Source organism: Endozoicomonas sp. ALB115 (genome assembly GCF_049310245.1).
Lineage (GTDB): Bacteria > Pseudomonadota > Gammaproteobacteria > Pseudomonadales > Endozoicomonadaceae > Endozoicomonas.
The window spans coordinates 57672-115342 of sequence record NZ_JBLYZG010000004.1 but is presented as its reverse complement, the minus strand read 5'-3'; the positions used below and the strand labels follow the sequence as shown (position 1 = coordinate 115342).

Annotated in this window: 48 protein-coding genes and 3 tRNA genes (2 of these 51 cut by a window edge); 22 read left to right on the top strand and 29 right to left on the bottom strand. The window is 48.7% G+C overall.

All coding sequences use genetic code 11. The features are described 5' to 3' along the window. On the bottom strand, nucleotides 1-1700 hold the 5' portion of the coding sequence (locus tag ACO6VE_RS03285; protein WP_422459680.1) for a collagenase. It extends 568 nt beyond the left edge of the window; the window shows 1700 of its 2268 coding nt (coding positions 1-1700); its start codon is at nucleotides 1698-1700; its stop codon lies beyond the left edge, outside the window. A gap of 367 nt (nucleotides 1701-2067) precedes the next feature. Between ACO6VE_RS03285 and tnpA the strand changes: the two genes are divergently transcribed. Next, nucleotides 2068-2208, top strand: coding sequence for an IS66 family insertion sequence element accessory protein TnpA (gene tnpA, locus ACO6VE_RS03280; protein WP_422445756.1), 141 nt, complete (start codon nucleotides 2068-2070; stop codon nucleotides 2206-2208). Here the strand turns inward: tnpA and ACO6VE_RS03275 are convergent. Next, nucleotides 2203-2571 (bottom strand): hypothetical protein, encoded by a 369-nt coding sequence (locus ACO6VE_RS03275; RefSeq protein WP_422445754.1) that lies wholly within the window; start codon nucleotides 2569-2571, stop codon nucleotides 2203-2205. The two genes, tnpA and ACO6VE_RS03275, sit on opposite strands and share 6 nt — an antisense overlap. A gap of 232 nt (nucleotides 2572-2803) precedes the next feature. On the opposite strand from ACO6VE_RS03275, the gene ACO6VE_RS03270 reads away from it, so the two are divergent. The 3 genes from ACO6VE_RS03270 to ACO6VE_RS03260 all read left to right on the top strand — a co-directional run bounded on the left by ACO6VE_RS03270 (nucleotide 2804) and on the right by ACO6VE_RS03260 (nucleotide 3122). Continuing rightward, nucleotides 2804-2880 (top strand) — tRNA-Arg (locus ACO6VE_RS03270). Nucleotides 2881-2943: 63 nt separating this feature from the next. Beyond that, nucleotides 2944-3020, top strand: a tRNA-Arg gene (locus ACO6VE_RS03265). A 9-nt stretch (nucleotides 3021-3029) separates the two neighbouring features. Then, nucleotides 3030-3122 (top strand) — tRNA-Ser (locus tag ACO6VE_RS03260). 88 nt (nucleotides 3123-3210) lie between these two features. Here ACO6VE_RS03260 and ACO6VE_RS03255 read toward each other — a convergent pair. The 3 genes from ACO6VE_RS03255 to ACO6VE_RS03245 all read right to left on the bottom strand — a co-directional run bounded on the left by ACO6VE_RS03255 (nucleotide 3211) and on the right by ACO6VE_RS03245 (nucleotide 7843). After that, complete coding sequence (locus ACO6VE_RS03255; protein WP_422459678.1) at nucleotides 3211-4422, bottom strand: hypothetical protein; 1212 nt, start codon at nucleotides 4420-4422, stop codon at nucleotides 3211-3213. Between the two features lie 317 nt (nucleotides 4423-4739). After that, the gene (locus ACO6VE_RS03250) at nucleotides 4740-6701 is read right to left on the bottom strand and encodes a serine/threonine-protein kinase (RefSeq protein WP_422459676.1); all 1962 of its coding nucleotides are present in this window, start codon (nucleotides 6699-6701) and stop codon (nucleotides 4740-4742) included. Nucleotides 6702-6736: 35 nt separating this feature from the next. Beyond that, nucleotides 6737-7843, bottom strand: coding sequence for a serine/threonine-protein kinase (locus ACO6VE_RS03245; RefSeq protein WP_422459674.1), 1107 nt, complete (start codon nucleotides 7841-7843; stop codon nucleotides 6737-6739). Nucleotides 7844-7949: 106 nt separating this feature from the next. On the opposite strand from ACO6VE_RS03245, the gene ACO6VE_RS03240 reads away from it, so the two are divergent. Further along, on the top strand, nucleotides 7950-8420 hold the full coding sequence (locus ACO6VE_RS03240; protein WP_422459672.1) for a SycD/LcrH family type III secretion system chaperone: 471 nt from the start codon (nucleotides 7950-7952) through the stop codon (nucleotides 8418-8420). A gap of 22 nt (nucleotides 8421-8442) precedes the next feature. Continuing rightward, on the top strand, nucleotides 8443-9690 hold the full coding sequence (locus ACO6VE_RS03235) for a hypothetical protein (RefSeq protein ID WP_422459670.1): 1248 nt from the start codon (nucleotides 8443-8445) through the stop codon (nucleotides 9688-9690). A 7-nt stretch (nucleotides 9691-9697) separates the two neighbouring features. Here ACO6VE_RS03235 and ACO6VE_RS03230 read toward each other — a convergent pair whose 3' ends face one another. Then, nucleotides 9698-10501: a hypothetical protein gene (locus ACO6VE_RS03230; RefSeq protein WP_422459668.1), complete on the bottom strand. Its 804-nt coding sequence runs from the start codon at nucleotides 10499-10501 to the stop codon at nucleotides 9698-9700. Nucleotides 10502-10854: 353 nt separating this feature from the next. Between ACO6VE_RS03230 and ACO6VE_RS03225 the strand changes: the two genes are divergently transcribed. Beyond that, complete coding sequence (locus tag ACO6VE_RS03225; protein ID WP_422445740.1) at nucleotides 10855-11571, top strand: SIMPL domain-containing protein; 717 nt, start codon at nucleotides 10855-10857, stop codon at nucleotides 11569-11571. Nucleotides 11572-11617: 46 nt separating this feature from the next. Here ACO6VE_RS03225 and ACO6VE_RS03220 read toward each other — a convergent pair whose 3' ends face one another. Then, nucleotides 11618-12772, bottom strand: coding sequence for a hypothetical protein (locus ACO6VE_RS03220; RefSeq protein ID WP_422445738.1), 1155 nt, complete (start codon nucleotides 12770-12772; stop codon nucleotides 11618-11620). Between the two features lie 522 nt (nucleotides 12773-13294). On the opposite strand from ACO6VE_RS03220, the gene prmB reads away from it, so the two are divergent. Both prmB and aroC read left to right on the top strand, forming a co-directional pair. Next, nucleotides 13295-14242 (top strand): 50S ribosomal protein L3 N(5)-glutamine methyltransferase, encoded by a 948-nt coding sequence (gene prmB / locus ACO6VE_RS03215; protein ID WP_422459666.1) that lies wholly within the window; start codon nucleotides 13295-13297, stop codon nucleotides 14240-14242. A 55-nt stretch (nucleotides 14243-14297) separates the two neighbouring features. Continuing rightward, nucleotides 14298-15380 carry a chorismate synthase gene (gene aroC, locus ACO6VE_RS03210; protein ID WP_422459665.1) on the top strand — a complete coding sequence of 361 codons (1083 nt, stop codon included), beginning with the start codon at nucleotides 14298-14300 and terminating at the stop codon, nucleotides 15378-15380. A gap of 80 nt (nucleotides 15381-15460) precedes the next feature. Here the strand turns inward: aroC and ACO6VE_RS03205 are convergent, their stop codons facing one another. Continuing rightward, complete coding sequence (locus ACO6VE_RS03205) at nucleotides 15461-16756, bottom strand: hypothetical protein (protein WP_422459663.1); 1296 nt, start codon at nucleotides 16754-16756, stop codon at nucleotides 15461-15463. Between the two features lie 375 nt (nucleotides 16757-17131). On the opposite strand from ACO6VE_RS03205, the gene ACO6VE_RS03200 reads away from it, so the two are divergent. After that, entirely contained in the window at nucleotides 17132-18745 is a 1614-nt protein-coding gene (locus ACO6VE_RS03200; protein WP_422459661.1) for an ankyrin repeat domain-containing protein, read from the top strand. A gap of 62 nt (nucleotides 18746-18807) precedes the next feature. Here ACO6VE_RS03200 and ACO6VE_RS03195 read toward each other — a convergent pair whose 3' ends face one another. After that, entirely contained in the window at nucleotides 18808-18966 is a 159-nt protein-coding gene (locus ACO6VE_RS03195; RefSeq protein ID WP_422445728.1) for a hypothetical protein, read from the bottom strand. A gap of 48 nt (nucleotides 18967-19014) precedes the next feature. Between ACO6VE_RS03195 and dauA the strand changes: the two genes are divergently transcribed. Further along, nucleotides 19015-20748 carry a C4-dicarboxylic acid transporter DauA gene (dauA, locus tag ACO6VE_RS03190; protein WP_422459659.1) on the top strand — a complete coding sequence of 578 codons (1734 nt, stop codon included), beginning with the start codon at nucleotides 19015-19017 and terminating at the stop codon, nucleotides 20746-20748. Nucleotides 20749-20809: 61 nt separating this feature from the next. Here dauA and ACO6VE_RS03185 read toward each other — a convergent pair whose 3' ends face one another. Beyond that, nucleotides 20810-22627, bottom strand: coding sequence for an AMP-dependent synthetase/ligase (locus ACO6VE_RS03185; RefSeq protein ID WP_422459717.1), 1818 nt, complete (start codon nucleotides 22625-22627; stop codon nucleotides 20810-20812). A 302-nt stretch (nucleotides 22628-22929) separates the two neighbouring features. On the opposite strand from ACO6VE_RS03185, the gene ACO6VE_RS03180 reads away from it, so the two are divergent. Beyond that, nucleotides 22930-25134 (top strand): hypothetical protein, encoded by a 2205-nt coding sequence (locus ACO6VE_RS03180; RefSeq protein WP_422459657.1) that lies wholly within the window; start codon nucleotides 22930-22932, stop codon nucleotides 25132-25134. Between the two features lie 5 nt (nucleotides 25135-25139). On the opposite strand, the gene ACO6VE_RS03175 is transcribed toward ACO6VE_RS03180, so the two are convergent. Together ACO6VE_RS03175 and ACO6VE_RS03170 are read right to left on the bottom strand one after the other, a co-directional pair. Next, complete coding sequence (locus tag ACO6VE_RS03175) at nucleotides 25140-26582, bottom strand: TrkH family potassium uptake protein (protein ID WP_422459655.1); 1443 nt, start codon at nucleotides 26580-26582, stop codon at nucleotides 25140-25142. 129 nt (nucleotides 26583-26711) lie between these two features. Next, nucleotides 26712-27689, bottom strand: coding sequence for an MDR family oxidoreductase (locus ACO6VE_RS03170; RefSeq protein ID WP_422445719.1), 978 nt, complete (start codon nucleotides 27687-27689; stop codon nucleotides 26712-26714). 213 nt (nucleotides 27690-27902) lie between these two features. On the opposite strand from ACO6VE_RS03170, the gene ACO6VE_RS03165 reads away from it, so the two are divergent. Continuing rightward, nucleotides 27903-29300 carry an NAD(P)-binding domain-containing protein gene (locus tag ACO6VE_RS03165; protein WP_422459653.1) on the top strand — a complete coding sequence of 466 codons (1398 nt, stop codon included), beginning with the start codon at nucleotides 27903-27905 and terminating at the stop codon, nucleotides 29298-29300. A 60-nt stretch (nucleotides 29301-29360) separates the two neighbouring features. On the opposite strand, the gene ACO6VE_RS03160 is transcribed toward ACO6VE_RS03165, so the two are convergent. Continuing rightward, nucleotides 29361-30596, bottom strand: coding sequence for an ankyrin repeat domain-containing protein (locus ACO6VE_RS03160; RefSeq protein ID WP_422459651.1), 1236 nt, complete (start codon nucleotides 30594-30596; stop codon nucleotides 29361-29363). 421 nt (nucleotides 30597-31017) lie between these two features. On the opposite strand from ACO6VE_RS03160, the gene leuC reads away from it, so the two are divergent. The 7 genes from leuC to ACO6VE_RS03125 all read left to right on the top strand — a co-directional run bounded on the left by leuC (nucleotide 31018) and on the right by ACO6VE_RS03125 (nucleotide 39906). Continuing rightward, a complete protein-coding gene (gene leuC, locus ACO6VE_RS03155; RefSeq protein WP_422459649.1) occupies nucleotides 31018-32475 on the top strand; it encodes a 3-isopropylmalate dehydratase large subunit in 1458 nt (485 codons plus the stop codon). A 10-nt stretch (nucleotides 32476-32485) separates the two neighbouring features. Then, nucleotides 32486-33136, top strand: a complete 651-nt coding sequence (leuD, locus tag ACO6VE_RS03150; protein WP_422459647.1) for a 3-isopropylmalate dehydratase small subunit — start codon at nucleotides 32486-32488, stop codon at nucleotides 33134-33136. A gap of 14 nt (nucleotides 33137-33150) precedes the next feature. After that, nucleotides 33151-34233 (top strand): 3-isopropylmalate dehydrogenase, encoded by a 1083-nt coding sequence (gene leuB, locus ACO6VE_RS03145; RefSeq protein WP_422459645.1) that lies wholly within the window; start codon nucleotides 33151-33153, stop codon nucleotides 34231-34233. Nucleotides 34234-34302: 69 nt separating this feature from the next. Further along, nucleotides 34303-35424, top strand: a complete 1122-nt coding sequence (gene asd, locus ACO6VE_RS03140; RefSeq protein ID WP_422459643.1) for an aspartate-semialdehyde dehydrogenase — start codon at nucleotides 34303-34305, stop codon at nucleotides 35422-35424. A gap of 317 nt (nucleotides 35425-35741) precedes the next feature. Next, nucleotides 35742-36107 carry a PaaI family thioesterase gene (locus ACO6VE_RS03135; RefSeq protein ID WP_422459641.1) on the top strand — a complete coding sequence of 122 codons (366 nt, stop codon included), beginning with the start codon at nucleotides 35742-35744 and terminating at the stop codon, nucleotides 36105-36107. 406 nt (nucleotides 36108-36513) lie between these two features. Next, nucleotides 36514-37533 carry an Asd/ArgC dimerization domain-containing protein gene (locus ACO6VE_RS03130; RefSeq protein WP_422445703.1) on the top strand — a complete coding sequence of 340 codons (1020 nt, stop codon included), beginning with the start codon at nucleotides 36514-36516 and terminating at the stop codon, nucleotides 37531-37533. Nucleotides 37534-37644: 111 nt separating this feature from the next. After that, nucleotides 37645-39906: a FimV/HubP family polar landmark protein gene (locus tag ACO6VE_RS03125; RefSeq protein WP_422459639.1), complete on the top strand. Its 2262-nt coding sequence runs from the start codon at nucleotides 37645-37647 to the stop codon at nucleotides 39904-39906. 74 nt (nucleotides 39907-39980) lie between these two features. Here the strand turns inward: ACO6VE_RS03125 and ACO6VE_RS03120 are convergent, their stop codons facing one another. The 12 genes from ACO6VE_RS03120 to recQ form a co-directional block, all read right to left on the bottom strand. Further along, nucleotides 39981-40823 (bottom strand): hypothetical protein, encoded by an 843-nt coding sequence (locus tag ACO6VE_RS03120; protein ID WP_422459637.1) that lies wholly within the window; start codon nucleotides 40821-40823, stop codon nucleotides 39981-39983. A 41-nt stretch (nucleotides 40824-40864) separates the two neighbouring features. Then, on the bottom strand, nucleotides 40865-41827 hold the full coding sequence (locus tag ACO6VE_RS03115; protein WP_422445697.1) for a type II secretion system F family protein: 963 nt from the start codon (nucleotides 41825-41827) through the stop codon (nucleotides 40865-40867). A 20-nt stretch (nucleotides 41828-41847) separates the two neighbouring features. Next, on the bottom strand, nucleotides 41848-42450 hold the full coding sequence (locus ACO6VE_RS03110) for a type II secretion system F family protein (RefSeq protein ID WP_422459635.1): 603 nt from the start codon (nucleotides 42448-42450) through the stop codon (nucleotides 41848-41850). After that, nucleotides 42450-42818: a hypothetical protein gene (locus tag ACO6VE_RS03105; protein ID WP_422459633.1), complete on the bottom strand. Its 369-nt coding sequence runs from the start codon at nucleotides 42816-42818 to the stop codon at nucleotides 42450-42452. Before ACO6VE_RS03105 ends, ACO6VE_RS03110 begins: the two co-directional genes overlap by 1 nt. After that, nucleotides 42815-43927: a CpaF family protein gene (locus ACO6VE_RS03100; RefSeq protein WP_422445693.1), complete on the bottom strand. Its 1113-nt coding sequence runs from the start codon at nucleotides 43925-43927 to the stop codon at nucleotides 42815-42817. Before ACO6VE_RS03100 ends, ACO6VE_RS03105 begins: the two co-directional genes overlap by 4 nt. Continuing rightward, nucleotides 43857-44879, bottom strand: coding sequence for an AAA family ATPase (locus tag ACO6VE_RS03095; RefSeq protein ID WP_422445691.1), 1023 nt, complete (start codon nucleotides 44877-44879; stop codon nucleotides 43857-43859). Before ACO6VE_RS03095 ends, ACO6VE_RS03100 begins: the two co-directional genes overlap by 71 nt. A 52-nt stretch (nucleotides 44880-44931) precedes the next feature. Next, a complete protein-coding gene (locus tag ACO6VE_RS03090) occupies nucleotides 44932-45300 on the bottom strand; it encodes a hypothetical protein (protein ID WP_422459631.1) in 369 nt (122 codons plus the stop codon). A gap of 87 nt (nucleotides 45301-45387) precedes the next feature. Then, entirely contained in the window at nucleotides 45388-46251 is an 864-nt protein-coding gene (locus tag ACO6VE_RS03085) for a hypothetical protein (protein WP_422459629.1), read from the bottom strand. Then, nucleotides 46251-46763, bottom strand: a complete 513-nt coding sequence (locus ACO6VE_RS03080) for a pilus assembly protein N-terminal domain-containing protein (RefSeq protein ID WP_422445687.1) — start codon at nucleotides 46761-46763, stop codon at nucleotides 46251-46253. The genes ACO6VE_RS03085 and ACO6VE_RS03080 overlap by 1 nt, the downstream gene beginning before the upstream one ends. Nucleotides 46764-47243: 480 nt before the next feature. After that, entirely contained in the window at nucleotides 47244-47684 is a 441-nt protein-coding gene (gene cpaB, locus ACO6VE_RS03075; protein ID WP_422445685.1) for a Flp pilus assembly protein CpaB, read from the bottom strand. Between the two features lie 6 nt (nucleotides 47685-47690). Further along, entirely contained in the window at nucleotides 47691-47849 is a 159-nt protein-coding gene (locus ACO6VE_RS03070) for a hypothetical protein (RefSeq protein WP_422445683.1), read from the bottom strand. A gap of 427 nt (nucleotides 47850-48276) precedes the next feature. Then, nucleotides 48277-50487 carry a DNA helicase RecQ gene (gene recQ / locus ACO6VE_RS03065; RefSeq protein WP_422459628.1) on the bottom strand — a complete coding sequence of 737 codons (2211 nt, stop codon included), beginning with the start codon at nucleotides 50485-50487 and terminating at the stop codon, nucleotides 48277-48279. Between the two features lie 659 nt (nucleotides 50488-51146). Between recQ and dusA the strand changes: the two genes are divergently transcribed. Further along, a complete protein-coding gene (gene dusA, locus ACO6VE_RS03060) occupies nucleotides 51147-52154 on the top strand; it encodes a tRNA dihydrouridine(20/20a) synthase DusA (protein ID WP_422445679.1) in 1008 nt (335 codons plus the stop codon). A 192-nt stretch (nucleotides 52155-52346) separates the two neighbouring features. On the opposite strand, the gene ACO6VE_RS03055 is transcribed toward dusA, so the two are convergent. From ACO6VE_RS03055 to ACO6VE_RS03040, 4 genes are all read right to left on the bottom strand, one after another. Then, on the bottom strand, nucleotides 52347-52850 hold the full coding sequence (locus ACO6VE_RS03055) for an STAS domain-containing protein (protein WP_101748885.1): 504 nt from the start codon (nucleotides 52848-52850) through the stop codon (nucleotides 52347-52349). Nucleotides 52851-52852: 2 nt separating this feature from the next. Next, on the bottom strand, nucleotides 52853-54028 hold the full coding sequence (locus ACO6VE_RS03050) for a SpoIIE family protein phosphatase (protein ID WP_422445676.1): 1176 nt from the start codon (nucleotides 54026-54028) through the stop codon (nucleotides 52853-52855). Nucleotides 54029-54230: 202 nt separating this feature from the next. After that, nucleotides 54231-54932: an MlaA family lipoprotein gene (locus ACO6VE_RS03045; protein WP_422445674.1), complete on the bottom strand. Its 702-nt coding sequence runs from the start codon at nucleotides 54930-54932 to the stop codon at nucleotides 54231-54233. A gap of 260 nt (nucleotides 54933-55192) precedes the next feature. Further along, the gene (locus ACO6VE_RS03040) at nucleotides 55193-55795 is read right to left on the bottom strand and encodes a hypothetical protein (protein ID WP_422446153.1); all 603 of its coding nucleotides are present in this window, start codon (nucleotides 55793-55795) and stop codon (nucleotides 55193-55195) included. Between the two features lie 456 nt (nucleotides 55796-56251). Between ACO6VE_RS03040 and ACO6VE_RS03035 the strand changes: the two genes are divergently transcribed. Next, nucleotides 56252-57671, top strand: the 5' portion of a protein-coding gene (locus ACO6VE_RS03035; RefSeq protein ID WP_422459626.1) for a hypothetical protein. The gene runs 509 nt beyond the window's last position; 1420 of the gene's 1929 nt are visible here — the first part of the coding sequence; its start codon is at nucleotides 56252-56254; the stop codon falls past the right edge of the window.

The window sequence follows — 57671 nt, the reverse complement described above, 5'->3', positions numbered from 1 at the left end:
GGATGTCGCTCGAACATAAAGCGCACAGCGAGATAACCCCATCGATAGATTAGTGTTGTACCACTGCTATAGCTATTTCGAAAAACGGTACTCAATGGGTATTGTTTGGTTCGAGCAAGGGACACTGCTTCAGGATACTCATTCCGGTGTGAGATATATTCTCCCAGTCCTTCAATCCACCAAATGGTATCAGTGGAGGTTGAACGGCGAAAATCACCTGCCATGTTGAATCGGCCATCCAGGTAATGTACATACTCGTGCCGAAGGTTCCAGACATGGAATTCAGGTCTCAGCCAGTCGGCCTCGTAGGCAATAAACCGGGCTTGGTTGTCAGGTTTCTCAGGTGCGCCTTCAAGGTACATTCCTCCATTATCGGTACTGATATTAAATAGTAAACCGGCATACATTTTATAATCTTTGGCAGTGTTGAAGATCACCAGCTCAAGGTCATCGTTCAGGTCATTCGCTACTGGCTGGAAGTTGGTCCGTAATTTGTTATGGAAATATTCCTCTTGCTCTGATAATTGATCGCAGATCCATTCTGCTTGAGCAACCGTCATATTTTGCGAGCGAACTTTCAGTGTTTTACTACAGGTATGATTGAAAACAAGAGCATTGTTTTCAACCTCTTCCTTGAAATTGCAAATGCCATAATGCTCACAGTTTTCATTGTCATAATATGAAGCTATTTCAGCGGCAACCAGCCATAATGGCGTGCCTTTTTCACTGTTATTTTGTTGACTCAGAATTGCATTTAGTTGTCCGCTTACCTTTGGCTGAAGCTTATTGTGCTGAACAAAGCGCCCAAGCTCCCGGACGACATTAACCAGAAGATATTCATTGTCTGTTCCAAGAAGATGTTGTTTCGTATTGTAAAAATTATACAAGTCATCAAGAAGTGTCGTATCCCTTTCTATAGCCGTTACAAATGGCTTCAGCTGGTGTCCACGAAACAAAACTGTCATACCATTATTAACTGCAATAGTCATATTTCTGCTGGCTTCAAACTCCTGATTATAGGATGTAAGTAGACGCTTTATGACAAAAATATAACGGGTATTCTGGGCGGAGCTATCAATTAATGTGACTGCTTCAGACAACACCTCACCATTTTTGTCAGAAACAGCAAAGGCGTTTGGGTTGGCAAAGAATGAATCAAGAGCTTGCTGCATAGCACTGGCAAGACGGGAGTCATAATCCCCAACGGTGTCTGGCTGATAAAATTGCACATAATACCCAGCCCTTAAATAGAGGATCAGTTGCTGTAAACCCTCAGAATTATCGCCAGTATAATTTTGTGAAAAACGAGTTACTTCATTAGCTACAGTTATCATTTTGTCCTGACTAAACAGTTGGCTACTAATGATTCCTGTTACTGAAAACAAGTTATTTATACATGCCAACTCAGCTTTACGAATAGCTTCCGTCAGTTGCTGTCCTCCGAGCGCGGCGAAACTCTCAGGGGTGCAGGTTAAACCTCTGGTAACTGCAAGTTGGCTCAACTTTTCCTGAATCAGAAAATCCCTGACTTTTTGATGGGGGTTATTGGGTGGCAGTGGCTTTCCATCCAGAATTTCCTCGATCTGTCTGCCATGTATCACTCTTGTTTCAAAGTCCAGAGTAATAGCATGTGCGTTGAAGATAAATGTAAGGTTAATAATCACTACTGTGAATAGGCTTGCTATGAGAGAGTGCTTCATCTGAAAAGCCTTTGAATACGAATTTAATCATTAAATGAATATTGGATGTGGGAAGATCTGAAGAGTTTGAATAGTAATAATCTACGTATAAAATACACCTCGAACAGGTAGGCCAACGGATAAAATGGGAGGAAGAAAGCAGTAGCGCATGAGTAATGAATGATCATTACACCATTATGATAGTAGCTCTCAATTCTTCTATTATTCTTTATCTACTAATAATACTTTTTTTTTATAACTGATATTCTTATTAGGGCCTGTTGATGTTTTACATCGGTAACCAGACGTAAACGCTTATTTGAGGACGTCTTCAAAAACCTGCCTTTGACTGCCACGCTTTCACCTGTTTCAAGAACAGGAGCGAGCCATGCATCAAAAGATATCGAATCGCCGCACTTCTGCACAGTGGCAAAACCTTATCGACCAGCAACAGGAAAGTGGTGTCAATCAAAAAGGCTTTTGCGAGTTAAATAATATTTGCCTGCACTGTACACGACAATTTTCATGAGGCCTTCTCCCAGCTGACCTCAAATAACAGTTCTACTGCTTCATATATTTCTTCCAGCCAAGTATTCACGTGATTGAGAATTCTGGCGAGATAATCCAGCCCTGCACGAAAAATGGACTGTGCTTTACGTCCATGACTTTTTACCTTGATCGGGGTTGCTTCATTTATCCAATCCCCCGTCTTGTATGCCCAGCAAAAGGCTAATGCCAGACTACAGAGCAATTTTGATATTTTATCCCGATCCTTCAGGCGAGTTTCCTCAAGGTTAACGCCTCTGCCTTTCATCGCTTGAAACATGGTTTCTATTTGCCATCTCCGGAGATAATCGTCAATGGCTCGCCAAGGCTCTGCATTGCAAATCACAACCATTGGATCCTGCTGACTTACTTCTGATTTTTGTCGTGTACAGTGCTGGAGTGTTTGTTTCATTAATAAAAAAATAAGGCAATACGGAGGCAGCTTGATACCCTGACTCTTAGGACAACGATTAAATTACAAAGTTCATGAAACAGTTGGTTGGATATGAACAGATCCGTAAAAACCGTATTTGACTCAACCCAATGAAATCTCTATAGTTTGTCTCCGTTGACGCAGGGCGCTCGTAGCTCAGCTGGATAGAGTACCTGGCTACGAACCAGGCGGTCGGAGGTTCGAATCCTCCCGAGCGCGCCAAGTCAACAAAAGTGATTGACGAATTGAATTGATTCAAATATCTTTCACGTCGCTTCAAACAACGCGCTCGTAGCTCAGCTGGATAGAGTACCTGGCTACGAACCAGGCGGTCGGAGGTTCGAATCCTCCCGAGCGCGCCATATTGAAACGGTGAGGTGGCCGAGAGGCTGAAGGCGCTCCCCTGCTAAGGGAGTATACGGTTTGTAGCCGTATCGAGGGTTCGAATCCCTCCCTCACCGCCATTTACCTTTTCTAGCGTTTTGCCAAGAAAGCTAAGACTATCGAATCAGATAGATAGTACGTATTAAGTTCGGTTAGTCCAGATCATTCCTAGAATATAATACACTCCTTTGGGCGGAATCTTGCGTAATATTCACCTTGTGTATCGTGTTGATGAGATTGTGGATTGTTTCTTCTTTGCTGCCCTTGTTCATAAATGTTTTCTTGATTTGGAGTTGATGCGATCCTTGCTTGGGCAAGTCTAATATCTTCTCTTGTACAAATACGCTCCTTTGAGTGGGATCTTGCTAGAGATGCATGTTGTGTAACGTGTTGATGAGATTGTGGATTGTCTCTTATTTGCTTCCATTGCTCATAAATGTTTCCTTGATTTGGAATTGGTCTGAACATTGCATTGAAAATTCCAATATCTCGTTCTGTACAAAGACTTGTTATTAAATCTAAATCTTCATGGATAACGAACATTTCGATGAATTGCTCAAGTTTAATAGCTGCTTTCGTTCCTTTAAATTCACCACGCAAAAATTGTTCAACATTTGATTTGTTTTGTTCTGTATCGTACCAGTTTAAGACTGTGTCAACTTGTGCAAAAAGACGTGACCCATAACCCAGATGTGCCATACCATTATATAATATGTTATCAAGCTGGACAGCAAAACATTGAAAAACTTCTGCACCCATCAGTTTTTTTAGCTGACTATAAGCTGCCAATTGCTGTTGTTCAATTAATTCAGCAGATTGAATTTCAGTCCGTTTTTGTAAAGCGTTCTCATAATTTAGTTGGCATGCAATTAAGCGAGCATCATAAATGGCTGTATTTCCACTGTATTGAATTCGAGGCATTCCAGTATTGTCAATTACTAATCCTTCAATATAGTCGCTGCATGGTGTTGTCTCTGGCATTATTTTCCAACCATCCGGGAGAGAAATATCAGCCGACACCTTTGACTCCATTTCTCTGGCAATATCCATGACGATAGCTTCTGATTCAGCATCAAAACAGGTTTTTTCTGTTTCAGCACCTAAAGATGGATATGACGCAGATGGTAACAAAGAAGCTGAGTCGTTTGGTTCAGGATCGTGAGCAACCTTGGGCTCAACAACAGTAATCGTCTCATGCTCGGCTAGAGTTTTTTGTATATTTTTACCTGATCTTTCAGGTGAGCTGTAATTAATGTATTTATTTGTTGGGCTGTTGTTATCTGTGCGCTTATTATCTGAACACTTATTATCTGAACACTCTCCAGCCATTGAATAATTAGAAGGCTCAGCTAGTTTGGTTAGGGAGTTTACTGGCTGCATAATATAATCTCATAAATTTTCAGTTAATTTACAGGATAACCAGTCTTTTTCCGACTCGAAGATAATAATCCTTGTAGATCAAGGGTGTCGTTACTCAGATTATTATTAAGAAGTGGTAAACCGGCAACTTCATTTGATAATCAAGTCAGCAATAAGTTCAATTTTAAGGAACGCTGGGGCTTTTTGTCTGGGTTGATCTCATGATCAATAAATATGCTTTTGGCATTCCAGTCAACAGACAACTCAAGTCAGGAGAGACTTTATCGATGCCTGTCGTGGCGACTCGGATCTGGAGGAGCAAATAGAATTGCTTCTTATCAGGAATGGTAAGACGCAAAGTAAGGGTGCTCAAGCGCTTCGGTGGGGGACAGGCGCATTTTAGGGTCCGGTTCTGTTAAAGCCCGGAAAAAATCCGCAGCTTGTTCGCCTTCCACTTCCAGAAGTTTCTGGTAAGCATCCTCTCTCGCTTCTGTTAGCTGGGCTAAAGCCTCTTTATAAGACATCTTACGTTCCCACATATCTTGAGTAACAGGCATTATAGGATCACCACCTAAACACATTTCAGCAAAAGTACATCCCAGGGCCCAGGAGTCTGCTCTGACATTAGGTTTTTTGGTCAAATTATACATTTTTTCCGGTGATATATAATCTGGTGTTCCGCTGAGAACTGGAGTGGCCCTGTCCATTTTTGCTGAAAACCCGAAGTCGCATATCTTCACCAGACCTTTTCCATTGATCAGAATATTTTCTGGTTTAATATCATGGTGTTGGTAGCCGGCTTTAAATAGCGTGTTAATACCCCTGGTAGCCTGAAAAAAAGTGCTTTTCAGTTCTTCACCTCTAAAAAGACCATCCTGTTCTAATGAGCTCAGTAAATCATGACCGCCATATTCCATAAGAATGTATTTTTGATCGGATTTTCCACGACTCAGGCAAACAAGGTTGACAATATTCTCTGTGTTCTCACCGGTTGCTACTATTGCCCGCTGAATTCTTACCATTTTTGCACACTCATCTCTGCGCTCAGTCTCATCGCCAACAATTTTAAGGGCGAATTGTTGATTGGTACGCTTGTGTTTTACAAGAACCACAGAGCCAAAACCTCCTTTGCCTAATGTCTTGCTCTTTTTTAATTCTTTTTTGGGTATGATTGCACAGTTGTACTCAGGATCGATTGGGGCACCCTGAAAAGTGATAGGTTCAGCTGGTTGAAGATCAAGAAGCACATTGGACTGCCCATCTTTTTGCACAAGAGGTGTTTCAGTGCTATCTGTTATCGAACTTTTACTGACTTTGTTGTTCAGGTTGCTTGTGTTGTCAGGGGTTATCTTGCGTTGATTTTCTAATTCCGTTATTGCTTTTTCTGTACTGCCTTGAATTTTCTGGTAGTGTTTTTCTGGATTTACGGCAACTGTCTTAAGAAATGGTTCTACTGTTTCCTCTCTTAAATTTTGAATGTTTTTTGATAATTGTTCACTCTCTTTCAGATTGTTCCGGGCAAGGCATAACTTTTTGATTTCACTTACATCGCTTGAGAATGAATTAACCATCATCTCACATATTTCTTTTTCAAGCCTGACAGCCAGGTTTTTATCAATATGCTCAGCGGCATTAAAGAGGTTTTTGATGGCATTACATTTTTTCATGGCCATATTAAAGTCTTTTTCCGGGTCTCCATCGTAGGGGATGCTTTTAAGATGGTTCGGCATAGCCTTCACCAGAACTGCCATCTGATCATGTATTTTTTGGTTGAGTGAGTCGATCACGTTGGCTGGTAGCTTATTGCCTGCCTTAAGCCGGTTGACTTCTTTTTTTAATGCAACAAGGCTTGCACCCGATTTGCAACGGTTGATTTCATGGGAGAGATAGACTTCAGTATCTGATTCGATCAGCTTCCTGAACTGATTCTTGTCAAAAAAAGTACACTCTTCTGGTATTTCATCGGGAAGTTTTAAAATACTGTCAACGTGGTCTGATCTGTTTTTACCTTCCTGATCTTCTTGAACTTCTTCCATTAATACTTCGATACGTCTGTTGGTTATGCATTTTTCAAATTCATACATCTTGGCTTTCGGAACGGATTTTTTTTCGTCAATAAACGCTTTATTAAAGTGATTTTCAATACGTCGTCCCCATTTAGAGACCAGTTTTCCATCGCTATCCAGTATCTTGGTGCCTTTTTTTTCTTCGATCCCCGAATAATTTGCTGCTTTTGGTTCAGCCAGATTGATTTGTTCAGGGTTTATATTTAAGGGCGAGGTTACGTTGAAACGTTCCATGTCATGATCCGATGCTATGTATCTTTCTGAATATATCAAGAATAGCAAGCAGCAAAGTAAGGGTGCTTCAGCGCCTGGGTGGTGGACAGCCGGTCACCAGGATGCAGCTTGGTTAATGACCTGAATAACTCAGCTGCTTGCCTGCCTTCCCGTTGCAGAAGCTGCTGGTATGCCTCTTCTCGCATCGTTTTCAGATGAGCTATTGTCTCACCAGGGAGCTTGTGACTTTCCCATATAGTGCGAGTACCGATCATGACAGGGTAACCTAAGCGCAGTTCAGCAAATGTACACCCCAGGGACCAGGAATCAGCTCTGTCAATGGGGCCGCCGCGCAAATCATACAGTTTTTCCGGAGGCATATACTCTGGTGTTCCTCTGCCAATTTGAGTTCCCCTGCCCATTTTTTCTGCCAGGCCGAAATCGCAGATCTTCACAACACCTTTTCTACTAATCAGGATATTTGCAGGTTTAATGTCATGATGCTGGTAACCGGCTCTAAACAGGGTGTTAACGCCCTTAACAGCCTGGAAAAAAGTTCTTTTAAGCTCGTTCCCCCTGAAACGGCCATACTTTTTTGATGAGCCCAGTAAATCCCGCCCCCCATACTCCATAAGAACATATTTTCTATCTGACCTTCCTCGACTCAGGGAAATAAGGTTGACAATATTCTCTGTGTTACCATGGATTTTTGCTATTGCCCGTTGAATTCTTATCAACTGTGCACACTCTTGCCTGCGATCAGTATCGTTACCCACCATTTTCAGGGCAAGGTATTGATGGGTATATCTGTGTATCACAAGCACCACTGAGCCATAAGTCCCTTTGCCTAACTTCCTGACCTTAAGTAAATCTTTTTTAGGCACGATCGGGTAGTTGTACTCTTTATCGATAGTGGCCCCCTGAAAGGTAACAGGTGCTGCTCGCTGCAGATAAAGGGCTGCGTTGGAGTGAACGTTTCGTTGCAAAAGATGCCTTTGAGTTTTCCCATTGACGGCCCTGGCGGTGTTTGCGTTTACATAACATTGTCCTGTCTCTGGAGTTACAGGGTGCCTGCCAAGGCAACCTTTTACAGGTTCAGGTTGTTTTGGTGGCTGATGCTGGAAATGATGTTGTCCCATTCCATCTTCAATTCTTTGAGGCATTGTGTCCCCCGGGCTCAAGAGTCCGATAAAAACCTTCGAGCTGGTTTGTAAAGGTACTATACCTATATAGAACAACTCGTCTTTCTAATCTGCAGGGAAGCAGCAAATGACTGATTCAGTGTTCAGCTCGCCTGATGCCCAGGCAATGGCCATTGTGGGGGATTATATGGCCAGGGGAGGGAGTCTTGCTGAAGCCAGTAATATCAGTGAGGAGGCGCAGGAAGCCATCTATGAACTGGCGTATCTGAAATATAATAATGGTTTGTACGAGAAGTCTGCCCGCCTGTTTCAATTTCTCTGTCTCTATAATCAGTGGAATCCCCGCTTTTTCACTGGCCTTGGTGCCTGCCAGCAAATGGTGAGCCTTTATGGTAAGGCCATTGATACCTATCTGTACGCCATTTCTCTTGATGCCAATGACCCGCATCCGATGATTTATGTGGGCGATTGTTATGTCGCCCTGGAGCAGTATCCAAAAGCGAGGCTTGCTTATCGGGCGTCGGTTTTAATGGCCCATGAATCCGGCATCACCAGTCCTGAGGTAAGCCGGGTAGAAAAAATGATTAACGAGTTTTGATGACACTGCAAGGAGTGAGGGTATGAGTGAGGTATCCGGGGATATACAGCCCAGCCGACTGGAACCTGTGCCGCCAGAGTTTCTGGCCGGGCAGCCTGCAAAAGAGAAGGTTGATAAGGTGGCTTCCGGTTACCAACAGTCGAACTCTGTCTCACAGGGTCAGGCAGCCAGGACTGAAGATTTCCCTGTTGCATCTGTGATTCTGGTTCCTGCCCTGCAACCGGCTCTTCCTGGCGCAATGGTGGCTTCCTCTGAAGAAATTAAGGGGCTCCTATCAACAGCCCTGGTGATCAGAGACTCTCTGGGGCAAAAATCTACAGGAGCAGCTGCCGAGCCTTTGCCGGGTAGCTTATCAGCGTCCTTGTCAGAAGCGGCATCTGAACAGCCACCTCGGGAGCGATCAACCGTCGATAACCTGGCAGCAGGGACTCAACGCTCAACCGTCAAGGTGCCTGCATCCACCCCATTACAGGATATGGTGACAAAGGTGCAGTCGGCACTGCCAGAAGCCACGGATACGGATGAAGTATTGGGCGTCTACGAAAGTAATGTCAGACAGCTGACAGAGACCATTCAGCAAGCTTTGGCAGCAGGATCATCAGCCCCTCTTCAGGTATTAAGCGTTGTTGCTGACGTGTTCCCATCGGATGCAAATACCGGCTCACTGGCGCTGCAAAGGGTGATTGATAATATTGTGTCGATCAATCGCAACAGTGGGGAGTCATCTGTTCATAGTGGCAAGGGGATTCAGCAGAACAGTGCAGACCTCTATGGAATGCCGGAACATGTGCGGTTAAGTCTATTGTCCCAGAGGTTGGGCATTGATCTGCAGCCATTAATCAGAACCCGTGAAGAGTTCCTGGAGAGCATTCTGGTCGCCCAGAGGGGCATACTGCTTGCTATTGAAGCTATGTCTAATGCAGAATTTTTCGAGCTCTTGAAAGAGCGATTACGGGAAGAACAGATCAAAGAAGACCTGGTCAAAGAAGGCCAGCATAAAGAAGTGGTGGACAAACTGAAGCAGGCCATTGCAGCACTGAAAGCCGGTGAACCGACAGTGGCTGCTGAAATTCTGAACTCGGCAAGCCTGATCACTACGGCCATTGAGCAGATTGTTGATCGCTATACATCCGATGAAACACCCGGGAGTCTCAGGCAGCATTTGCAAGAGCACCTCACCCGGGTTCTGGATAGTGTCACCCAACAAGGCTCATACCAGGATATGATGAATAAGCGAGTGGAGCTGCTGCAATCCGCCAAAAAAGTCTGATAGCAATTTACTTTAGTTTTTCCAAAATTCCTTTGCATATTGGCTCAATCATCGAAAATATTTTTGCGGAATCATGACCTGTATTTTCATAATGTAACTTGATAAGAAGTTTTGCGTAAATTGTGTTGAATTCAACTTTGCTTGGAATCCCTTCAACTCTGGTAATAGAAGATAGCTCTGGATAATCTGATAGCATGTAGCTAAGCCGGTCAAGTAATTGCACTTGAGTAAGCACGTCAATCGGCATATTACTAATTCGGAACGTTGTTCCTTCAGACATGCTTGATGACGACAGTGAGCTGAAGCTACTCACAGAGCTGCTTGAGGTTGTGTTTAAAGTGGAGTCACTATCCGGGCTGCTTACGGTTGTGGTTGAAGAGGAGGCACTGTCTGGGCTGCTTCCGGTTATCGCTAAGAATGAATCACCTAAGCCGCTTTCAGTTTTTGTTAAGGTGGTGCCGCTCTCTGAACTGCTTTCTGAGATTGTTGAGGAAGAGTCACTCTCTGAACTGCTTTCTGAGATTGTTGAGGAAGAGTCACTCTCTGAACTGCTTCGGCTGACAGTTGATGAGGAATCACTATCTGAACTGATTCCGGTTATTGTTAAAGACGAGTCACTCTCTGAGCTGATTCCTGAAGTTGTTGAGCTGATTCCGGATATTGAAGCAATTGTGCGCTCAACAAGGCCTGTTGTTGGTAAATGCTGATCATCACTGTCAGGTATTTCTTTTTTAATCGCTTTCTTTGCGGGCTCATCATCAGGAGTTCGTGGGAATGATGGTGTATCTCTTATACTTCCTATCTTGAGCATATTCTTTTCCTTTTCTTATTTAACGACATAAGTACTTGAGGCGGCGCATAAATAGTTAACGGGTAGAAACGTAGAATCTCCATGCGCCGATGCGTTACTGTCCACCGAAAAGAGCGTGTTAAACGACATGTTATATGCTTCCTTCACGTTTAATCACCAGAATTCTAGCGTGTCCTGTGAGATGGGCAATGTTCTTCGTGACAATAAAAGCAGCGAATATCCCTTGAGGTTTGTCTCATGTGATAGCCCAAAGTAAGAAATATTCGGATTTAGCGTAAAATCTGATAATTTACCGGGTGAACCCAAAGATGGGGTTCGTTATTTTTTCAACAAAATGATCAGGTGTAAGCAATATGAGTACCGGTAGAGTCAGTGCCTTGATACTGGGCATTTCTGTTTTTCTGGGGCTTTCCTGTCTGGGGTATTTGTTGGCGAATGCTGCCATTGAGTACAAGCAGTATGAAAGAAGTGTCACAGTCAAAGGGTTATCAGAGAGGGAGTATCAGGCAGATGTCGTGATCTGGCCTATTCAGTTTTCAGCGGCCGATAATGATTTGAAAGCTCTCTATGGCACGATTGAAAACAATATTGACAGCATCAGGGAGTTCCTGGAAAAGGGTGGTATCGCGGCTGAAGACATTAGTCTGATGTCGCCTGATATTACCGATAAATCGGCTAATAACTATGGCAGCAGCAGTCGCCCGGAGTTTCGTTATACTGCCCTGCAAACCATTACTATCTATTCCAGTCATATTGAAGCGGTGCGCTCGGTGATGGGCAATCTGTCGGACCTTGGCCGGGAGGGCATTGTGTTTACCGGAGGTCATTACGGTTCACAGCCGGAGTACCTGTTTGCCCGCCTGAATGATGTTAAGCCGGAAATGATTGAGGAAGCGACCCGTAAGGCCAGGGAAGTGGCGGAAAAGTTTGCCTCGGATTCACAAAGCGAGCTGGGCAAAATCAAGAGAGCTTCCCAGGGGCAGTTTTCCATCAGTGATCGTGACCGGAATAACCCTCATATCAAGAAAGTCCGGGTGGTTGCGACGATTGAGTATTATCTCTCCGATTGATGATCACAGCAGGTTATCTGCTGACGTTTAACCAGTCGTTAGCAATTTATAACTGGGTTGAGAGGTGTTTAACCTCTCTTTCGACAGATTCTCTATTGCCATATTGAGAGAGTTCATATCTGATGTGTGCGTTCAATTCATCGGAATTAAGCCGGTCAAGTTTATCGTTGTCGTGGATATCCCTGCTTTGGAAATCCATAGATAAGAGTAAGAGGAATCGCTCCTTGGCTAACAATGAGTCACTGTCCAGGATTTGCCTGCAAAATTCTTCGGATGCAACCATTTTTTCTCTCAGGGGATTTCCTAGGTTATAAAACAATCCATTTGATAATTTATCAATGAAAATAGTTAGCAGGTTTTCGGCAGTTCCTTCGGGCTCTCCGGGATTCAGGTCCGGGCGGTCAAGTAGCGTAAGTGCTAAATCGGGGTTATTTAACAATATTGCCTGACCGATAAGGCTAACAGGGATCTTTCCTTCAGTCACTCCTTTACTTGTTTTATAAAATGATGATTCACGAGGAAATTCAATATGAAAGGAAGATTTAAATCCTCCATGATAGAAAAATTCTATTTTTGTATTTACCTGGGTTCTGGGATCGCTGGCAAGTAACGCACTGATTTTACCTCTGTTTTTGGCTCCTGCCTGGCTGTTTACTAATTCCGTTGGTGTCATCCACATAGAAACATATGAATCTTGAATATCATTGATACTGTTCAGGTCGATTTCCTTGCTTCGCAGTAACACCTTCATTGTTTCTGATGTGAAATTAGCAGGCGAATAGCTAGAGTGCCTGCCCCTTTGAGGGAACAGGAGTGGGAGGGGAGGTTTTTCATAACTCTTACTCGCCAACACTGTATTCGGTGATGCTCCATAGTTAATTAACAATTGAAATGCTTCGGTGTTGCCATGGACTGCAGCCTGAATGGCCGGGTTTTGATTTTGTTGCTTCAAGCAAAGTCGCAAAGATGTCGGGTGCCTGTCAAGAATACGGTTGATCAGTTTAGTATCGTTATGTTTGGCTGCTTCCATTAATGCTGAATCCGGTCCCCTTGTTTTCAGATGCAATTTGTCAACTTTATGCTGAGTCCAGGAGCAGGACCGTGCCTCACTGCTCTGTTGTCCACGAGTTGAATGACTACTGCCAGGCAGGCTGTAATTCCCAGGAATATGGCTATTGGTTGCTCCACCAGTGGCTATCATCTGTCGTCTCCATTTTTATATTACAGGGGAATGCTTTGATTATTTTTTTTAAAAAAAGTTCACAAGGCTTCGGACACTTTTTCTCGAAAATATCCTGTGACGTGTAAGTAAACGACTAATATATAGACATCAATATTCGTTTATTAAAGCTCTTCATAAACGACACAGTACATAATGCTTTGGACGCTATGGCTATGCTGAAAAAAACACAGAATACCTTCATCCTACTACTCATTTTGGCACTTGTCGTATTTCAGGGAAAAGCTATCTTCCGTATTCTGAGCAGATACTCATCAATTAGTGCAAAGCGGTTTAGTCCTTGGTACGTATCCCTGAATGATGTTAAGCCGGAAACGATTGATTATTTTCTCTCCGATTGATGATCACCACAGGTTGTCTGCTATCTGTTAAACAGCCGTTACCCCTGAGCAGGGAATATGCTATTTTATGCCGCCTATATAAGGCAGTAAGGGTTCGGCCCAGCGTAAAAATTCCGGGCGTTACGAATCCGAAGGAGCAAATGTGACAGGTTCCAATGAGTCCTGCGAAGGGCTGGTGTCTATTCGAGACTTTGTACGCTGGGGAGCAACCCGCTTTAATGAGGCGGGGCTGTTCTTTGGTCATGGCAGTGATAATGCGCTGGATGAGTCCCTGCATCTGGTTTTCCAGGTATTGCAGCTGCCCTGGGATCTTCCAGACCAATATCTTGACAGTCGTTTAACCCATCGTGAGCGTGAAAAACTGGCCAACCTGATTGAAGAGCGGGCGGTCAGTCGTAAACCCCTGGCCTATCTGGTCAATCAGGCGTGGTTCTGTGATATGCCATTTTATGTGGATGAGCGGGTGCTGGTCCCCCGTTCTCCCATTGCCGAGCTGATTCTCCAGCAGTTCCAGCCGTGGCTGGGGGATGTAGAGATCAGCCGTGTGCTTGATCTGTGCTCCGGTTCCGGGTGTATTGGCATTGGTGCAGCCCATGCTTTTCCTGAATCCCAGGTGGATCTGCTGGATATTTCTGAAGATGCCCTGGAAGTGGCTAACATCAATATTGATCGCCACGAACTCTGGGGCAGGGTGCAGGCCATTAAGTCGGATCTGTTTGATTTTCTGGATGCTTTGCCAGAGCGTCCCAGGTATCAACTGATTCTGAGTAATCCACCCTATGTGGATGCTGAAGATATGTCCGATATGCCGGAAGAGTTCACCCACGAACCCGAGCTGGGTCTGGCCGCCGGAGATGACGGGCTTGATTTCGCCCGTACCATTCTGGCGCAGGCAGCTGATTACCTGGATGACCAGGGGCTGCTGGTGCTGGAAGTTGGCAACAGTCAGTGGTCTTTACAGGATGAGTATCCGGAAGTACCGTTTGTCTGGCCTGATTTCGAAAAAGGCGGTCATGGTGTTCTGGTGCTGTCCGCTGAAGATTGCAGAAAATATCAGTCTTTGTTCAAAAATCGGTTAAAAGCCCTGTAAGGGGCTTTTAACCATTTTGGGAATTTTCTGAAAATAACAATGAGATCGCTCAAGTATGGCAGGAAATAGTATAGGACAATTGTTCAAGGTAACTACCTTTGGTGAATCCCACGGTCTGGCACTGGGCTGTATTGTTGACGGTTGTCCCCCGGGGTTGCCCTTAACAGAAGCGGATCTTCAGGTTGACCTGGATCGTCGTAAGCCCGGTACCTCCAAATTCACCACCCAGCGTCGTGAGCCGGATCAGGTCAGAATCCTCTCCGGCGTTTTTGAAGGGGTGACCACCGGCACCCCCATCGGCCTGTTAATTGAAAACCAGGATCAGCGCTCCAGGGATTACTCCAATATCAAGGATCTGTTCAGACCCGGTCATGCGGATTACACCTATGCCCATAAATACGGTGTCCGGGATTATCGCGGTGGTGGCCGTTCATCCGCCAGGGAAACGGCCATGCGAGTGGCGGCTGGCGCTATTGCACGCAAGTTCCTGCTGTCCAGGGGGATTGAAGTGTTTGGCTGGCTGTCCCGGATCGGCGATATTCAGGTCGAGAAGCTGGACTGGGATGAAGTGAGAAACAACCCGTTCTTCTCGCCAGATGCGGACAAAGTCCCGGAAATGGAAGCGTTGATTACCAGCCTTCGTGCCGAAGGTAACTCCGTGGGCGCTCGTGTTTCCGTGATGGCAACCGGTGTTCCGCCAGGGCTTGGTGAACCGGTTTTTGACCGCCTTGATGCGGATCTGGCCCATTCACTGATGAGCATTAATGCGGTCAAAGGCGTTGAAATAGGTGACGGGTTTGCCAGTGTCAGCCAGAAAGGTACAGAACACCGGGATGAGATTACCCCGGATGGCTTCCTTTCCAACCATGCGGGTGGCACCCTGGGTGGTATCAGTACCGGGCAGGACGTGGTTGCTCATATTGCCCTGAAGCCAACATCCAGTATTACCACCGCAGGAAAGTCGATTAATAGTCAGGGCGAGCCAGTGGAGGTCGTCACCAAGGGGCGCCATGATCCCTGCGTGGGTATTCGCGCAGTACCCATTGCTGAAGCGATGATGGCGATTACCCTGATGGATCATTTTCTGCGGCACCGGGCACAGAATGCCGATGTCGTTAGTCCGATACCGGTTGTGTAAAGCACAAAAAAGGCCAGTAAACGAATTGGATACTGGCCTGAATGTTCATGCTGAGTCTTTACACGGACAGGACTTTCAGATCATCGGCGAGCCAATTTGATAGCTCTCTCAAGCTTAATAAATTTCAATACTTCTTTGAAAGCACTCTGGCTCTGGTTTGCTTGCCACTGTTTTAGAGTTTTTTCGACCGTTTCCAAACCATCAAGATCACCACGATCAAGGATTGCTTTGATATCATCCTGCCATTGCTCACCTTCTACATAACCAGGAGTGTTGAATTTTTCTAACAGTTTGCTGGCCCCATTTTCAATATCTACGGGCATGACAGATGGTGTTGTGGCTTGTTTTGGTTTGATTAAGTTTTGTGCAACTTGTCGGTTCGTTGCGCGAGCTTTCTTGATTTCTTCCATACGAACTTTGTAAGCCTTTTTTGCGTTGGCAATATTTCTCTCTTTTCGATCCTTGAACAGATTCTTGTTCGCCTTGTACTTATCCAGACTGGAATTAACATGAACCGCTTTCTGGCCCCCTTTTTCAATATTCTGGTGATAACTCTGCTTAAGTTCTGCAATTCTATTTTTATAATCTGCTTCTTGCTTCGCTATGTCAGCTTTCATTGCCTTTTTGGCATTTGCCATTTCCTGTTGGTATTCTTTGCTCGCTGCCGCGCCCAGTTCCCTGCTTATCTTACCGTAAGCAGAGGAAATCTGTCCTTCCAGCTTGTGGAGAGCCTCTTTTGCTTCAGTCAACTTGTCCTTATTATCACAGTGCTTGTTAAAACAATCCTGTGTTTCGGAGTTCTGGAATTGCTCTTTAATATTATTGACTTGTGATTTTATCTGGCCTTTACCGCTTGAGTTGATTTTTATGTTTTTTGAACCGCTACTGGTTGGAATTTTTAGATTTTTTACTTTATTTAGGTCTTTATCATTAAAACTGCCTTTATTAAATAATTTCAAAGCATCTGAATATGAACTTTCAAACTCTTTGACCTTATTCTCAAGTGCCTCAACTTCTTTCTTACTTTCTTTTACTTTAGAAACCAGTTCATTGTATGCCTTTGCGGAATTTGCTGAGTCTGATTTTCCATCTTGACCTTGTATTTTACTGACTCTCTGCTGCTGAAAATAATTTACCCTTCCCCAATTGGTTTGTTGGATTTTTCGGCTAAACAACTTTGTAATTACTTTCTTTGGTTTAGATAGATAATCATTGTCATAAGCCCTGCTCAGACCTGGCTCTTTCGTACCTTTAAAGGTTGTCACTAACTTACCCAGAAAGGATTTTTTAACGGGAGTGGCACCGTTGATAGAAGCATCGGATGGCGGTACTTGAACATTTTGTAGTGTCGAACCAGCAACTCTCGAGCTATCCATAGTATTTCTCCAGCATTCCTTTGGACTTGATAAGTACTAACTGTAGTCAATAAAACCAACGCTTTGTGATTTGATGCTGGGATAGGGCGGAAATGATCAATATAATGACACAATCAATGGTTTTGATAATGAAAACACAAAAGGGTCAACCAATACGTCAAAGAGAGAATGTAAGAATCTGCACGGCAATAAGATGCCGCATGGTTCATTTTATTCGTTTAATACAGGCATGCTGCTCACCTGCTTAATTTATAAGAAATATTGAACGGGAACTTTTGCGTCATTTAATGGACAAACACAATAACATTTGGCCGATTGTCCAGTATTTTACGTACTATCGTTCAAATTTTACTAATGCAACATGAGTTAAAAGTTATGCATGGCTTAGAATTAAACGTCTCTCTGCAGGGCGTGATGACACCCGCTGATTCGGTAGTCTCTAAAGGGGATAATCCGGAAATTGAAAAATGCAATTTCTGTTTTGGCAATCTGGGTGATCAGCGTACTGTTGTTATGTTTCCCTGTACCCATAGCTACCATAAGATGTGCATGGAAGAATTTCTGGAAGTCCCAAAGAATACCACTTGCCCGGGATGCAATCATAGCGTTACCCATTGTTTATCACCTGATGAGACGCCGCTCCTGGTGGCAGCTGCAAAAGGTCGGCCTGACGCTATCAGTGGCCTGCTTGCCCTCGGTGTAAATGTCAATGACAGCACCGAAGATGGGCTAACTCCCCTCCATTGCGCTGCCATCAAAGGTGATGTAGCGACTTTAGAGCATCTTGTCCGCCATGGTGCTAACGTCAACGCCCTCACAAGAGGTATGACTCCACTCCATTTTGCGGCGCAATTCGGGCATCTCGATACCATCTGGTTCTTGCTTGAAAATGGTGCAAATATCAATTACCAGGCAAATGTGATGGAAACGCCCAGTCAAATCCAAGACAGGCGTGATTGGAACGTTTTATTGGCTTCGGTGGAAAAGTGGCAGGGCCTCCCTTTGGGATCCACTCTCGAATACCATGGAAGCGATGCGCAAATAACAAGCTACGGGAAAACTCCCCTGCACTGTGCCATTGAAGCCGGGCAGGAACAGGCTGTTAACGATCTGGCCGTTGCCGGTGCCGACATCGAAGTACTCATTGGTGAAGGCAAGACACTGCTCAGCTGGGCAAAAAGTGAGGGGAAACTGACGAAATCCATAATTTGTTCTTTAGCCAATGCAACTTGTGATACTGAGGCCCCCTGCGAAGGGGCACGTGCAGAGCTGCTTAGTGCATTGATTGAAATCAATGACTGGGCTTTATTCGACAAATTGTTGGCCAATACCAGGGGGGTTGCTCTTCATAAACTTCAATGCCTGGGGTCCAGTCAGCTCGCCTTTTTCCGGTCGGTTGAATGCGGTCAGACAGATATTATCAAAGCCATGATTACCAGAGGCGCTGACGTTAACGGCCTTAACGATCGTGGTATGACTCCACTTTACCGTGCAGTCTGCGAATGCCAGCCTGAAAGCGTTGCAACGCTGATTGCAGCAAATGCTGATGTCAATGCCACTATGGGAGAATATAGGTGGACCGCCCTCCATCTTGCGGTTAAAAAAGGTGAGTCATCCATTGTTCAGCTCTTGATTGACGAAAACGCTAATGTCAATGCCTGTGTCTCAGACGGGGAGATCCCGTTCCCCCCCGATAAAGCGTTTGACAGATATAAAACAAATTCAACAAACGGGGGTACCCCTCTTCACATTGCAGTTGAAAATTGTCAGCCAGAGATTGTTGAACGCCTGATTGCTGCAAAAGCTGATGTTAATGCCCTCAATACTGCAGTACATACCCCTCTTAAAGTTGCACAAGTCCTTCTCGACAGGGCAATTTATCATGTGGATCACCTGAATGACTTTGCCGCTATCAATAAGGTTGAATCTTACCAAACTATCATTCAACTCCTGCAAAGTGTAAACGCAGGTTCAGGTTTTGAATATTGAGTTTGTTTGGTAGTGCTATCACTGTTCCGGGGCAGTGATACAAGCACAATGGGGCGGTTGATTCAGGTTCGCACGATGCGTGAGGGAGTCAGTCCGTCGCCAATGGGCAGCAGATAGCCCGGTTGGTCATCGTTTTCAGCAATGGTTCCTGCCGCTGTCCAGTGAGAAGGAAAATCTTTTGCAGCACATAATACGCATAGCCGCTGTCTGGATTTAGGCATATTATACTGCGCCTTTCTTCTTCCTCTTCTCTTGAACAGGCCATTATCGTGCCACATCGAGCCCATCTGTTGTCACTGAAGCTCTGCCATGCCCTGAGTCAGGCCTGCATTGCCGACAAGTATACTGGCAAACGTTTTGCCAGCGACCTGCTGGCGGGACTAACCGTCGGAATTATTGCCATCCCGTTATCCATGGCGCTGGCCATCGCCAGTGGTGTTGCGCCACAGTACGGTCTTTATACGGCGATCATCAGCGGATTTATTATCGCCTTGCTGGGCGGGTCCCGTTACAGCATATCCGGCCCCACCGCTGCCTTTGTGGTGCTGTTATTTCCTATTGCAGAAAAATTCGGTCTTGCTGGCTTGCTGCTGGCAACGGTTATGTCAGGCATCATTCTGGTGCTGATGGCTCTCATGCGCCTTGGACGTCTGATTCAGTATATACCGGAGTCGATCACACTGGGATTTACCGCTGGTATTGGTGTTGTGATTGCCACACTGCAGCTGAAAGATTTCTTTGGTATGACCATCAGTGCCATGCCTGAGCACTATTGGGAAAAAGTAACAGCTCTGGTCAATGGAGTGGGCAGCACCCATTGGCCAAGCCTGCTGATTGCCATCGTGACACTGGCCGTGATGTTGTTGTGGCCCCGGTTAAGGTTGCCCATTCCCGCTCATTTACCGGCGGTGATTCTTGGCAGTTTACTCGCTCTGATCATGGGCCATTATGGTTTCGATGTTGAAACGATTGGTAGCCGATTCCAGTACCTGCTACCTGATGGCTCCATGGGTATGGGGATTCCTCCGGTCCTTCCCGAGTTTGCCTGGCCGTGGATGCAGGCGGGTGTCGATGGTCAGCCATCTGGTATCAGCTGGTCACTGGTTCAGGCCCTGCTTCCTTCCGCTTTTGCCATTGCCATGCTCGGGGCTATCGAATCGCTGTTGTGTGCCGTCGTGTTGGATGGCATGACGGGTAAACGACACAGTGCAAACAGTGAGCTGTTAGGGCAAGGCATTGGCAACATGGTTGCGCCATTCTTTGGCGGGATTCCAGCCACTGCCGCCATTGCCCGATCAGCCGCCAACGTCAAGGCCGGGGCACAGAGCCCGGTAGCAGGGATGGTCCATGCCCTGGTTGTGCTGCTGGCGCTGGTAGCACTGACCGGTATTCTTGCCTGTATTCCCATGTCTGCGATGGCTGCTTTGCTGCTGGTGGTTGCCTGGAACATGAGCGAAGCACCTAAAGCGGTGCACCTGTTGAAAACGGCTCCGCGCAGTGATGTGCTGGTTTTTCTGGTCTGCTTTTTCCTGACGGTTGTCTTTGATATGGTCATTGCCATCAGCGTTGGTGTGGTACTGGCCGCATTGCTGTTTATGAAAGAAGTCGCTGAGATGATCCAGGTCAGGGATATCACCAGGGACAAACGCTATGTAGATACGCCAGTAGCGCCAACAACGGCCGTCCTGCGCATCGAGGGACCGCTGTTTTTTGCCGCTGCTGATCATGTTTTTGGAGAGATCAGTCGTTTAAGCCAGGATAAACATACGATTATTTTACAGATGGAAAATGTCCATCTGCTGGATGCGGGCGGTCTCTCGGCCCTCACGCGATTGATTGAACAGTGCAGGAAGCACCATACCCGGCTATTGATCAGTGAATTACAGTTCCAGCCATTAAAAAACCTGGCCCGGGCCGGCGTTGAGCCTGTAGAAGGTGTGGTGAAATTTTATCCTTCATTGAATGATGCGTTGCTGGACGGGTGTCGGTCGGTTAAAAAATAACAGCGTTAAAAAAAGGCATCCGTTCAGATGCCTTTGTTGTGATATTTACAAGGGATAGTTATCAGGCTTTGCTGGGAGTGTACATGGCCTCAATCTCTTTCTTAAATCGCTTCATAATAATTTTACGACGCAGTTTCAGGGTTGGCGTGATCTCACCCAGCTCGATGGAGAACTCTTTGGGCAACAGCGTAAATTTCTTCACCTGTTCAAATTTAGCCAGCCCTTGCTGGATTTTATTGACCCGCTCCTGAATCAGTTCCTGAATGCTGTTGTGCTGAATCAGTTCCCTGTGGTTCTGGTATTTCAGGTTCAGCGCCTTGGCGTGTTCTTCCAGAGCTTCAAAGGCAGGAACAATCAATGCCGTTACGTAGTTTCTGGCATCGGCAATAATGGCAATCTGTTCGATAAAGCGGTCTTTGGTCAGCGTGCCTTCGATGTATTGTGGTGCGATGTATTTACCGTTGGAGGTCTTCATCAACTCCTTGATGCGTTCGGTCATACGCAGCGCACCGCTCTCATCGATCAGACCGGCATCGCCGGTGTGCAGCCAGCCGTCCGCAGTAAAGGATTTTGCGGTTTCTTCCGGCTTTTGGTAATAGCCGCGCATGACGTTGTCGCCTTTAACCTGAATTTCACCTTCTGCACCGATGCGCACCTGTATGCCCGGTAAAGGAATACCACAGGAACCAAACTCAAATTCAGTATCACGGAAACAGGTCACGGTTGCCACAGTTTCCGTCATGCCGTAACCCACTTTCACATCAATACCAATGGCATGGAAGAAACGGTTGATGTCGTCATCAAGACGAGCGCCGCCACAGGGCATAAACCGGATATTACCGCCCAGGCCCGCGCGAATTTTGCTGAACACCATTTTGTCGGCGATACGGTTGAGCTTCTCCAGATAAGCAGGTGCCTCAACACCTTTGCGGCGGTATTCCATGTGGGCGTTGCCAATGCTAACCGCAGTTTTAAAAATCATACGACGAATAAAGGGGGCTGTGGCAACTTTACTGTGAATGGTTGTATAGACTTTTTCAAAGAATCTGGGAACGGCACAAAGCACCGTCGGCTTAACGGTTTTCAGCGCTTCACTGACCTGATGGGGCTCTTTGAGATAGACATTGGTAACGCCACGGGCAAGGGCGTAAAAACTCCAGGCACGCTCAAAAATATGGCTCAGCGGCAGGAAGCACAGCGAGGTGTCCAGGCTGTCCAGGTGGATGATCTGGTCATGGCCACGGAAGCTGGCTGCCATATTGGCATAGTCCAGCATAACGCCTTTGGGCTCGCCCGTGGTGCCTGAGGTATAGATCAGGGTGAACAGGTCTTCCATGCAACGGGAATTCAGCCTTTCTTCAAGAATGGCCGGTTCAACACCGTGCTGGATAAAGTCGTCAAAGTAGATAGCCTGCGGGCAGCTGCTAATATCAACCGAGCGGTCAAAGATAACTATGGTCTTTAATGTGGATGACCGGGCCAGTAACTCAAGCGCACTATGGTATTGTGCCTGTTCACCCACAAACAGCAGACTGGCTTCTGTCTCATCCAGAATGTATCTGACCTGCTCGGTGGTGCTGGTGGGGTACAGCGGTACGGTAACCAGTCGTGCCTGAAGGCAGGCCAGGTCGGCTACGGTCCACTGAGGCATGTTCTGGGACCATATGCCCACTTTCGCCTGTACCTGCAGGTTTTGCTTTAACAGTGCGCGGGAAGCCTGGTCAATCTTTTTGCTGAGCTGATGCCAGCTGACTTCCTGCCACTGATGAGCATCCTGATCAGCGCTTTGAGTGACGAAGCGCATGGCAATATGTTCCGGGTTGCGCTGGGCACGATCACGGATCTGGCTGATCAGGTGCATATTCAAGGTGGAGTTCATCGGCACGGAACGTATTCTCAACAGCTGGATGAAATGTAGACAACAAGAAACCAAATGTTACAGGATGGCTTGGAAGACCAAAATTGATCCAGATCATTTTTGGTGAAATTCTGAGCAGGAAAATGTAACGGTTAGTAACGATAATTGCTGGATGTAAACACATCCCGCCATTATTGTCAGATTTGTGTAGATTATACCATCACTGAGTCTGCAAAATCTGTTTTTATATGCGTTTATTGGCCAGTGCGTTGTGCTTGGCACAGCTGATGATGAGCCATTACCTAATGGATTAATGAATTATTATGATTCCCTCAGAATATAACTTGTTCCGCTGTGAACCTGCGTCCTCAGGTGCCGGGATTAACAAGTCTGAAACACATGACACGCTTTTACAAAGCCAACAGGATCCAGCTCACGCTACGGTGACTGACAGCCTTTCCAGACGCACTGTAGAGCCCAAATTCACTAATAATTACCTTGGTTCTTCAGGTTTCAGTTCTGCTTTTTTTGATACCGGGTCTCAGGAATACCTTCTCCTGGTAAAAGCCATCGGTGTTATGGAAAAAGGGCCAGCGTTTAATGAAGATAAGCTGGGTCCTGTTTCCAGGAAAAAAATGACCGTTGCCCAACTGAGAAAAAAGAAGAGGGAATTAAAAGCTGAAGAAGATAAAAAGTTGAGTGAGCTGGAGTATCTTACGGTGCGAATCTTATATGCAATCAATACTGGAAAAGAAATACGGCAGCAGGATATTGCTTGCATTCTTGAGATATTGTCTGATTTTTACAGCTCTCGATATTTTATGAATTGTATGTTTTTCATTATTCATAAAGTGTTAAGTGATCAGTGTGCTGAAACAAATATGGTATTAACCGAAGTCGTAAAGAATCAGTGTGGAGGAATTATTGAGCTAATCTACAAAATTGTACTTAGCGGGGATGATGTGGGGTTTGTATCAGAGTTTTGGTACGTAGGGTGGGATCTTTATTATGTTTTTAATATTATCGCCTGCTGCGTGAATTTGGATGGCAGTGAGCGTTGTGCACCATTCTTTAGTCCTGAGCTACCTGTGAAGTTGGCATTGAAATGTTTACAGCAAATGCCTGGTGTAACTGAACAGGAAAAACAATTTCTGGAAATGAAAAAGAAACGCGGGGATGATGAATCAGATATTCATACTTTACAATTCAGTTTGCTGGCAGGAAAAGAAATTGACCTGGAAATGCTGATTTCCCGTGTAAAAAATGGTTGTCAGAGATATCAGCAAACGGGTTTGAGTGATATGAAAAAATATACCGAGTATCTTGGGCTGTTGCAGTTTTTGTTTTCCGCAACAGTGTGCGCTTTGGAAAGATCCGGGGAGGATGCTCGCAAATTGCTTGACTGTTACGATTGCTTTTCCTATCTACAGCCTTCCGCAGGCGTATTGAAGCAATATATGCTGGCCAGGTGCGAAGAAAAATCCGGCGCTATTGATGCAGCAAGCCGAATTTACCAGTCTTTGGTCAGCGGGGAAAGCCAGGTACCTTTATACGAAGAATGGATTACCTGTCTGGAAAAGCTGGGTGATAACGGTGCTATTGTTCAGGGCTGCATAAGTGCTGCTGACTATTACAGAGCCAAAGATATTAAATGGCGGGAGGAGTACTATGAGCACAAGGCTGCCGACTATATGCTGATTATGGCAAACATGGATGATATTGATGTCAGCTCCATGCAGTCTGACGTTGAATCACAATCTAAAGCCGCCAGCAGTAAAAAGCACAAAGTTAATCGAAAAAACAAAGCTAAACGGGGGGGCGAACATCATGCAACGCCTTCCCGTTCTTCCCTGTCGGCAGAAAAAACAGAATCTTTTCAATCCTGTCCAGCTGCTCGACCTTACCCGTCAATAAAAGCCAGACAGGATAAGGCTCATGCTACACCTTCAGAGTCAGGAAGCGCGAAAAATGGGCGGGATTACTGGCGAGAGTTGAATGCGCTGTTTGTGGATTATTATCACCTTCCTCACCGATACCGGGATACTGTCGAGAGCTTTTCCCGGGAAGCCTGTCGATGTTTCCCAAATGATATATGGGTTCTTCATTCTGCCGGTTGGGGATTTCATCTTATTGGCGATGAAATAAAAGCCGCTGAGTTGCTATTGAAAGGTTTGCGTCACTATCTGGGCCGTTTCCCTGAGGTCAAAAGTTTTATACCGGTTAATATTTATGGCAATTTCGAACAGGGTCTGGATAGACTGAAAGCGCATCCTGAGATAACACCCAGCTCATCCGCAGGCCTCAATGTGGCTGCTTATTTAAGCTCTCTGGCGTATGTGTATCGAAATCTTAATAAACATTGCGATGATCAGATGCGCTCTTTGGCTAATTGGCTGAACCCTTCCAGGGATGCCCGCAAAAAAGAAAAACAACGCGTATCTTTCACGGCAAAGGTGAATGTGATTCCTGCAGGAGTTGACCAGGTTACCAGAAGGTTTATGGCTTTTGGCCATGGTTGTCGTGAGTAAATCCCTCAGCCCTTCCAGAAAGCAGGCGTAAAAAGTACCAGAACGGTAATCACCTCAAGCCTGCCCAGCAGCATGCCGGCACTTAATAGCCACTTGGCGACATCCGGTAGAGAACTGAAGTTTCCTGCAGGACCAATGACGGCTCCCAGGCCGGGACCGACATTGGCAACCGCTGTCGTGGCTCCGGAAAGACTGGTGATGGGGTCAAGATCGCAGAGGGACAGTAACAGACTCATTAAAGCAATCAACAGGATGAAGAAGAAACTGAAACCGATTAACGAACGGAGTATGTCACTGCTGATTTGCTGGCCGTTATAGGTTTGTACAAAGCAGGCCCTGGGGTGAACCAGTTGCTTTAACTGAATGTTCAGAAGTTTGCCGCCAATTTGAAACCGGAAAATTTTGATGCCTCCTGCAGTTGACCCTGAACAACCGCCCACCAATAACAGGAAGAAAAAGGTGAGGTTGGCAAGACCACCCCACAGGGTATAGTCACCGTAGGCAAAGCCGGTGGTGGTGATGGTTGAGGTGGTATTAAAGGAGACCAGGGTGAGTGACTGGGGAAAGGTGTAGTCAGAGTGGCAGCATAACCAGACACTCAGAACCAGCCAGACTATCAGCAGAAAACCGATAAAGGCCTGTACCTGGGTATCCTGGTAAAAGCAGTTAACGTCACCCCGCATACAGCGAACAAAAAGAACAAAAGGGAGGCTGGCAAGTATCATGAAAATGGTGCTGGTCCAGATAATAAACGGGTTTTTAAATAACCCCATGGATGCATCTGAGGTGGAATATCCGCCGGTTGAGACTGTGGTCATGGCATGGTTTATGGCCTCAAAGCCGGTCATACCACCCAGGAAATAAAGGTACGCGCAGATAGCCGTCATGATCAGATAGACAGTAACGATACCCTTGGCAATACTGCCTGAACGGGGCATGGCTTTCTCGGACCAGTCAGACGATTCGCTCTGGAACAACCTCATACCACCCACTTTGAGAAAGGGCAGAACGGCAACCGCCATCACAATAAAACCGATGCCGCCAAACCATTGCAGCAGTGACCGCCAGATCAGCACACTGGGGGGCATCTGATCCAGACCAGTCAATATGGTGGATCCGGTGGTGGTAATACCTGACATGGTTTCAAAAAAGGCATCGGTGAAACTGACGGGAAGTTTGAACCAGAAGGGCAGTGCTGCAAAAGTGCATACTGCCACCCAGCAGAGTGTGGTCAGTACAAATACCTGCCTGGGCTTCATATTGAAGTGTTCTGGTTTGAAATTGATGGTCAGGGCTGCGCCGCTAATCAGCGTAATGGCCGCAGCGGCGACAAATTCCCAGATATTCGACTCACCGGTCAGCAGATCATAGATGACCGGAATCAGCATAAACTTGGCCAACGCTGTCAGGAACAGGCCAATCACATAGAATACCGGACGGTGTTTCATTACTTTTCAATGGCAGTTACTGAGAAATAAAAAAGTTGGTACGCATCGTTTGGAGGGAAGTCAGATGCTTCTCGGACAGCCTCCTAGGATCGCATCTGACTTGAAGAAGTTTAGAAGGTGAGAGCGTTATTACAACTTAATCAGTGTTCTGCCGGTGACTTGTCCATTAGTGATGGCCTCTGCGAGTTCAGGCACGGCATCCAGTGACACTTCTTTGGCCGCGTCGCTGTAGAAGGACTCTGGCAGCAGCTCAACAATACGGTTCCATGCCTGCGTACGTTTTTCAATCGGACACATGACCGAATCAACACCCAGAAGCTTAACGCCTCTGAGAATAAAAGGCATAACCGTGGTTGGCAGATCAAACCCACCGGCCAGGCCGCAGGCGGCAACAGCCCCCTGGTAATCAACCTGTGCCAGTACCTTGGCCAGAACCTTGCTGCCGACGGTGTCAATGGCACCTGCCCAGAGCTGTTTTTCCAGCGGACGTGCGGGTTCAAGCAATTCTGCACGATCAATCACCCGGTCAGCCCCGATGGACTTTAACCAGTCACTGTTTTCCGGGCGACCGGAAGCGGCAACCACCTGGTAACCCAGCTGATCCAGCAGCGTTATGGCAACACTGCCGACACCACCGCTGGCACCGGTGACCAGAATCTCACCTTTCTCAGGAGTAATACCTGCGTCTTGCAGCGCCATGACACACAGCATGGCTGTCAGGCCGGCAGTACCGATAATCATGGCCTTGCGGCTGTCCAGTCCAGCAGGCATGGAAACCAGGTAGTTAGCAGGCACGCTGGCTTTTTCGGCCATACCACCCCAGTGGTTCTCACCAACACCCCAGCCGGTGAGGATAACGGAATCACCTGGCTGGTAGCGGTCATCGCCTGAGGAAATGACCTGACCCGCGTAGTCGATACCCGGAACCATCGGAAAATCACGGATAATTTTTCCCTTTCCGGTGATGGCCAGGCCATCCTTGTAATTCAGTGATGAATAGTCAACAGCAACAATAACATCCCCGGCTGGCAGGGTGGATTCATCCAGTTGTTCTATGGAAGCGACAGTGTTGTTGTCCTGCTGGTTCAGTACTAGCGCCTTGAACATAAACGATAATCTCTAAAAAGGTCGGGGCGTAAACTATACTCCTGCAATTGGCAGGTGGCGAGGATTGATTATTGCTGCTTTTATCCTGATTCAATTGGAAAGGTTATATTTTTTACCCGGGCAGCCATGAATGCATTAAGAAGTTCGTTTCCCTGTTCCCCGTCTTCCGCTGTTGCTTCTGGGAATAACCATGTCACTGGTCAGAAGGTTCGGGTGAAGGTACTTGTGGTTGGCGCTGGCCCTATCGGCCTTTTTGCCATGCAGCAATTGGAAGGGTTGCAGTTTTACCATAACGAAAGACTGTGTACTGGCAGTAATAAAAATTCATTTCTCGCTCGAAAAGTGCTGGTTCATGATATGTCTCCCCAGGGCCATAACCCTAATGACGTTAAAATGATATCGGGGCAGAAGTTTGCATCCCTCTACGATAAAAAAACGCACAGCTATGAACGTTGTCTGGAATGGCATTTTGATAGTGGGCAAAAACTGGACTGGATGATGTGCTCGGACGAACCCGTGGGAGGGAGTTGGAACACTTATCTACCATCACAGCAAACATTGAGCGATTACCGTGAGATGGGATTGCCTGACTATCCCATTGAACAATGTGATGTACGCAAAATTCCCTTGCCACCTCCACCACGCCCTTGCCAGCGGGTGGTGACCGACGGTGAATCTCTGCTCAAGTATTACCAGGACTATGGAAAAAAAATATTGACGGAATCCCGGGCAGTTCCAGGGCGAGTGGTCTCTGCAACTCAGGCCGGTTCTGTCTGGCAAAGTGGCCTTTTCTGGGAAGTTATCGTTCGGGGAGCGGCCGGGCAGGAGACCCAGATCCAGTGTGATTATTTAATGCTGGCGATCGGCAAGAAAAAGCCAAACTTGTTAAATATCCCCGGGGAGCGGGATAATCCCCATGTCTCTCATTGGACCCATGAGGCCTGCCGGGCGATGGATAAATTAGCACCGGGCAGTAAAGTTTTAGTGGTTGGCAACAGTTATTCAGCTAGTGATACGATTTATGAAGCCTGGCAAAAAGGCATGAAAGTTATCCATCTGCTGCCTGCCAAAATTAAAGAAGAAGCCTTAAGTGTGAAAAACCAGCCGGGTAAATGGGGAAGACATCCGTTGATCCAGCATCTGAATTATAAAAGATCAAAGCGCCATTACTCGGTGGCAGAGGCAATGGCATGCCCTGAAAAATATCAAGCTGGTTATGAACAGGGATTGGACTGCAGGCTGGTCGGCATTGAAAAACAACGGTTGTGCCATATTGTTCAGGAATTGGCAGGGACGGAGGAACAGCACTTCCAGTTAGAATTTGATCATATTGCTCTGTTGACCGGGGTAAAAGTGGATTATCCCTTCTTTCCTGATACTTTAAAGTCTACTCTGACTCAAAGTAATGGCTATCTGGATCTTTGTCCTGAGACGATGGAAAGTAATGCCTGTCAGAATTTATTTTGTATTGGCTTCAGCGCCGGTGAGTCATTTTTAAGCCACTCGTTGGGTCATGCCGTGGCGGCCGTTGAAACCATCAGGAAGAGGGAACAGGATAAAAAGACGCAAATGATGAAACGTGATGAGGTGGTTCCCATGGAATGGGAGTAAGGATGATCCGTCAACAGGAAAACGATGGAGACATACGATGTGCATCAACATTTTGGGCAGTCACTGAACAGAGCAACCCCAACCCCAGCGTTGCTGGGATGCATCAGTCAGCAGCTGCTGACAATGGATATTGTCATTTTTTATGGCCAGATGCAGCGGCGTCATCCCATTCTTATCGGTACTGTGGATATCCGCATGGTGAGCGATTAACAGTTGCACCACCTCGAGACGCCCCCAGTCAACCGCCCGGTGCAATGGGGTTTGGCCAGAGATATCTTTGCTTTCCAGATCCGCCCCATGGTCTATCAGGTACAGCATCTTCTCCCTATTTCCCATGACAGAGCTGTAAACGACGGCATGGTGCAGAGGCGTGCACAGGGACTCATTAACGGCATTCACGTTCGCCTGGTGGGTGATCAGCAGTTGCAAGCAGTCTATGCTACCTTCCGAGGGACTCAGGGCAGAGTGGTGCAGAGGCGTCTTGCCCGACTTGTCAGCGGCATTGATGGCCACCCTGTTATCCTGCAGAAGCTGTTGCAGGTTATGGATGTAGCTTTTTTTCGCAGCCAGGTGCAGAGGGGTGAGACCATCATCATCGGCAACCGTCGGGTCTGCGCCGTAATCCAACAATAGTTTCAGAAACTCGCCATTATTATTTTCGATGGCCAGATGCAGGGGGGTAGAGCCGATATTGTCCCTGCAATCAAGTTCCGGCCCATGCTTCAGTAACTCCCTCAGGCACTGGTCATGGCCTCTGGCAGTAGCCAGGTGCAGGGCCGTATTGCCCCGGTGATCGGCGGCATTGATATCGGCAGAATACTTGAGCAGAAGTTGCGTGAGTTCCGCCTGGCCTGCCTTGACAGCAACCTGTAACAGCCGGACACCCTGACCGGTCACGGCTTCACGAAAATCCTGTCGGGCAATGCCGGGTTCCTGCGCCAATAGTGTCTTGAACGTGTCCATATCCCCACGGCAAGCTTGTCGGCAGGCACAAAGTGCCAGAGGTTCGCAATAGGGTGAGGTTTCAATTTTCCGGGCCCCGGCCAGACGCTCCAACGGCACTGCCGGTTTCAAGAAGGGTGGACATTGACAACAGTTTCTTTCTGCAATTTCATGTTCACGGCCCGGCCTGCATTCCAGGATTTCAGCAATGCACCCAAGGTGAACGGTGCGCCCGCAGCAATTAGTCCTGACCAGAGAGCGCCCGTCGAAATCACCGGTTGCTGAAGCATCGATGGCGTCTGCAGGACCGGTTTGCTGTGAGCAGTACATGGAGCATGGGCCGATAGTATTCATAGTGGTGTTTCCTGACTTTTCAGTTACCAGCACACTAAGGCATTAATGTTCAAACTATTCTCAGCCAGCCTATTCTAGGCATAAAACCGTCAACCTGTTCGCAAAAGTAGTAAAGCTCTTTAATAAGACGCTTCTGAATCAGCAATCTGGGTGTCCTTTGATTCCAGAAAGTTATCAAAACCAGAAAAAAGATGAATTTGAGTAATTTTCTATGAGCGACTAGGATAGGCATTTTTAGGGATAAGCTGAAATTATTGATAAAAATACCAGGGTTTGTTGACGTATCGTTGCGGGCCTATCGGGAAGCGCAGTCTGGTTCACATTAAAGTGTCATGTGCGCGAAAGAGATCGTAATAAAACTGCACATAAATCAAACAAAAAACAGTCTTTTTCTGTTAATTGCAGCAATGAGGATGGTTCAATGGCTGGCCAGGCTTTCGATGTGAAAAGCAGGGGTAAAACGCTTTATGACAAGTTGTGGGATGCCCACCTTGTGCTTCAGCGTGACGATGGATCCGCGTTGATTTATATCGACCGGCAGCTGCTCCATGAGGTGACATCACCACAGGCGTTTGAGGGGCTGAAGATGAATGGTCGACAGCCATGGCGGCTGGATGCCAACCTCGCCACACCTGATCATAATGTACCCACTACGTTGAATGAGCGCCAGCACGGTATTGAAGGGATTGCGGATCCGGTGTCAAAAATCCAGGTCAAGACGCTGGATGACAACTGTGATCATTTTGGTATCACCCAGTTTGATATGCAGGATCAGCGCCAGGGCATTGTTCATGTGGTTGGCCCGGAGCAGGGCGCGACTCTGCCGGGCATGACCGTTGTCTGCGGTGACTCGCACACCTCAACCCACGGTGCTTTTGGTGCACTGGCCCACGGTATCGGAACCTCGGAAGTTGAGCATGTACTGGCGACCCAGTGTCTTGTGGCCAAGAAGATGAAGAACATGCTGGTTCGGGTTGATGGTTCCCTGGGCGCCGGAGTCACCCCGAAAGATGTGATCCTCGCCATTATCGGCCGTATCGGTACAGCGGGGGGTACCGGCTTTGCCATCGAGTTTGGGGGCGACGTCATTCGTAATATGACCATGGAAGGGCGAATGACGCTCTGTAATATGGCCATTGAAGCCGGAGCCCGGGCAGGCATGGTGGCGGTTGACCAGACCACCATTGACTATGTGCAGGGCAGGCCGTTTGCTCCGATGGGAGAACAGTGGCAGCAGGCGGTCAAGGTTTGGGAAACCCTTCATTCAGACAGTGATGCAGTGTTTGATCAAATCGTTGTGCTCAATGGTGATGAGATAAAGCCACAGGTCAGCTGGGGAACCTCCCCGGAGATGGTGTTGCCGGTGGATGCCCGGGTGCCTTCCCCGGAGGATGCGCCGGATGAAACCCGTAAAGAGGGCTACGCCCGTGCCCTGGAGTATATGGGGTTAACCGCAGGCCAGAAGATTACCGACATTCCTGTTGATCGGGTGTTTATCGGCTCCTGTACCAATTCGCGCATTGAGGACTTGCGTGAGGCGGCAGCTGTGGTAAAGGGCAAGCAGGTGGCTGACACGGTTAAAGAGGCTCTTGTGGTGCCGGGCTCGGGTCTGGTCAAGGCCCAGGCGGAGGCAGAAGGGCTGGATAAGGTGTTTCTGGCCGCTGGCCTTGAGTGGCGTGAGCCGGGGTGTTCCATGTGTCTGGCCATGAATGCCGACAAGCTCGGGCAGGGCGAGCACTGTGCATCCACCTCTAACCGGAATTTTGAAGGTCGCCAGGGCTTTGGCGGGCGAACCCACCTGGTCAGTCCGGCCATGGCGGCTGCGGCGGCCATTGCGGGCCATTTTGTCGATGTCCGTCATCAGACATCCGTAGTGTAAGGGGAGAATCATGCAGGCTTTTACCGTTCATCAGGGTTTAGTGGCTCCCCTGGATCGTGCCAATGTGGATACGGACATGATCATCCCCAAGCAGTTTCTCAAGTCCATCAAACGCACCGGCTTTGGGGTCAATCTGTTTGATGAACTCCGCTATCAGGACGAAGGTTATCCGGGGCAGGATTGTGCTAAACGTCCACTGAATCCGGAGTTTGTCCTGAATCAGCCCCGTTACCAGGGCGTGTCCATCCTGCTGGCCAGGCAGAATTTTGGCTGTGGTTCCAGCCGGGAACATGCCCCCTGGGCCCTGGATGATTTTGGTTTCCGCTGTGTGATCGCGCCAAGCTTTGCGGATATCTTTTACAACAATTGCTTTAAAAACGGCATTCTCCCCATCACCCTGTCGGACGAGGTGGTAGAGCAGCTGTTCAAGGAAGTGGAAGCGAATGAAGGGTATCAGCTGGCGGTGGATCTCCAGCGCGAAGTGGTGGTTAAGCCTGATGGCGCAGAGTTGCCATTCAGCATTGATGCATTTCGTCGTCACTGCCTGGTCAACGGTCTGGATGATATTGGCCTGACCTTGCAGGATGCGGATCAGATCCGCCATTTCGAACAGCGTTATAAAGCAGATAACCCCTGGCTGTTCGCCAGTAAAAATAATTAACAGCGGAGCTTTTCATGAGCAAGCAGATGTTATGTCTTCCAGGTGATGGCATCGGCCCTGAGATTATGGCTGAGGCCCTGAAAGTACTGGATGCGGCCAAACTGCGTTTTGGGCTCGATATTGAAGTCAGTCATGGTCTGGTGGGCGGTGCGGCCATTGATCAATATGGTGTTCCGCTGAGTGATGCAACCCTGGCGCTGGCCAGGAACGCCGATGCGATCCTGTTCGGTTCGGTGGGTGGTCCGAAGTGGGATGATCAACCCATGGCGAACCGTCCTGAAAAAGGGCTGTTGCAACTTCGCGCTGAACTGGACCTTTTTGCCAACCTTCGTCCGGCCATTCTTTTCCCGCAACTGGCCGAAGCGTCCAGTTTGAAGCCAGAGCTGGTGGCTGGTCTGGATATTCTTATTGTGCGGGAGCTGACCGGGGGCATCTATTTTGGTGAGCCCCGTGGCGTCCGAACCCTGGAAAATGGCGAACGGGAAGGTTATAACACCTACGTCTACCGGGAGTCTGAAATTCGTCGTATTGCCAGGGTGGCTTTTGAGGCAGCCCGAAAGCGGGGTGGACGACTCTGTTCGGTGGACAAGTCCAACGTGCTTGAAGTGACCGGTCTCTGGCGGGAGGTGGTTATTGCCGAGTCTGCCGGTTACAACGATGTTGAGCTGAGCCATATGTACGTTGATAATGCCGCCATGCAGCTGGTTCGGGCTCCGAAACAGTTTGATGTGATGGTGACCGGTAATATGTTCGGCGACATCCTCAGCGACTGTGCGGCAATGTTGACCGGCTCGATTGGTATGTTGCCATCAGCCTCCCTGAACGAAAAGAACCAGGGAATGTATGAGCCGGTGCATGGTTCGGCACCGGATATCGCCGGGGAGAACAAGGCGAACCCTCTGGCGCAGATTTTGTCCCTGGCGATGTTGCTTCGCTATTCGTTGGCCGAAGCTGTCGCAGCGGATGCCATTGAAAAAGCGGTCAGCGATGTTCTGAATAAAGGCTATCGTACCGGGGATATCGCCTCTGAAGGTTGTCAGTTGGTGGGCACCGCTGCAATGGGTGATGCGGTTGTTGACTGTTTGTTAAATGCATAACAAATATATAATGTTGACGGCTTCTGTTGTCTGTTTTGGGCAGGGGCCGTTTTTTCGGGGGAGCGCAGTATGAAAAAAGTAGGTTTTGTTGGCTGGCGAGGCATGGTGGGCTCCGTATTAATGGAGCGTATGCAGGAAGAAAACGACTTTGCCCGTTTACAGGGCAAGGGTGTCGAGCCGGTCTTCTTCACCACCTCGCAACTGGGTCAGCCCGGACCCGATGTTGGTGTGCCTGTGGGCGACCTTCAGAATGCCCATGATATAGACGCTCTCAGAGAAATGGACGTTATTATTTCCTGCCAGGGTGGCGATTATACCGGCAAAGTCTTTCAGCCATTGCGTGACAGTGGCTGGCAGGGATACTGGATTGATGCCGCTTCCTCCCTGCGGATGAACGACGATGCTGTGATTATTCTTGATCCCGTCAACCGTGCTGTGATTGATCGTGCGCTGAATGACGGTGTTAAGAATTTTATCGGTGGTAACTGCACGGTTTCCCTGATGTTGATGGCCATCGGCGGGCTCTTTCAGCACAATGCCGTGGAGTGGGTCAGTGCCATGACCTATCAGGCCGCCAGTGGTGCCGGTGCCAGAAACATGCGTGAGCTGATCAGCCAGATGGGCTCTATCCAGAGCAATGTTGCTGCCGAGCTGGCTGATCCGGCCAGTGCCATTCTGGATATTGATCGTAAGACTGCTTCCTTATTAAGAAGTACTGATCTTCCGCAGAGTGAGTTTGGTGTGCCACTGGCAGGCAGCCTGATTCCTTACATTGATAAAGAGCTGGAGAATGGCCAGAGCCGCGAAGAGTGGAAGGCTCAGTCCGAGACCAACAAGATTCTAGGGCACCAGGCTGCACCGGTTCCTGTGGATGGTATCTGCGTTCGCATTGGAGCCATGCGCTGTCACAGTCAGGCATTGACCATCAAGCTGCGTAACGATATCCCCATGGCGGATATTGAGGCGATGATTGCCGGTGCCAATGACTGGGTGTCCGTGGTTCCAAACCACCGGGAAGAGACCATGCATCAGTTGACACCCGCAGCGGTCACCGGCCGTCTGGATATTCCGGTGGGCCGTCTGCGCAAATTGAATATGGGACATGACTATCTGACGGCATTTACTGTGGGTGATCAGCTGTTGTGGGGAGCGGCAGAGCCACTGCGTCGTATGTTGACCATATTGCTCTGAGTGTCTGCTTCTGTATTGAAATAGCGTTCTATAGACAACAGAGGTTTCATACTAGTACATGGTTTCAATGAGTTTGACGTGTTCGATCTCCGTTCACCCTGAGCGGAGTCGAAGGGTGCTTGGCACGATCTATCAGAGTCCGGAGTTTCCGCCTTTAGGCCCTATGGGTCCTTCGACAGGCTCAGGACGAACGGAGTGCTGAGGCACGACAACCCATCAAACTCATTGAAACCATGTACTAAAAGACATGAAGCATTCCCGTTACTTCGTGTCTTACTGCCTATGTATAAATAACAAATAATCAGAAAAAATGAATTATGTTAACGGAACAACAGCTAACAGACTTTGCCAGCAACTTTGTCAAAGTTATTCCCTACTGCCTGCATTTGAATATGTCATTGGTCAAATCGGATCGTAACGGCATTGAGCTGGAAATGCCCTACGACAACCGACTGATAGGGAACCCGGAAACCGGCGTTATTCACTCTGGTGCCATTACCACCCTGATGGACTCCTGTTGCGGCATTTCCGTGTACACCCGTATGGAGCAGCTGGAAGCCTGCCCGACACTGGATCTGCGTATTGACCATATGACCACCGCTCAGCCCGGTAAGCCGGTCCGGGCATTTGCCGAGGCTTATCATATAACCCACTTTCACCACCAAAATAACGTAATCATTTGATTTTGAAGCATATATTCTATTCGAATATATGGTTGGCACGATTTTTAATCGTTTAAAATCAAAATGTTACCAAGGGGTGGTGAAGGTCGGATATAACCCGTTCCATGGTCTTTACCCGCGGTGTTGCCTACCAGGAACACCGTGATCAACCCATTGCCCATGCTGTAGGCACCTTTATGCGAATAGGACAACACTCTATGAAGGCAGTGCAGGAGTATATGCAATGAAGGGCCAGATCGAACAACCGCCCGGGGACATTTCAAACTTTCCAGGGGAACGGCCTGAAACTGCTTGCCTGATATCAACGCCCTGTATAAAGTCGATGGTTTTTTATCATTTATGTGGTGCTGGCTGACACAAGGTCAACGATGCCCATACTTTCTCTGGCTTGCGGGGCCTTTTATCCATGAACCGAACATACAATATTGCTATTTACGCTGCCGACACACTGGCTGGTGAAACTCTGGTTCGGCAACTGGAAGAATCACTGTTTGATGGTAAGCCGCTACCGGTAATGAGCCTTTATCCGCTTGTGGAGTCTGCACAGGCTTCAGGTTCCGTAGAGTTTCATGGTGAAACGCTGGAATTTATTCCCGCTGATGAAGCCGACTTTTCCGCCACTGATTTTCTGGTGATGCCCGCCGGGTGTCAGCGAAATGCCCAATTGATGACCCGGGCAGTTGAGAGTGGCTGTGTTATTATTGATGCGGCAAAGGGGGCTGCATCCCAGGGCTATACCGTGCCGGTGATGGTTGACTTGAACAGGCATTTTATCGAAGAGGCGATAGATAACCGTTACTTTGCCGTACCCGGATCTGCTGTTGCCTGCTTACTCCCTCTGCTGCAAAAGCTGCACCAACGGTTTACTCTCAGCCGTATCAATCTGGTGGTTATGCAGCCGGTGGCGGCCCTTGGTAAAAAGGGTGTCGATGCCCTGCGTAAGCAAACCATTGAGCTGCTGAATGGCAAGCCGACAGAGCAGGGTGATTTTTCCGCTCGCCTGGCCTACAACCTGATTCCGGAAGTTGATGCCGGAGAGGGTGAGAAAATCGGCAATGAAGCCGATATGCGCAATGAGCTGCTGGTGGCTTTGGGAGAGGAGTTGGACATCCGTGTGACCTGCATCACAGCCCCGGTATTTTTCGGTGACAGTTATGTTGTTGATCTGGATACTGTCCAACCGGTTGATTTTCAGGAAATACAGTCTTTACTATCAGAACTCCCTGAAATAGTAGCGGCTGATGGCCCTGGCATGCCTACCCTTGAAGACGCTGCGGGAAGCGATCAGCTGCATATTGGCAAACTCCGGCAGCAATCAGATTATGCAACCGACTTGAGTTTCTGGATGGTGGCCGATAGCTTCAAGAGAAGTGCTGTTCATGCTGTTGAATTGATTGGGTTATTGATCAAAGACTTTGCTAAGTGATAACTTAGTTTAACTGCTTGGGGTTCCTCGCTGTATCGAGAAAGGGGGGCTGCTTTCTCTACAGCTGAAGGCAGAAGGGGCTCAAACAGTCTACGCATAAAACAAGGATTCATGATGAAACTGCAAAAACTTGTCGTAGTGATGTCAGCGCTGGCAGGGGGAATCGCTGCAATGAATTCCCATGCGCTGGGTCTGGGGGAGGTTAAGCTGTATTCAGCTTTGAATCAGCCCCTGGTGGCTGAGATAGAGTTAATGCAGGTCAATGATCTCACTCGCAACGAGATCCTCTCTAACCTGGCCAGCAAAACAGACTTTGAGCGGGCCGGTGTTGAACGTCCTTTCATTTTGAATAATCTGCGGTTTACCACCAAAGTTGGCCCTGATGGCAAAGGTTTGATCAAGGTTACCAGTGACAGCCCGGTCCATGAGCCTTATCTAAATTTCCTGGTGGAGGTGCACTGGCCAAGTGGTCGCCTGTTGAAGGAATATACGCTTCTTCTTGATCCTCCGGCCTTCAATGGTCAAACGTCAGCCCCTGTTGTCAAGCCATCCATTCCGCCCCATTATGGGTCTAACCCTGTGTGGGACCAGCCGCCCAGGGCCAATGGTAACCGGATAAACCGCAACTATGCGCCGTCACAGGAAACTGTTGAATATCGTGACTCCATTCAGCGGCAACCGGTCCAGCGGGTCTCTTCCCGTCGCGATGATGTCTCTTCAGATTTGAGCAGCAGCGCACCCGGGACTTACCGGGTGAACAGAAATGACAGCCTCTGGGAAATCGCTGAGAAAGTGCGCCCCGACTCCGAAGTGTCGGTACAGCAAACCATGCTGGCGATTCAGCGTGGCAACCCACAGGCATTTATTGATAACAATATTAATCGCCTCAAGAGCGGGCAGGTCCTGCGGATTCCGGGTCGTAATGAGATGACCAGTCTGACGGTCCGTGAAGCCGTTGCCGATGTATCCAGGCAGAATCGTGAGTGGCGGGGGCGCAGCCAGGTTGCGCAACTGGATGCTACCAGGCGAACGTCATCCGTCGTCTCGGATTCCCGCAAGTCTCTGGATGGTCAGCTGGCCATCGTTTCCGGTGATGCCGCCAGCGGTCGTGGGCAGGATCTCGGTGGCGATGCCGCCGGTGGCAATGCCGTGTTGCAGACCGAGCTGGCCATGACCCGTGAACAGCTTGATAAGCTGAGCCGGGAGAATGCCGAGCTCAAGAGCCGGTTGAAAGATCTGGATGATCAGATTGCTACCCTGAAGCGTCTGGTTGCCTTAAAAGACGATCAGATGGCGGCCTTGCAAAACCAGTCCCGGTCGTTACCCACCCAGCGCCAGGCAGAGACAGCATCCCCGGGCATGATGTCTACGCTCTTTGGCAACCCTCTGATCATGCTCCTGCTGGCTTTGATACCATTGGGAGGCGCTGGCTGGCTCTTTTATCAGCGGCGCAGGAAACAGCAGGAAGCGCTGGACGACGAAGATGTTGACATTCAACCTGTCAATTTGAATAAGGAGGTACCGATTGATGCCTCCCCAAAGCCAACAGCCTCTCCCAGCGCAGAGGATGAGCTTAAGTTTGATGAAGCGCTGGCCATCGATGATTCGATCATTAATGAAGTAGACGCTGATGGGGAAACCGCTGGGCAGACCGAAGACCCGCTCAGTGAAGCCGATATTTATATTGCCTATGGTCGCCTGGATCAGGCTGAGGAACTATTGACTCAGGCAATCTTCAATGAACCGGGAAGATCTGACCTTAAGCTGAAGCTTCTTGAGGTTCATTCAGAAAGTGGCGATCTTGAAAAGTTCAACCAGGCCTTAGCCGATCTGGAGGCAACCGGCGATCCGGCTGCCATGCGTGCAGCGGAGGAGTTCAAGGCCCGATTCCCTGACGCATTTGAAGGTGTTTCAGCACCGGACGAAATCGCCGGGATGCCAGACCTTGATCTGGATGGCCTTGGGCTGGATGGTGATGAGCAGGGATTAGACTCTCTGGATGACCTGGACTTTGACCTGGATGATTTTGATCTGGATGAAGAGCCTGAAGCCGCTGAACAGTTTGAGACCAGTGGGCTTGATGATCTGGATGACCTTGATTTTGGTGTTGAGTCAGACGATGTGCTTGCCCGGGATAGTCAGGCCGCTTTCTCCGATGAAGGTGGTTCCAGCCTTGAAGCTTCTCTGGATGATGACCTGGACTTCCTCTCCGATGGCGATGAGGTTGCCACCAAGCTTGATCTGGCCAGGGCTTATATGGATATGGGAGACAGCGAAGGGGCCTCGGCAATCCTGCAGGAAGTTATGGAGCAGGGCAGTGATGAACAGAAGCAGGAAGCGATCTTACTTATGCAGAATGCCGGAACCCATTGATCGGGTTGATCAACCCTCTACTTCTGAAAGAGCTCTTGTGAGCTCTTTTTTTTGAGACCTTTCCTGAAGGCAGCCTACTGATGAGGGTTCAGGTTGTCCGCTGGACTTGATAAAGACTCATTCACCTGCTGCACCTTGCCCAGGTTATTAAGCAGGGTTGGATCATTAGGGGTGAGGGTCAGTGCCTCCCGATAAAAGCGTTCTGCCTGCTGGTAATCTTTGCTCAGATCAGCAAGAACGCAAAGACCATTGAGTGATCGTATTGGCTGATAGCCAGTCATCGCATTACGTTCAGAATGCTCACCAATATTTTCAGACTGCTGTCGCCAAAGTGACACCGCCCTGTTGAGCAGTGTCTCTGCCTGCTCATTTTGCCTGCCTTGCAGCCTGATAAGCCCCAGAGCTTCCAATGCCGCAACAGGATAGGGATGATCGTTCACTATCTGTTGGTAAATACGCTCTGCCAGTGCTTGCTGTCCGGTCTGCTGGTAAAGTCCTGCCAGTTTCAGGCAGGCCAGATAACCCTGATCCCTGGCGTTATCTGTCTCTTTTATTTCCGCATTCTCCATTCCGGGGTTGAGTGCATCCTGTAATTCAGCCTTTATTGCATTGTTTGCCAGCTCAATGGTTCTGACATAGTAGGCCGCTGCCCGATCTGTTTCTCCCCCGGACCAGGCAATATCCCCCTTCATTAGAGCCTGCTCCATGGTCAGGCTCTGTTCAATACCCAGCATCTCTGCTGTCAATGTACCCTGATAAAGTTCTGGCGTCTGAGCTGTTGCAGCAACGGAGTCCGTCGATGTCTTTTGCGGCAGTCCCTGACAGCCAGCCAATAACAGAGTAGATATCAGTAATGGGTAACCGTATTTTTCGGTTGGTAAGCAGCGTTGCAGTAAAGCGGGTATGGATAACGGCATGGTAACTTCCCGATGCATATCTTCTATTGGTAGGGTGTCGGTTAAAACTGGCTGAATGATTCGATCAGCTGCATGATTGTCGGCCCAACCGCCACCAGGAAAAAGGCGGGCAGCAGAAACAGAATCAGGGGAAAGATCATTTTGGTGCCAATTTTGGCTGCCAGCTCTTCCGCAGACTTAATCCGCCGGTCCCGGAAATCTTCCGAAAATGTTCTGAGAGTATCGGCAATACTGGATCCATAGCGGATACTGTCACTCAGTGTGCTGATCAGGCCATCCACCTCTTTCAACCGGATGCGCATGCCCATATCTTGCAGCGCCTTATCGGACGGAACACCCGCACGCATGGCCGCATTGACCAGTTCCAGCTCATTGGCCAGTTCCGGATGGCTGATGTAGAGATCATCAGACAGACGTTGTATAGCACTGCGCAGACCAAGCCCTGCTTCCAGGGAAACCACCAGTAGTTCCAACGCATCCGGAATGGCCAGGCGTATCCGCTGCTGCCGCCGTTGAATCAAGCCAGTGAGTATCCGGTTGGGTAGCATCATGCCCAGCCAGGCACTGCCCGAAAAGGCAAACAGCCAGAGCTGGAAAGACATTTTCTCTACCACCAGGGCGCACACCGACAATACGACAATGGGCAAACCGGCGGCCAGTATCACTTTTAACCCGTAGAATACCCACAAGGCACTGTCTGCACGCCAGCCAGCCTGAACCAGACGGGCCTGTACCCGACTGCGCTCCCAGTTATCTTTTGGCAGAATGTAGGCCTGTATCGGACGCAGAGCCTGAAACATATCCACCCCGACCGGTGCGGTTCGGCTTTCGATATCGGAGATTTGTTTCAAACGACGGCGAACCGGATCGGTCATACCGGTTGCAAAGGTGTACACGCCCATCAACAGTGTCGCGACGGACAGGGAGATCAGTGTTAAAAGCACCAGTCGGCCTGCCTGCATATCCCCAAGGGCAGTCTGTAATTCGGTTAACAGGTTTTCCATAACCACTCCCACATATTTCGCTACATACGAACTTTCAGTAGCTGTCGAATCCAGAGAACGCCCATAACGATCATGGCCAGAGCAGTCATCAACAGTTGATTACCACTTTCCGTTGCCAGCAGAGGCGTCAGGTAACCGGGATTAATGATATACAGCAAACCAAACATGCCAAATGGCATCAGACTCAGGACCCAGGCACCTATCCGTCCTTCAGCACTGAGGGTTCTGACCCGGCGCTGAAAACGAAAGCGTTCCCGCATCTGCTGATTAATCCTGCCCAGCACCTCAGTTATATTGCCACCGGTATCCCGCTGCACCAGTATTGACACCACCAGCATCATCATGGCCACGGAAGGTACCCGCTGCAACATGGCAAGCAACGCTCGACGCATATCATTGCCGTAGTTGATATCGGCAAAGGTCAGGGCGAACTCGCCTGCCAGTGGGTTGGCCTGTTCTTCCGACACAATACGAACGGTTTCAATAAAGGGGTGTCCGGCCCGCAGGGCATTGACCATGGTTTCTATGGCATCCGGAAGTTGTTCCTCAATACGATCCAGGCGTTTTTTCCGATCCATGATGACCTGGACAAATGGCAATGCAGTGCCCACCACAAAGGCCATCAGAGAGAACGCTGGGGAACCCGTAAAAAACCAGAGACTAAAACCGGCCGTGATCCCCGCCAGCAACCCGGTAGCGACCAGTCTGTGTGCAGCATTTCCCGGCCAGATTGCTCGATATACAGGCTCAGACGCTCCATCAGGGGAAGCTCTTCCAGTCGACGTTCCCAGGGTTGCAGATTTCTGAGGTATTTTTCCCGCAGAATACGCTGCAGCGTTGGTGTATGGTCTGCCAGTTCAAGGCGGTGCATCCGGCTCTTTAAACGACGGCGGACTTCACGTTTTTCACCAACCAGGGGAACAGTCAGTGGACTGAGCAAGGCAAACACAGCAATAAATACCAGCAGGGCAAATATCAGTTGTGGATTCATGGAGCAACTCCCAGCTCACCTGATGGGCCATACTGCCATTCGGTATCAAAGACATCCCTGGACAGTTCAATACCGTACAGTGCCAGACGGTGATAGAGTTCAGGCACCAGACCGGTGGCCTTGTAAACACCGGTAACCTGACCGGACTCGTCATGGCCGCGGCGCTGGAAGCGGAAAATCTCGGTCATGGTAATGATATCCTGCTCCATTCCGTTCACTTCCTGAATACTCACAATACGACGTTTACCGTCTTCCATGCGTTCCAGCTGCACAACCAGGTCAATGGCAGAAGCGATCTGCTGCCGGAGGGATTGTTGGGAAAATGCCAGGCCCGTCATCTGTACCATATTATCCAGGCGTTGCAGTGCATCCCTGGGCGTATTGGCATGAATCGTCGTCAGGGAGCCATCGTGCCCGGTGTTCATGGCCGTGAGCATATCCAGGGCCTCGGCTCCCCGAACCTCGCCGACCACAATACGATCCGGTCGCATCCGCAAACTGTTTTTGACCAGCTCCCGCTGATTAATTTCCCCTTTGCCTTCCAGATTGGCAGGACGGGTTTCCAGGCGGACCACATGGGGTTGCTGCAGTTGCAGTTCGGCAGAGTCTTCTATGGTGATGATGCGGTCATCTTCAGGAATGCAGCCAGAGAGGGCATTAAGCAGTGTGGTTTTCCCGGTGCCGGTGCCACCGGAGACCAGGATATTCAAGCGCATCCTGACCATGGCCTCCAGGGTTCGGGCCATTTGTGGTGCCATGGCACCCAGTTCCGCCAGGTGCAGAAGGCTCATCCGGTCAACGGTGGCACGGCGGATGGAGAGGGACGGGCCATCCAGTGCCAATGGCGGAATAATCGCGTTTACCCTTGAACCATCGGGCAATCGGGCATCCACCTGTTGTCCTGTTTCCTCTATCTGTCGACGGGCCTGGTCATGGGGGAGCTTGCTCAGGCGGGGCAGATCAAGACGTTCCAGTAACTCTTCATGCACCCGTTGTTGCCAGTGATTCTGCAACTCCCTGAGGCGACGGGCCTGAAGGCTATCTTCTTCGCTGGTCTCTTTGATCACTGGCGACGATAGTGAATTGATTCCGGGAGAGCCCAAGTTCACTTTCCGACAAGTCCAGCCAGTGCAGGGCATTGCGAAGGGAAAGCATATCCTGCTGAATAACCAGGCAGATATCGTCGGCCTGATCCTGGATAAAGGTACTGATATTGGTGGGAAACATAGGCAGGTCAATCACCACATCGTCCCGTCCCTGTTTCAGCAGTTTCAGCAGCCTGGCCAGCTGGTCGGTATCCGGGTCAGAATACGCCATCAGGTCTGGCTGCTTCATGGCCAGCACCTCAAGCCCACTCTCGTGTCTGGCCAGATAACCGGCCAGTGCCGTTTGATCCAGGGAAGGCAGTTCAGTCAGCACATCTTCAAGGCCATAATCGCTGTACAGATCCATAAACTGCAGCACCGAGCCCATTCTGAAATTGAGGTCCAGCAACAGGTTTTTCTGGTGACTGGTTGCCTTGATATGGGCCAGGTTACAGGCCAGAAAGGTGGCACCGGCACCACCGGAGGCAGAAAGCGCGGCAGTTACCCTTGCATGCCTGATGCTTGAGTTGGCCTGCCGATGTTTAAAAAGGGTTTCCAGAAGAGAAAGCAGTTCCTGGTTGCTGAATGGCTCTGGCAGATAATCACTGGCTCCGGCCCGCATGGCGGCTCTCATCAGCAATGGTTGATCGGCAGGGCCGATAACGATCAGCGTCGTTTTTCCGGCGGTGTTGTTTATTACCGGAAGCAGCGATGACAGGGCATTGAGTTGTTGCTCCGGTTGCTGGCCCAGTCGGTGAATGATCACGTCAACCGGTTGTTGTTGCTGGAGTAGCTGTGTGAATGTGTCTTCACTCTGCAGTAACAGGCGTTGGCTATTAATCTCCACTACTGGTGCCAGAATGGCATTCAACCAATCCAGGGACTGCTCTGAATCACCCGTCAACAGTACTTCCAGTTGTTCCTGCTTTTGTTCAGGATAGAGGGGTTCACGGCTGGCTGGTTTGGTATTTTTCATAGATAAACTCACTGACATCTGCCTTCTGACTTTATTATGGGTATTGTTCTTATCAGCTACTGCACGGCGTACCACTGTTTGTCCAACCCAGGCTCTCCCTGGGCAGAATAACCTGGAAAGGGGGCATGGCCATGGTTTTGGGGAACCCCATCAGATTGACCGGAGTGACAAATTCAAATGAATAGCCGCCACTCCCCTGCGCGAGTTGAGCCCTGACAAAACGGATGGAATCATAGGCAGCACAGTTAGCTGGGGAGGCAATGACGCTGCCATCCACATCCAGATAGGCCAGATCAATATTAAACAGCCCGGATTCTTCATCCACATCATCCAGAAAGACTCTGGCGGGCTCCAACATAAAAAAACAGGCAAACTGCTTTCTGGAAAGGTCATTTACACCGCAGGTTGGAGCAACGGGCATTTTCAAGACACGGCGGTTGGTCTCACATCGGCTGGCACCACAAGAGCCTGTGCCATTGTTCAGGTCATTCAGATAGTCGGAATAAATTTAGGGATAGTTCGAAGCCTGCTCTACTTGAGAGGGCCACCTTCTCCGGAATTCATATACTTGCCCTTCACTGTTTCCTCTGGGTCTGTACCGGGCAGAATAACGATTCAATACTGAGCAGGCCGAGCCAGTACAGGCTTCTTTATTCCTGGTAGCAAATTTTGAGTTGATATCGGCGCTGAACGCATCATTTCCAAAGGTGTTGATGCCCAGCCGGGTATTTAGGAGGGTTCCCGGGCGCAATGTAAAGGAACCATAACCAAACTCATCGACCACACGAGTGGGAGTATCCTCATACATGAGGACATTTTCACCACTGCCAAGCATGACCGACGTAATCTCGTATAGTAGTGGGGTGTTGAGTAATTGTTCATCAAACCCGGTTGTATCAATAAACATCCGGAAACCAATAACATTGTTCAGGTTGGTATCATCCAGGAATGACTCCAGAAAATGGTAAATTTTCGGGTCGTTAGTATCTGCTGGCCCGGGATCACCCAAATTATTGGTACAGGCCATAATTGGCGCAACGCTGTAGGCATGTTCCGGTGCCGGACCGGCGACAGCCGTCGCTGTTAATGTGGTATCTCCAACACCCGCCAGACCCAGCAAAATCGGGGAAACTGTTTCTGAAATACTGACGGCAAAACGCCCGCTCAAATCGGTGCTTACTCCCTCCGGGTCAGAGATATCGATATTCAAAGATTCCGTATTGCCGCCCATTGCCCGCATGGTGTCCAGAGCGTTGGCTTTCGCTGCGTTATAGGTCTCATCGGTAAAGTGATGCCGTTCTTTCATCACGCAACCGGTTAATGCCACTGATACCAGGGTGAGAAGAAGTATGGAACGTTTACTGTGGATCATTAGTAATCACCTCCCAGGTCATGACCGTACTCGCCTTCCGCACCGGCATGGGCTATTCGTTTCTGCGGGTTATCGGTTGCCGACTGAACTTCCAGCATCACCTGGCGGGCACCGCCAATGCTCATCAAACTGATGACACTGGCATCGTCGTCAGTTCCGGCAGCAAAACTCTGAGCCAGACGAATAGCGGAATCCTGAACGATGGCGTCGGATACTTCACCGGAAAGCACAATATCCCGGCCACTGCTGCGCACTTCAATGGTTTCTCCGGGCAGCAGGCGATACAGTTTACGCTTCAGCAGATTCAGGTCGTGGGTCACTTCAATATTGAGATTGGCCAGCAGTTGGTCCTTGTTGTCCCAGGCGTGAATATTGGTTTGTCCCAGGGCTTTGGCAACCACGTATACCTGACCACTGTCCAGTACCAGCAGGTCGGCAATATCGGGATTCCCCACCGAAATCCGGCCCGGCTTGCCCGCAAGATTGATCAGCCGTGACTGATTAATAGCCACCTGATGCTGATGATGACTGCCCCGTGAAATATCAATGGCGCTGGCCGCAAAAGTACGCTCGGGTATCAGTGGGGCTAATAACAGTGTCGAGTAATCTATGATTATCTTGGTTAATCTGCTTTTTTATTGCCTTATTCAACGGTTGCTACTACCTTGTTTCTGCCATCCTCGCTACGGGCGCTATTCTCGGTCAGCCTCCTAGGCGACCTCGTCTAGGTGACCCCGTCGGGACATGTTACAGCCCGACGTTAATCCCTACAGAAGAGCTGCGTAAGACTTACTCCGGTAAGCGGTGGCGTTGACGATGTAGATAAACCCAGATAATCCTGATTATCGTAGGTTTTTAGTAACGGTTGATAACAGACACAGTGAGAGACTGCCGAGAGCGCAGCCTTTGATGCACTTTCTGAAAAACCCTCTGGCCAGCTTCTTGAGAATAATTCGATTCGGTGAACATAACATCGTAAACACTACCCCTGATCAGTTGCTGGAAGCCAGAGAGGCCGGTTGCCCGGAAGCACCCGGGCTGACAGACTGGCCTTTCAGTCGGGTCAGCTCCCGGGAGGTGCCCCGGATAATCTGCAGCCGGTTATCTTCTACCTCCGGATACAAAGATTCTTCCGGATTGCGCAAAGAAAGTTGCAGGCTGCCACGGCTGCTGGCCAGCACCAGGGATTCGCTGTCCCGTGGTGAGACTTCCAGGGTCACCGAGCGCACCACCTGAGGGCGACCACTGTCGTTGATTGCCTGCTGGTCTACTGCCAGCACTACCACATCTGAAAGAAGAATTTCGGAGTTGTCCGTATTATTGGTGCCACCGCTGCGGGCAGTCTGGATAGACAGCACATCCACCCGGTCGCCGGGCAGTACAAAACCGGCAACACCACTGACATCGTTTACCCGAACGCTCACCGCCCGCATGCCCGGCTATACCCGGGTGGCCAGCAAACCACCAGTACCGGCATCGGTTAACCGTGCGGACATAATAATATCCCACGGCAACAGTGCATTCAGGGCCATCTTACCGTTTATTTCTGTAAGCCTGGTCAGGGCACCGTCGGGCAGATGCTCAAGGGCAATATCCATGGTGGAAAATTGCAGAATAACGCCGGTGGCAATGGCCAGGGCATAGGGGAAAATGCTGTGTCAATCTTTCCTTTCAGAGTCTTTCCAATTGCAGCAAAGTCTACTCCTGTAGCGGAGAAAAGTGCTGAAACTCCCGCAATAACTGCCCCAGCCAAAACCGCATACTCAACAGCAGCCAGCCCATCTTCTTCTTTAAGGAAATCGCGAATCAATTGCCTGATCATGTTAATCATCCTTTTACTAACTTTATAAATGTGATCGGTTTGGAAGCGATTGGTACTAATATCCCTGCAATCGCTGGACTTATATTAATCAGCTTGTGTCTATAGTTTGTGTGAATTTGGTCAATATTTTATCTGTATGCCATTTGAACGGATATTTCTTCGGTGAGTTCATACCCTGCGACAAGCCGAATCCTTTTTGATTATTATCTGTTGTCGCCGGTTTTGTCCGTGAGTGATTCCGGATGTTGAACCAGATAGTGCAGCCTTAACAGATGCAACTCATCATAAGAAACCTGTTCCTGCATGGCATCAAACAATGGGCGTAAACGATCAGTACCATGGGTGTTTATGGCTTCCAGAACACGAGCCTGTTGTGCAGGCAATAACCGGGACTGTTGGAGAAAAGCATCCGAAACCGGTAGATGAGCGACTTCCGTCTGGTATTTATAGAGATGGCTGAGCAGGGTAGACAGCTTCAGATTAAACTCCTCCTGAAGGCGGTTGAGACAGTTATGCTGGCTGAACGACTCCCCAACCTCAACATGTCTGCCCCGGCTTGTTGTTCGATAACGGGGGCGGCTGTTACTGGCAGAAGGTTGTGCAATCTCTTCTATCTGATGTTTTTCGCAGAATGACAGGATTTCATGGAGAAACGCATCCCCATAGTGATCCAGTTTTACCTGGCCAACACCACTGACCTGTAACAGGCTGTCTCTGGATTGTGGAAATCTGGCCGACATCTCAATCAGGGTTTTGTCGGAAAAAATAATGTAGGGCGGTACGTTCTCCTGATCTGCCAGCACCTTGCGACAGGCCCTGAGAATATCAAACAGCTCGTGGTTATAATCCGGGCTGCCCTGTTTTTCTGTTGCTGCTTTACTGGCGGGTTCTGCTCTTTGGGTGAGCCTGAGCTGGATTTGCTGAGCCCCTTTGAGCACGGCACGGGCATTGTCGGTCAGTTTTAAGCTGCCGTATTCCGCATCCTGAAGTACCAGGTTTTCCTGTATCAATTTACGGGCCAGCTGCTGCCACTGGGGTCTGGTCAATTCAGTACCGATGCCGTAGGTGGGAATCTGGTCATGTTGGCGCTCCCGGATTCTTTTGGATTTTGAACCTCGCAGCACATCAATCACATAGGACACACCAAAGAGCTGGCCTGTGCGATAGATGCAGGAGAGCAGTTTCTGGGCGGGTACGGTCACATCGGTAAAGGGTTGTTTTTCGGATAGGCAGTTGTCGCAGAGCTGACAGTTTTCCTGGCTATAGGCTTCACCAAAATAGTGCAGCAGCGGTGCTCTGCGGCACTCCTCGGATTCGGCATAGCCGATCAGGGCGTTCAGGTGCTGGTTGGCGATGCGCTGTTCCGAATCGGGTTTCTGGTTGATAAAGAACTTGACCTTCTGAATATCGCCATAGCTGAACAGGAAGTGGCAGTTGGCAGGCAGTCCGTCCCGCCCGGCACGACCGATCTGCTGATAGTAGCTTTCAATATTCTGGGGCATATCAAAGTGGAGGACAAAACGAACGTTGGATTTATTGATGCCCATGCCAAACGCCACGGTGGCCACCATGATCTGAATATCATCCCGGATAAAAGCGGACTGGTTGGCTTTGCGTACTTCACTGGCAAGTCCGGCATGATAGGGCGCTACGGAACAACCGTTATCAGCCAGAATCTGCGTCAGTTCATCCACCTGTTTCCTGGAATTGCAGTAGATAATGCCGGACTGGTTCTGGTATTTCTCAATCAGTTTCAGGGTCTGGTCAACAGGCTTCTTTTTCTCAATCACCTCCAGAAACAGGTTGGTCCGGTTAAAGCTGGCGATAAACTCATTGCTATCGGACATCTGCAGGCTGGTTTTTATATCCTGCTGTACCCTTGGTGTGGCGGTGGCTGTCAGTGCTACACAGACGGCATTTGGAAAGTGTCGGCGCACCTCCGCCAGTTGCCGGTATTCCGGGCGGAAATCATGGCCCCATTCGGAGATGCAGTGGGCTTCATCAATGGTTAGGCAGTCGATGTTTAGGGTGCTGAGCAACTGTTGCGTACGTTCCAGCATCAGGGTTTCCGGTGCCATATACAGCAGCTTGATATTGCCATTCTGTACCTGGCCCAGGGTGTTATGATAATCCGCACTGCTCAGGGTGCTGTTTAACAGGGCGGCAGGGATGCCCAGAGACGTCAGTTGATGAACCTGATCTTCCATCAGGGAGATCAGCGGCGAGATCACCAGGGTCAGGCCCGGAAAGATCAGCGCCGGGATCTGGTAACAGATAGACTTTCCACCACCGGTGGGCATGATGGCCAGCGTGTCGTTACGAGCCAGTATGTTGTCAATAATGGCGCTCTGGTGTGAGCGAAATGCATCGTATCCAAAGACGGAATTGAGTATTTCTAGTGCTGGTGCGGACATAGCTATTTGGATTCAGGCTGTTTCAGGATAGAAATTCCAGTGGTTGTCCTTTTTACCGTCTTTATGCTGCCATTTTCAACTTTATTTGCTGGTTCAAAAAGGCTGGCCCGTGGAAATTGTATGGGAATTTGCATTGAAGTTATTTTCACCAGCACAGGAGAACAGGCAATTACCCTTTGCCCTCCGTAGCCTTTTGGTTTTAAGCAAGAATAGCCTTCCCACTGTTTTTTGCTAAGAAAAATACTCAGGGTGTGTCTAGTTCACGGTTTCAATGTATTTGACGGGTTCTCTTTATCAATGAAGCCCAAACTCCGTTCGTCCTGAGCGGAGTCGAAGGGCGCAAACTCCATACCCTGAGGACTGTGCCAATCACCCTTCGACTCCGCTCAGGGTGAACGGAGAATACACCCCAAACTCATTGAAATGGTGGGCCAGGAGCACTTGTCACCTCTAATGGTTTTTTTGAGTCTTAACGGCATACCGCACATTTCCCGACTTTGTTTTTCTTGTTGAGGTTGTCATACTTGACCGCTATTTTTTTCAGGGTTCTGAGGTCGTGTTTCACTACTTTTATTGGGTAGTAAATGCGTAGCAAATACGTAGCAAATGGCAGTCGATTTCGGGGTTTTTCAGATTATGTCAGTGGACCTTAGTGGTTAATGAATCAACCTATAGCTAATAAAGAGACAACGGTGGTTTCACCGGGTCGGCGATTTTCCGTGGCACCAATGATGGACTGGACGGACCGACACTGTCGCTACTTCCACCGCGTCCTGTCTGAGCGGGCACTGCTGTACACCGAGATGGTCACCACCGGTGCCCTGGTGTTCGGCGATAAAGACCGCTTTTTACAGCATGATGCATTTGAATACCCATTGGCCATTCAGCTCGGTGGACACGATGCCAGCGACCTTGCCTTTTGTGCCGGGCTGGCGGAAGAGCGGGGTTATCAGGAAGTGAACCTGAACGTGGGTTGTCCCAGTGACCGGGTGCAAAATGGCCGTATCGGTGCCTGTCTGATGGCAGAGCCGGAAACCGTAGCCAATGCTGTCAGAGCCATGAAAGAGCGTGTATCCATTCCGGTAACGGTAAAGCATCGCATTGGTATTAATGGTCGCGAGTCCTGGGAAGAGTTGCTGGACTTTGTCGGTACCGTAGCACAGGCGGGGTGCGATACCTTTATTGTTCATGCCCGTATTGCCGTTCTGGAAGGGCTTTCTCCGAAGGAGAATCGGGATATTCCGCCGTTAAAGCCAGATTGGGTGTATGCGCTTAAAACTCAGTTTCCCGGGCTGAATATTTCTATCAATGGCGGGATCAAGACCTTTGAGGAGATCGATCATCACCTGCAGTATGTGGATGGAGTGATGCTCGGTCGTGAAGCCTACCAGAATCCGTATCTGCTATCGGAGGTGGATGGTCGGCTCTATGGTTGTCAGCAGCCCGTGAAGAGTCGCGCTGAAGTGATCGAGAAGATGCTGCCCTATATTGAGTCAGAGCTTGCCAGGGGAACATGGCTTAGCCATATTACCCGCCATATGCTGGGGCTTTATCACGGTGTACCCGGCGGCCGTCGTTTTCGCCGGCATATCAGTGAAAATGCCCATAAAGCCGGTGCCGGGATTGAAGTGCTGCTTGATGCTGTCAGGCTTGTGGAAAGCGTGTAATACATGGGAGCCTGTCGGACTTAAGACTGTCCTACTGCGGTTGCGGTAAATTGGTCTAAAAATTCCTGCTTCTTCGTCAAATAGCCCCGCTATTCTCCTCAGAAGCAGAAATTTTTATCCTCAATTTCTCGCTACCCTCGCTACGGACGCTTAAGTCCGACAGGCTCCCGGGAGGCAATGTGCAAACCAACGTCAGGCAGTCACCTCTGGCTGCCTGCAACGCTCCAGTTGTTTAACCAGGTCACTGAAGGCCTTCTGGTTGTTTTCATTCAGGCTCATCAGTGTCCTGTGGGCTTCCAGTACCCGGGCATGAATGGATTCCTCACTGCACTCCTCGCATTCAATGTCCTGGTATTCGCAGGTCTGACCGGCGACATCTTCAACAATGATAAAGATTCGCTCAAAACCCATGCTCATAAGGATTCTGGTGATATCAGGGCGGGGAGATATCAGCACTGGCCGCTGGTCTATCTGCTTTCTGGCCATAATGGATAATTTCGCCAATAGCCCCAGTGACGTGCTATCGATGGTTTCCGCCTCTGAAAGGTCAACAATCACAGAACGAAATCGCGGCTCTTCGAACATGGCCTGAAGCAGATTCTCCAGACTGGAGCAGAGGGTGAGTCGAACTTCTCCGATCAGCTTCAGTACGTAGGTACCTTCGCTTTCGGCAAACTGAATTTTTCCGGGTGTCATAATCAGTATCGAGCCAGTATTAACATTGCAATGTCATCAGGAGCTTCCTGAATATCATTGAGTCCCAGTCTTTCGGTCAATGTTGCTATGGTGTCGGCACCTTCTCCGATAACCGATAATAAATGATCTTCCTTTTCTTTGAGGCTTTTCTGGGGCAAAACCTCAAGAATACCATCTGATAGAATAGTTAAGCTGAATTGCCGGGGCAAGTCTATAATGACATCCTCATAAACAGCATCCTCAAACAATCCTACCGGTAAGCCTTTGCCTTCAAGAAAACGGACCTGTTTGCCTTCTTCAGCGATCACGGGTAATGGAAAATGTCCGCCAAACGAGTAGGTAAGCGTCTGGTCACGGGTATTGACTATGCCACCAAACACCGTGACATGTTTTCCCAGTCCGGTTTTCAGCAGGCTCTGGTTGATGTAGCTCAACACATGTGAAGGTTTGACCCTGATTTTACCGCCGTTGTTGTGATAGTCCTGAAGCAGGCTGATGGACATGTGCTTGAGAAGCACGGTAACAAAAGCAGATGACGCGCCATGCCCGGAGACATCGGCCAGATAGAAGGCAAAACTGTGGTCACTGAGCGTGAAATAGTCGACAAAATCCCCGCTTAAATAGAGGGATGGGATGATGTTGTGGTCAACTTTGAAATTCCTGTATTCCAGCGGGTGTCTGGGCAGCATATTCATCTGCACCTGACGGCCGGCTTTCTGGTCCTCCTGCAGCAGGGTCAGGCTGCTCTTCAAAGAGTTGATGGCTTCTTCGAGGCTGGCCCGGTAGCGCTTGTTTTCCATCAGTAACTGGGCTTTTTCAAGAGCCCGGTGGATGGCGTACTCTAATACCTCAAGATCCACGATCGGCTTCACCAGGAAATCGCTGGCGCCAAGGTGCAGGGCTTCTACCACATCGGTCATAACGCCAGCGCCGGAGACAACAATAAAGGGTATGTCACTGGCTTCACTGCGCACCTGGCTCAGCATGGTGAGTCCATCCATGATCGGCATGCGAAGATCACACAGAATCAGGTCCGGATGGCAGTCACGAAAAATATGCAGGCCCTGTTGTCCATTTCCGGCTTCATGGGTTTTGAAGCCAATGCCTTGCAGGTAGGCGACAATGCTTTCACGTACTATAGTGTCATCATCGATGACCAGAATGGTACTGCCGGTCATGGATACACCCGCAAAGTAAAGTGAAGATAAGGACCCACGTGAACCCGATACATTCGGATAAAAAAACCACATTAAAATGTAAAGTTAAGGGAAAAATACTCCCAAGCTGCCTTGGCTGCAAGCGGGAGTATTGGCAAATTAATGTGTTTGCTTAAAGTCATCTGAGCCAATGACTGATGTGATTGTCATTGACGGTTTATAGTTAGAAGTCATCTTCAGGCAGCTGGCCGGTGATCAAATATTCACGTCTTTGTAAATAAGTGTCCCGGATAAACGTGTAACGGTCTCCAAGAATCAGCTCTTCAGCATCCAGGAATTGAGCGCGACGATTGATAAGGTCAATGCCGTCGAGAATCCAGCGATCCCGCTCAGAGTCATGATAGGCTACCGGATTGGTGAATGCATCAGGAATTCGGCCAACACCGGAACGGAACGTACTCGGGCCAAGTAACGGAAGCACAAGATAAGGTCCGGAAGGCACCCCCCAGTTGGCAAAAGCCAGCCCGAAATCGCTGTAGCGCTTATCAAGCCCCATGGGCGTTGCTACATCAATCAGGCCAAGAATACCCGCCGTTGAATTGATGATGAAGCGGCCCGATGACACCAGTGCATCCTGCCCTTTGAGCTGGACGCCGGCGCTGGCGATATTTCTCAGTTCCCCGAGGTTGCTGAAAAAGTTGCTGACTAAGGTTTGCACCGGCCCGGGGGTGACAAAGTGGTAGGTCTTTGCCACTGGCTTCAAGGCATAGTGATCCAGGGTGTCATTCAGTTTGAACACCCGGCGGTTCCAGCTCTCCAGTGGATCATCGTAAGAGACGGGTTCAGTGCCAAACGTCAAAGCGGGAAAGAGTGTCAGTACCATTACGACAACTGAACGAACAATAAACGCAGGAGAATGATTCACACGTTTGATCCTTGATTCCTTGTTAATTTTCAACCTCTTCAATGACTCTGGCACACCTGTTTTCTGTTGCATGCAATGACGGGATGAGTTTCGCAAAGGGTTTTCCTGGACGGTTAGCTGTCGGGATGAGTTATAAAAAAAACGATTAAGAGGCTATTCTAACTTGATCTCATGTACTATTGCCAACCCATAGTCAGCTTCAGAGTCAGAGGTTGAGAACAATCTCCCTGTCCCATCGCCATTGTCCAAGTGTCCCGGTATCACCCCGCCTGACTGGGTGAATCAGCTGTCGGGTTAAAGCCCGGAGTCTGTTTGGCCCCATCGCCCCATCGACGTAACAAAATCACGGACGGGAACGCAACCGCATACATCGTCAGCGAATACACCGCTGCTGGCAGGGCCAGGTCTGGCAAGCCTGTGCTCACGCCACTGATCAATACCGTCAGGGTCAGAGCCATGGGGGAATTCTGAATGCTGGCTTCAATGGCAAGGGTTTTGGACTCGGTACGGGTGAGACTAGACAATCGTACCAGTATTAAACCAAAACACGTCATCACAATGGGTAAGAAAAGAAGTCCCATAACCACTTGGGAAAAGTTAGTCATAACATTTTCGGCGGCGGACGCCACTGCACCAAGCACGATGATGGTCCACAGTGCGTAAGCCAAACGTTCGAGCCCGGTTTCAATCTTTACTGCAATCGACGTTTTAAAATGGCGGAAGACCACCCCGAGTGATACCGGCGTCGTGGTAATCAAAAAGGTGACCAAGGCAATGTCACTGAAGGAATACTGGTTTAATGCATCGCCCAGGAAATGGGTCAATGACAGTGACACCAGGAAAGGAACAGACACAAAGGCCAGAATACTGGTATTGAATTAACTTTTGTAGAGTGGTCAAAGAGAGGCATAGGAAGTTCTTTTTGCTGCTGAAAACTCAGAAACCATAATCCGCTGCCCTCACTTGTGGGAGCACTGGTTTGGACAATCACATTAATAGTGCATCGGGAATAAATATCTCGTTATTCTTTAATGATATCAAAAATTATTTTTTTATTTATAAAATATTTATTTGGCTGGGAAACTAATTAATAACTTTCCACTCTAAAACAAGAGTTCAAATTAATCGATTTTAAATAAAAACATAGAGAGGGAATGATCATGGGACCTGTAACTGATAATCCGGTGAAAACCCTGGCGGCCAATGCTGGGCCGGATACGGCTTATTCATCCGCCATCAAGGGTGTGAACGATGGAGCCAATGCAATACATCAAACAACCAAAGCTGCGGTTGATGACCTGGGCTTTAACAAGCCCGGTTTGATCAAATGGGGAAAATGGCTTGTTGGCAAGCTTGGCCCGTTTGGATACCTTGCCACTATTGTGCTTAGCCCGATACTTATCCCTGCCTCTCTGGCCTATGATGCAGGCAGAGGCATGAAACTCCTGTTCCGCAAGATTGCCAGGGTTGAAGAGCCGGTGCAAAAGCTCCTGCCAATGGTGGAAAAGCAGGTTCAGGAAGTCGGGAAGCTTAAGCATCACAAACAAGAATCTGATTCCAGACATGCACAGGTTTCTGACCAGCTGGCAGCCTGGAAGACCCACTCTGGTGAGTTAAAGAGCCTGAACGATCAGGTTAATGATCAGGCAAAGCAGTTGGAGCTTAAATTAAAACGGGAGCAGATGAGAAATCATGAGCTCAATCATCTGCTTGAACTTTTAGCCAATCGTGCAGATGGTCTTGAGAGCAATAATGCAGATAACCGTAATCGTTATCAGGATATAAGAGTTGCATTGGAGAAACAACTGGCTGAAAAATCGGTACGCATTGCAGAGCTTTCCAAAGAGCTTGAAGCAGCCCGGCAGCAACATGATCATGATCTGGAAGGTGATATGCGGACCAGACAGGAACAGGCTGATGTAATTCATAATCTTGAGAGCAAATTAGCAGCAGACCAGCAGCGAATGTCTGATTTAGAGGGTCTTTACGAGGCAGAGATATGCAAATTATCAGGTCGGCATCTCTTTGAAACGATGAAGTCAGATAATCAGCATAAGCTTGAATTGAAGGAGCTTTCGGCGACGCATCAATCTGATATGGATAAATTAGCGGGTGGTTATGAAGAAGCTATTAAGGATATCGAGGCTGAAAACGAAGAGCAGGTTCAAAAGCTGAAGGCGGAATGCAGCGAATTGGATCAGATGATGAAAGATCAATGTGCTAATAATGAGAGTCTGCAGTTTGTGGAAACATCGCTTAGAGCCCAGGTATCTCAGCTTGAACAACAATACAGTCAATCTTGTGATCAATTAACGAGTTTGAAGGAGCAATACAGTAATCTGCTTAAAGAAAAAGAAGCGGAAGCAAAGGCCGAAATTCATGCCCGATCACAGCTTGAGAATCATATTAAGCAACTTCAGGCGACACTGGATATTCCAAAGGATTCACCTGGAGTGCAGACATCTGAAGTCACAGTAAGTGAACCCCGAGTGCGGGTCGATATGTCTGCCCAGACAGAGATTGGTTCCTCGGATGCTGATTACCACATGGTTGAAGGTACCCTGGCAGGAGCGGGGTTTGAATTACTGATAAAACAGGCAGTTTCTGAGGACGAAGAGTCGCTGGGTATGCCTGTCCACGGTAACTCGGAGCAGGAAGTGGTAAACGTCAATGTCGGTACTCAATCTGAGCTGGAAAATATAACCGATAAGCTTCATGTTGCAGAAAGCAGTGTTCTGG

What these genes read in the sequence shown, in the direction of transcription:
- tnpA (WP_422445756.1), top strand. Translation starts at nt 2,068, where the DNA reads ATGCATCAAAAGATATCGAATCGCCGCACTTCTGCACAGTGGCAAAAC.
- ACO6VE_RS03255 (WP_422459678.1), bottom strand. Translation starts at nt 4,422, where the DNA reads ATGCAGCCAGTAAACTCCCTAACCAAACTAGCTGAGCCTTCTAATTAT.
- ACO6VE_RS03250 (WP_422459676.1), bottom strand. Translation starts at nt 6,701, where the DNA reads ATGGAACGTTTCAACGTAACCTCGCCCTTAAATATAAACCCTGAACAA.
- ACO6VE_RS03245 (WP_422459674.1), bottom strand. Translation starts at nt 7,843, where the DNA reads ATGCCTCAAAGAATTGAAGATGGAATGGGACAACATCATTTCCAGCAT.
- ACO6VE_RS03240 (WP_422459672.1), top strand. Translation starts at nt 7,950, where the DNA reads ATGACTGATTCAGTGTTCAGCTCGCCTGATGCCCAGGCAATGGCCATT.
- ACO6VE_RS03235 (WP_422459670.1), top strand. Translation starts at nt 8,443, where the DNA reads ATGAGTGAGGTATCCGGGGATATACAGCCCAGCCGACTGGAACCTGTG.
- ACO6VE_RS03230 (WP_422459668.1), bottom strand. Translation starts at nt 10,501, where the DNA reads ATGCTCAAGATAGGAAGTATAAGAGATACACCATCATTCCCACGAACT.
- ACO6VE_RS03225 (WP_422445740.1), top strand. Translation starts at nt 10,855, where the DNA reads ATGAGTACCGGTAGAGTCAGTGCCTTGATACTGGGCATTTCTGTTTTT.
- ACO6VE_RS03220 (WP_422445738.1), bottom strand. Translation starts at nt 12,772, where the DNA reads ATGATAGCCACTGGTGGAGCAACCAATAGCCATATTCCTGGGAATTAC.
- aroC (WP_422459665.1), top strand. Translation starts at nt 14,298, where the DNA reads ATGGCAGGAAATAGTATAGGACAATTGTTCAAGGTAACTACCTTTGGT.
- ACO6VE_RS03205 (WP_422459663.1), bottom strand. Translation starts at nt 16,756, where the DNA reads ATGGATAGCTCGAGAGTTGCTGGTTCGACACTACAAAATGTTCAAGTA.
- ACO6VE_RS03200 (WP_422459661.1), top strand. Translation starts at nt 17,132, where the DNA reads ATGCATGGCTTAGAATTAAACGTCTCTCTGCAGGGCGTGATGACACCC.
- ACO6VE_RS03195 (WP_422445728.1), bottom strand. Translation starts at nt 18,966, where the DNA reads ATGCCTAAATCCAGACAGCGGCTATGCGTATTATGTGCTGCAAAAGAT.
- ACO6VE_RS03185 (WP_422459717.1), bottom strand. Translation starts at nt 22,627, where the DNA reads ATGAACTCCACCTTGAATATGCACCTGATCAGCCAGATCCGTGATCGT.
- ACO6VE_RS03180 (WP_422459657.1), top strand. Translation starts at nt 22,930, where the DNA reads ATGATTCCCTCAGAATATAACTTGTTCCGCTGTGAACCTGCGTCCTCA.
- ACO6VE_RS03175 (WP_422459655.1), bottom strand. Translation starts at nt 26,582, where the DNA reads ATGAAACACCGTCCGGTATTCTATGTGATTGGCCTGTTCCTGACAGCG.
- ACO6VE_RS03170 (WP_422445719.1), bottom strand. Translation starts at nt 27,689, where the DNA reads ATGTTCAAGGCGCTAGTACTGAACCAGCAGGACAACAACACTGTCGCT.
- ACO6VE_RS03160 (WP_422459651.1), bottom strand. Translation starts at nt 30,596, where the DNA reads ATGAATACTATCGGCCCATGCTCCATGTACTGCTCACAGCAAACCGGT.
- leuC (WP_422459649.1), top strand. Translation starts at nt 31,018, where the DNA reads ATGGCTGGCCAGGCTTTCGATGTGAAAAGCAGGGGTAAAACGCTTTAT.
- leuD (WP_422459647.1), top strand. Translation starts at nt 32,486, where the DNA reads ATGCAGGCTTTTACCGTTCATCAGGGTTTAGTGGCTCCCCTGGATCGT.
- leuB (WP_422459645.1), top strand. Translation starts at nt 33,151, where the DNA reads ATGAGCAAGCAGATGTTATGTCTTCCAGGTGATGGCATCGGCCCTGAG.
- asd (WP_422459643.1), top strand. Translation starts at nt 34,303, where the DNA reads ATGAAAAAAGTAGGTTTTGTTGGCTGGCGAGGCATGGTGGGCTCCGTA.
- ACO6VE_RS03135 (WP_422459641.1), top strand. Translation starts at nt 35,742, where the DNA reads ATGTTAACGGAACAACAGCTAACAGACTTTGCCAGCAACTTTGTCAAA.
- ACO6VE_RS03130 (WP_422445703.1), top strand. Translation starts at nt 36,514, where the DNA reads ATGAACCGAACATACAATATTGCTATTTACGCTGCCGACACACTGGCT.
- ACO6VE_RS03125 (WP_422459639.1), top strand. Translation starts at nt 37,645, where the DNA reads ATGATGAAACTGCAAAAACTTGTCGTAGTGATGTCAGCGCTGGCAGGG.
- ACO6VE_RS03120 (WP_422459637.1), bottom strand. Translation starts at nt 40,823, where the DNA reads ATGCCGTTATCCATACCCGCTTTACTGCAACGCTGCTTACCAACCGAA.
- ACO6VE_RS03115 (WP_422445697.1), bottom strand. Translation starts at nt 41,827, where the DNA reads ATGGAAAACCTGTTAACCGAATTACAGACTGCCCTTGGGGATATGCAG.
- ACO6VE_RS03110 (WP_422459635.1), bottom strand. Translation starts at nt 42,450, where the DNA reads ATGGCCTTTGTGGTGGGCACTGCATTGCCATTTGTCCAGGTCATCATG.
- ACO6VE_RS03105 (WP_422459633.1), bottom strand. Translation starts at nt 42,818, where the DNA reads ATGAATCCACAACTGATATTTGCCCTGCTGGTATTTATTGCTGTGTTT.
- ACO6VE_RS03095 (WP_422445691.1), bottom strand. Translation starts at nt 44,879, where the DNA reads ATGAAAAATACCAAACCAGCCAGCCGTGAACCCCTCTATCCTGAACAA.
- ACO6VE_RS03090 (WP_422459631.1), bottom strand. Translation starts at nt 45,300, where the DNA reads ATGCCCGTTGCTCCAACCTGCGGTGTAAATGACCTTTCCAGAAAGCAG.
- ACO6VE_RS03085 (WP_422459629.1), bottom strand. Translation starts at nt 46,251, where the DNA reads ATGATCCACAGTAAACGTTCCATACTTCTTCTCACCCTGGTATCAGTG.
- cpaB (WP_422445685.1), bottom strand. Translation starts at nt 47,684, where the DNA reads ATGCGGGCGGTGAGCGTTCGGGTAAACGATGTCAGTGGTGTTGCCGGT.
- ACO6VE_RS03070 (WP_422445683.1), bottom strand. Translation starts at nt 47,849, where the DNA reads ATGGATATTGCCCTTGAGCATCTGCCCGACGGTGCCCTGACCAGGCTT.
- recQ (WP_422459628.1), bottom strand. Translation starts at nt 50,487, where the DNA reads ATGTCCGCACCAGCACTAGAAATACTCAATTCCGTCTTTGGATACGAT.
- dusA (WP_422445679.1), top strand. Translation starts at nt 51,147, where the DNA reads ATGAATCAACCTATAGCTAATAAAGAGACAACGGTGGTTTCACCGGGT.
- ACO6VE_RS03055 (WP_101748885.1), bottom strand. Translation starts at nt 52,850, where the DNA reads ATGACACCCGGAAAAATTCAGTTTGCCGAAAGCGAAGGTACCTACGTA.
- ACO6VE_RS03050 (WP_422445676.1), bottom strand. Translation starts at nt 54,028, where the DNA reads ATGACCGGCAGTACCATTCTGGTCATCGATGATGACACTATAGTACGT.